Origin of the sequence: Phyllobacterium sp. SYP-B3895 (assembly GCF_009647635.1) — a bacterium.
GTDB classification, from domain to species: domain Bacteria; phylum Pseudomonadota; class Alphaproteobacteria; order Rhizobiales; family Rhizobiaceae; genus Phyllobacterium; species Phyllobacterium pellucidum.
In genome coordinates this window covers 57,672-115,342 of record NZ_WJIG01000003.1, presented here as the reverse complement: position 1 = coordinate 115,342, position 57,671 = coordinate 57,672, and the positions used below count along the sequence as shown (strand labels likewise).

Annotated in this window: 51 protein-coding genes (1 of these 51 only partly in view); 31 read left to right on the top strand and 20 right to left on the bottom strand. The window is 59.7% G+C overall.

Going from position 1 to position 57,671, the window contains the following annotated elements; all coding sequences use genetic code 11:
- Together GF108_RS13125 and GF108_RS13120 are read left to right on the top strand one after the other, a co-directional pair.
- A protein-coding gene (locus GF108_RS13125) for a DUF924 family protein (protein ID WP_153668356.1) crosses the window boundary here: on the top strand, positions 1-519 show its 3' portion. Its footprint begins 33 nt before the window's first position; 519 of the gene's 552 nt are visible here — the last part of the coding sequence; its start codon lies beyond the left edge, outside the window; the stop codon is at positions 517-519.
- Between the two features lie 330 nt (positions 520-849).
- Positions 850-2,424 (top strand): TerC family protein, encoded by a 1,575-nt coding sequence (locus GF108_RS13120; RefSeq protein WP_027229545.1) that lies wholly within the window; start codon positions 850-852, stop codon positions 2,422-2,424.
- Positions 2,425-2,466: 42 nt separating this feature from the next.
- On the opposite strand, the gene aztC is transcribed toward GF108_RS13120, so the two are convergent.
- From aztC to aztA, 3 genes are read right to left on the bottom strand one after another with little or no spacing between them, the layout of a single operon-like run.
- Positions 2,467-3,405, bottom strand: coding sequence for a zinc ABC transporter substrate-binding protein AztC (aztC, locus tag GF108_RS13115; protein WP_153668355.1), 939 nt, complete (start codon positions 3,403-3,405; stop codon positions 2,467-2,469).
- A 19-nt stretch (positions 3,406-3,424) separates the two neighbouring features.
- Positions 3,425-4,291, bottom strand: a complete 867-nt coding sequence (gene aztB / locus GF108_RS13110; RefSeq protein WP_153669420.1) for a zinc ABC transporter permease AztB — start codon at positions 4,289-4,291, stop codon at positions 3,425-3,427.
- The gene (aztA, locus tag GF108_RS13105; protein WP_153668354.1) at positions 4,284-5,114 is read right to left on the bottom strand and encodes a zinc ABC transporter ATP-binding protein AztA; all 831 of its coding nucleotides are present in this window, start codon (positions 5,112-5,114) and stop codon (positions 4,284-4,286) included. The genes aztB and aztA overlap by 8 nt, the downstream gene beginning before the upstream one ends.
- Before the next feature lie 178 nt (positions 5,115-5,292).
- On the opposite strand from aztA, the gene GF108_RS13100 reads away from it, so the two are divergent.
- The gene (locus GF108_RS13100; RefSeq protein ID WP_027229541.1) at positions 5,293-5,697 is read left to right on the top strand and encodes a Fur family transcriptional regulator; all 405 of its coding nucleotides are present in this window, start codon (positions 5,293-5,295) and stop codon (positions 5,695-5,697) included.
- 13 nt (positions 5,698-5,710) lie between these two features.
- Here the strand turns inward: GF108_RS13100 and GF108_RS13095 are convergent, their stop codons facing one another.
- Positions 5,711-6,403 (bottom strand): TetR/AcrR family transcriptional regulator, encoded by a 693-nt coding sequence (locus GF108_RS13095; RefSeq protein WP_091944045.1) that lies wholly within the window; start codon positions 6,401-6,403, stop codon positions 5,711-5,713.
- A 146-nt stretch (positions 6,404-6,549) separates the two neighbouring features.
- Here GF108_RS13095 and GF108_RS13090 point away from each other — a divergent pair, with 146 nt between their 5' ends.
- The 8 genes from GF108_RS13090 to GF108_RS13055 all read left to right on the top strand — a co-directional run bounded on the left by GF108_RS13090 (position 6,550) and on the right by GF108_RS13055 (position 14,363).
- Complete coding sequence (locus tag GF108_RS13090; protein ID WP_153668353.1) at positions 6,550-7,731, top strand: HlyD family secretion protein; 1,182 nt, start codon at positions 6,550-6,552, stop codon at positions 7,729-7,731.
- Positions 7,732-7,749: 18 nt separating this feature from the next.
- The gene (locus GF108_RS13085) at positions 7,750-9,339 is read left to right on the top strand and encodes a DHA2 family efflux MFS transporter permease subunit (protein WP_091944040.1); all 1,590 of its coding nucleotides are present in this window, start codon (positions 7,750-7,752) and stop codon (positions 9,337-9,339) included.
- Between the two features lie 267 nt (positions 9,340-9,606).
- The gene (locus GF108_RS13080) at positions 9,607-10,710 is read left to right on the top strand and encodes an ABC transporter substrate-binding protein (RefSeq protein ID WP_027229537.1); all 1,104 of its coding nucleotides are present in this window, start codon (positions 9,607-9,609) and stop codon (positions 10,708-10,710) included.
- Between the two features lie 165 nt (positions 10,711-10,875).
- Positions 10,876-11,775: an ABC transporter permease subunit gene (locus GF108_RS13075; RefSeq protein ID WP_091944038.1), complete on the top strand. Its 900-nt coding sequence runs from the start codon at positions 10,876-10,878 to the stop codon at positions 11,773-11,775.
- Positions 11,772-12,563, top strand: a complete 792-nt coding sequence (locus GF108_RS13070; protein ID WP_027229535.1) for an ABC transporter permease — start codon at positions 11,772-11,774, stop codon at positions 12,561-12,563. Before GF108_RS13075 ends, GF108_RS13070 begins: the two co-directional genes overlap by 4 nt.
- Positions 12,564-12,580: 17 nt before the next feature.
- Positions 12,581-13,645: an ABC transporter ATP-binding protein gene (locus GF108_RS13065; protein ID WP_113280869.1), complete on the top strand. Its 1,065-nt coding sequence runs from the start codon at positions 12,581-12,583 to the stop codon at positions 13,643-13,645.
- 62 nt (positions 13,646-13,707) lie between these two features.
- Positions 13,708-13,977: a type II toxin-antitoxin system Phd/YefM family antitoxin gene (locus GF108_RS13060; protein ID WP_153668352.1), complete on the top strand. Its 270-nt coding sequence runs from the start codon at positions 13,708-13,710 to the stop codon at positions 13,975-13,977.
- Positions 13,974-14,363, top strand: coding sequence for a type II toxin-antitoxin system VapC family toxin (locus tag GF108_RS13055; protein ID WP_210386076.1), 390 nt, complete (start codon positions 13,974-13,976; stop codon positions 14,361-14,363). Before GF108_RS13060 ends, GF108_RS13055 begins: the two co-directional genes overlap by 4 nt.
- 70 nt (positions 14,364-14,433) lie before the next feature.
- Here GF108_RS13055 and GF108_RS13050 read toward each other — a convergent pair whose 3' ends face one another.
- The 5 genes from GF108_RS13050 to GF108_RS13030 all read right to left on the bottom strand — a co-directional run bounded on the left by GF108_RS13050 (position 14,434) and on the right by GF108_RS13030 (position 21,016).
- Entirely contained in the window at positions 14,434-15,600 is a 1,167-nt protein-coding gene (locus tag GF108_RS13050) for an iron-containing alcohol dehydrogenase (protein WP_153668351.1), read from the bottom strand.
- Between the two features lie 112 nt (positions 15,601-15,712).
- Positions 15,713-17,098, bottom strand: a complete 1,386-nt coding sequence (locus tag GF108_RS13045) for an aldehyde dehydrogenase family protein (RefSeq protein ID WP_153668350.1) — start codon at positions 17,096-17,098, stop codon at positions 15,713-15,715.
- A 35-nt stretch (positions 17,099-17,133) separates the two neighbouring features.
- Positions 17,134-18,504, bottom strand: coding sequence for a glutamine synthetase family protein (locus tag GF108_RS13040; RefSeq protein ID WP_027229529.1), 1,371 nt, complete (start codon positions 18,502-18,504; stop codon positions 17,134-17,136).
- An 81-nt stretch (positions 18,505-18,585) separates the two neighbouring features.
- Positions 18,586-20,139 (bottom strand): amino acid permease, encoded by a 1,554-nt coding sequence (locus GF108_RS13035; RefSeq protein ID WP_027229528.1) that lies wholly within the window; start codon positions 20,137-20,139, stop codon positions 18,586-18,588.
- A 70-nt stretch (positions 20,140-20,209) separates the two neighbouring features.
- Positions 20,210-21,016 carry an N-formylglutamate amidohydrolase gene (locus GF108_RS13030; protein ID WP_153668349.1) on the bottom strand — a complete coding sequence of 269 codons (807 nt, stop codon included), beginning with the start codon at positions 21,014-21,016 and terminating at the stop codon, positions 20,210-20,212.
- Positions 21,017-21,159: 143 nt separating this feature from the next.
- Here GF108_RS13030 and GF108_RS13025 point away from each other — a divergent pair, with 143 nt between their 5' ends.
- From GF108_RS13025 to GF108_RS13015, 3 genes are all read left to right on the top strand, one after another.
- Entirely contained in the window at positions 21,160-21,993 is an 834-nt protein-coding gene (locus GF108_RS13025; protein ID WP_153668348.1) for a MurR/RpiR family transcriptional regulator, read from the top strand.
- Positions 21,994-22,111: 118 nt separating this feature from the next.
- Positions 22,112-23,530, top strand: a complete 1,419-nt coding sequence (gene gndA / locus GF108_RS13020) for an NADP-dependent phosphogluconate dehydrogenase (protein ID WP_153668347.1) — start codon at positions 22,112-22,114, stop codon at positions 23,528-23,530.
- A gap of 148 nt (positions 23,531-23,678) precedes the next feature.
- A complete protein-coding gene (locus GF108_RS13015; RefSeq protein ID WP_153668346.1) occupies positions 23,679-24,293 on the top strand; it encodes an alpha/beta hydrolase in 615 nt (204 codons plus the stop codon).
- A gap of 38 nt (positions 24,294-24,331) precedes the next feature.
- Here GF108_RS13015 and GF108_RS13010 read toward each other — a convergent pair whose 3' ends face one another.
- Entirely contained in the window at positions 24,332-24,943 is a 612-nt protein-coding gene (locus GF108_RS13010; RefSeq protein WP_153668345.1) for a GNAT family N-acetyltransferase, read from the bottom strand.
- A gap of 80 nt (positions 24,944-25,023) precedes the next feature.
- Positions 25,024-26,157 (bottom strand): ornithine/lysine decarboxylase, encoded by a 1,134-nt coding sequence (gene odc2 / locus GF108_RS13005; protein ID WP_153668344.1) that lies wholly within the window; start codon positions 26,155-26,157, stop codon positions 25,024-25,026.
- Positions 26,158-26,698: 541 nt separating this feature from the next.
- On the opposite strand from odc2, the gene GF108_RS13000 reads away from it, so the two are divergent.
- The 4 genes from GF108_RS13000 to GF108_RS12985 all read left to right on the top strand — a co-directional run bounded on the left by GF108_RS13000 (position 26,699) and on the right by GF108_RS12985 (position 30,630).
- Entirely contained in the window at positions 26,699-27,892 is a 1,194-nt protein-coding gene (locus GF108_RS13000; RefSeq protein WP_153668343.1) for an amidase, read from the top strand.
- 1 nt (position 27,893) lies between these two features.
- Positions 27,894-28,793: a LysR family transcriptional regulator gene (locus GF108_RS12995; RefSeq protein ID WP_153668342.1), complete on the top strand. Its 900-nt coding sequence runs from the start codon at positions 27,894-27,896 to the stop codon at positions 28,791-28,793.
- An 80-nt stretch (positions 28,794-28,873) separates the two neighbouring features.
- On the top strand, positions 28,874-29,530 hold the full coding sequence (locus GF108_RS12990) for a DUF1007 family protein (protein ID WP_153668341.1): 657 nt from the start codon (positions 28,874-28,876) through the stop codon (positions 29,528-29,530).
- Positions 29,531-29,544: 14 nt separating this feature from the next.
- A complete protein-coding gene (locus GF108_RS12985; protein ID WP_153668340.1) occupies positions 29,545-30,630 on the top strand; it encodes a nickel/cobalt transporter in 1,086 nt (361 codons plus the stop codon).
- A gap of 13 nt (positions 30,631-30,643) precedes the next feature.
- Here the strand turns inward: GF108_RS12985 and GF108_RS12980 are convergent, their stop codons facing one another.
- Positions 30,644-30,847 carry a hypothetical protein gene (locus GF108_RS12980; RefSeq protein WP_153669416.1) on the bottom strand — a complete coding sequence of 68 codons (204 nt, stop codon included), beginning with the start codon at positions 30,845-30,847 and terminating at the stop codon, positions 30,644-30,646.
- 70 nt (positions 30,848-30,917) lie between these two features.
- A complete protein-coding gene (locus tag GF108_RS12975; RefSeq protein ID WP_153668339.1) occupies positions 30,918-31,592 on the bottom strand; it encodes a GNAT family N-acetyltransferase in 675 nt (224 codons plus the stop codon).
- A 97-nt stretch (positions 31,593-31,689) separates the two neighbouring features.
- On the opposite strand from GF108_RS12975, the gene GF108_RS12970 reads away from it, so the two are divergent.
- Entirely contained in the window at positions 31,690-32,859 is a 1,170-nt protein-coding gene (locus GF108_RS12970) for a pyridoxal phosphate-dependent aminotransferase (RefSeq protein ID WP_153668338.1), read from the top strand.
- A 259-nt stretch (positions 32,860-33,118) separates the two neighbouring features.
- On the opposite strand, the gene GF108_RS12965 is transcribed toward GF108_RS12970, so the two are convergent.
- The gene (locus GF108_RS12965) at positions 33,119-33,838 is read right to left on the bottom strand and encodes a tellurite resistance TerB family protein (protein ID WP_153668337.1); all 720 of its coding nucleotides are present in this window, start codon (positions 33,836-33,838) and stop codon (positions 33,119-33,121) included.
- Positions 33,839-33,947: 109 nt separating this feature from the next.
- Positions 33,948-34,877, bottom strand: a complete 930-nt coding sequence (locus GF108_RS12960) for a rhodanese-related sulfurtransferase (protein WP_153668336.1) — start codon at positions 34,875-34,877, stop codon at positions 33,948-33,950.
- Between the two features lie 169 nt (positions 34,878-35,046).
- Here GF108_RS12960 and GF108_RS12955 point away from each other — a divergent pair, with 169 nt between their 5' ends.
- A complete protein-coding gene (locus GF108_RS12955) occupies positions 35,047-35,685 on the top strand; it encodes a 2-dehydro-3-deoxy-phosphogluconate aldolase (RefSeq protein WP_153668335.1) in 639 nt (212 codons plus the stop codon).
- A gap of 684 nt (positions 35,686-36,369) precedes the next feature.
- Here GF108_RS12955 and GF108_RS12950 read toward each other — a convergent pair.
- Positions 36,370-38,235 carry a DUF882 domain-containing protein gene (locus GF108_RS12950; protein ID WP_153668334.1) on the bottom strand — a complete coding sequence of 622 codons (1,866 nt, stop codon included), beginning with the start codon at positions 38,233-38,235 and terminating at the stop codon, positions 36,370-36,372.
- A gap of 351 nt (positions 38,236-38,586) precedes the next feature.
- Here GF108_RS12950 and GF108_RS12945 point away from each other — a divergent pair, with 351 nt between their 5' ends.
- The 8 genes from GF108_RS12945 (at position 38,587) to GF108_RS12910 (ending at position 48,961) form a co-directional block, all read left to right on the top strand.
- Positions 38,587-40,464: a M3 family oligoendopeptidase gene (locus GF108_RS12945; RefSeq protein ID WP_153668333.1), complete on the top strand. Its 1,878-nt coding sequence runs from the start codon at positions 38,587-38,589 to the stop codon at positions 40,462-40,464.
- A complete protein-coding gene (locus tag GF108_RS12940) occupies positions 40,464-41,378 on the top strand; it encodes a DUF3445 domain-containing protein (RefSeq protein WP_153668332.1) in 915 nt (304 codons plus the stop codon). Before GF108_RS12945 ends, GF108_RS12940 begins: the two co-directional genes overlap by 1 nt.
- Positions 41,379-41,528: 150 nt before the next feature.
- On the top strand, positions 41,529-42,977 hold the full coding sequence (locus tag GF108_RS12935; RefSeq protein ID WP_153668331.1) for a homospermidine synthase: 1,449 nt from the start codon (positions 41,529-41,531) through the stop codon (positions 42,975-42,977).
- Between the two features lie 774 nt (positions 42,978-43,751).
- Positions 43,752-44,138, top strand: a complete 387-nt coding sequence (locus GF108_RS12930; RefSeq protein ID WP_027229507.1) for a hypothetical protein — start codon at positions 43,752-43,754, stop codon at positions 44,136-44,138.
- A gap of 113 nt (positions 44,139-44,251) precedes the next feature.
- Positions 44,252-46,117, top strand: coding sequence for a bifunctional metallophosphatase/5'-nucleotidase (locus GF108_RS12925; RefSeq protein ID WP_153668330.1), 1,866 nt, complete (start codon positions 44,252-44,254; stop codon positions 46,115-46,117).
- A 197-nt stretch (positions 46,118-46,314) separates the two neighbouring features.
- On the top strand, positions 46,315-47,364 hold the full coding sequence (gene hemH / locus GF108_RS12920) for a ferrochelatase (RefSeq protein WP_153668329.1): 1,050 nt from the start codon (positions 46,315-46,317) through the stop codon (positions 47,362-47,364).
- Positions 47,365-47,484: 120 nt separating this feature from the next.
- Positions 47,485-48,480: an SPFH domain-containing protein gene (locus tag GF108_RS12915; protein WP_172982664.1), complete on the top strand. Its 996-nt coding sequence runs from the start codon at positions 47,485-47,487 to the stop codon at positions 48,478-48,480.
- A gap of 22 nt (positions 48,481-48,502) precedes the next feature.
- Positions 48,503-48,961: an NfeD family protein gene (locus GF108_RS12910; protein WP_153668328.1), complete on the top strand. Its 459-nt coding sequence runs from the start codon at positions 48,503-48,505 to the stop codon at positions 48,959-48,961.
- Here the strand turns inward: GF108_RS12910 and GF108_RS12905 are convergent.
- Positions 48,958-49,953, bottom strand: a complete 996-nt coding sequence (locus tag GF108_RS12905; protein ID WP_153668327.1) for an SIS domain-containing protein — start codon at positions 49,951-49,953, stop codon at positions 48,958-48,960. The genes GF108_RS12910 and GF108_RS12905 overlap by 4 nt on opposite strands.
- Before the next feature lie 171 nt (positions 49,954-50,124).
- Here GF108_RS12905 and GF108_RS12900 point away from each other — a divergent pair, with 171 nt between their 5' ends.
- Positions 50,125-51,846 carry an outer membrane beta-barrel protein gene (locus tag GF108_RS12900; RefSeq protein ID WP_172982637.1) on the top strand — a complete coding sequence of 574 codons (1,722 nt, stop codon included), beginning with the start codon at positions 50,125-50,127 and terminating at the stop codon, positions 51,844-51,846.
- Between the two features lie 243 nt (positions 51,847-52,089).
- Here GF108_RS12900 and galU read toward each other — a convergent pair whose 3' ends face one another.
- Positions 52,090-52,989, bottom strand: coding sequence for a UTP--glucose-1-phosphate uridylyltransferase GalU (gene galU, locus GF108_RS12895; RefSeq protein WP_153668325.1), 900 nt, complete (start codon positions 52,987-52,989; stop codon positions 52,090-52,092).
- Positions 52,990-53,300: 311 nt separating this feature from the next.
- Between galU and GF108_RS12890 the strand changes: the two genes are divergently transcribed.
- Both GF108_RS12890 and GF108_RS12885 read left to right on the top strand, forming a co-directional pair.
- Positions 53,301-54,524 (top strand): lytic murein transglycosylase, encoded by a 1,224-nt coding sequence (locus tag GF108_RS12890; protein ID WP_153668324.1) that lies wholly within the window; start codon positions 53,301-53,303, stop codon positions 54,522-54,524.
- A 37-nt stretch (positions 54,525-54,561) separates the two neighbouring features.
- Positions 54,562-55,773 (top strand): DUF459 domain-containing protein, encoded by a 1,212-nt coding sequence (locus GF108_RS12885; protein ID WP_172982636.1) that lies wholly within the window; start codon positions 54,562-54,564, stop codon positions 55,771-55,773.
- A 21-nt stretch (positions 55,774-55,794) separates the two neighbouring features.
- Here GF108_RS12885 and GF108_RS12880 read toward each other — a convergent pair whose 3' ends face one another.
- Positions 55,795-55,992 (bottom strand): hypothetical protein, encoded by a 198-nt coding sequence (locus tag GF108_RS12880; protein WP_153668322.1) that lies wholly within the window; start codon positions 55,990-55,992, stop codon positions 55,795-55,797.
- Positions 55,993-56,147: 155 nt separating this feature from the next.
- Complete coding sequence (locus GF108_RS12875) at positions 56,148-57,602, bottom strand: glutamate synthase subunit beta (RefSeq protein ID WP_091925422.1); 1,455 nt, start codon at positions 57,600-57,602, stop codon at positions 56,148-56,150.
- Positions 57,603-57,671 lie beyond the last annotated feature (69 nt).

Genomic DNA, 57,671 nt, shown 5'->3' with positions numbered 1-57,671 from the left:
ATTGTCGATTTCTGGCGCGAGGCCGGAGAGGACAAATGGTGGACCAAGGACGAGGCATTCGATGAACTGTGCCGCGCGCAGTTTCTCGACGACCACTATGTCGCGGCGCGCCGCGAATATGAACACTGGGTCGATACTCCCCACGGAGCTCTGGCACTGATGGTTCTGCTCGATCAGTTTCCCCGCAATTTCTTTCGCAATACCGGCCACATGTATGCGACGGACTCGCTGGCCCGCATGTATGCCCACCGCGCCCTCGAACAGGGTCACGACATCTCCATCGAAAATCCCTTGCGCGGCTTCTTCTATCTGCCCTTCATGCATTCCGAAGACCTCGACGATCAGAGGCGGTGTGTGGAACTTTGCAGCGGCGGCTCGCCTGCCAATGTCGAATACGCCCATGACCACTACGATATCATCCAGCGCTTCGGCCGCTTTCCGCATCGCAACGCCATTCTCGGCCGCACAATGACCGAGGAAGAGCAGACCTTTCTCGATGCCGGCGGGTTTGCCGGGTAGGCAAAACACCCGGCTACCTCTTGAACTCGGACCTTGTGGCTGCCATTATAGGCGTATCTGGCACACGCAATTTTCACTTTGACAGCCAGTCAAACAGGGACTGACCGCGCATCGATGCCGGACGATCAATCTGAAGAGCCTCCAAGTCCGGACTTGCGAAGCATGCTGACTCTGCATGCGCAGCGTCAGCGACTACACTCCTATTGCGCTATTTATTCCGTTTTCCCCCACGCCCGCGGTTCCCGCTGTGGCGTTGCGTTGTCACGCGTCGGCGCGTCCGCCCGCCGCGCTGCACGCTGATCATTTTCTTCGAAAGGACCTGACGTTCCAATGGAATGGACCCTTGACTGGATTGCCGATCCCAATGCCTGGATAGGACTCCTGACCCTGATCGTGCTCGAGATCGTTCTCGGCATCGACAATCTTGTCTTCATCGCGATTCTTGCCGACAAGCTGCCGGCACACCAGCGCAATCGCGCGCGTATTCTTGGCCTTTCGCTGGCGCTGATCATGCGCCTGCTGCTGCTTGCCTCGATTTCATGGGTGGTGAAGCTCACGACCCCGCTGTTCAGCGTAGCAGGCTTCGGATTTTCCGGGCGCGACATTATCCTCATCATCGGCGGCGTGTTTCTCCTGTTCAAGGGCACGATGGAACTGCACGAGCGCCTTGAAGGGCATCTTTCCGCCAAGGAAACGAATGCCGCCAACGCGGTGTTCTGGCAGGTCATCGCCCAGATCGTGGTTCTTGATGCTGTGTTCTCCCTCGATAGCGTCATCACCGCTGTCGGCATGGTGAAGTATCTCGAAGTCATGATGATCGCGGTCGTCATCGCCGTCGGCGTGATGATGCTGGCGGCAAAGCCGCTCATGAATTTCGTCAATCGCCACCCGACGGTCGTTATCCTCTGTCTGGGCTTCCTGATGATGATCGGCTTCAGCCTCATCGTCGAAGGCTTCGGCTTCCACATTCCGAAGGGCTATCTCTACGCGGCGATCGGCTTCTCGGTCCTCGTCGAAGCGGCCAACCAGCTGGGACGCCACAACCGTGAAAAACACGTCACCACGATGGACCTGCGCGACCGCACCGCCGGCGCCGTGCTGCGCCTTCTCGGCGGCGGACGCGGCGCCGAGGCGCCGCATTCCGATACGCTCGATGTCATTGCCGAGCACAGCGCCGCAAGCGACGTCTTCCATCCGGAAGAGAAGGAAATGATCCGCGGTGTGCTCGACCTCGTCGAACGACCGGTGCGCTCGATCATGTCGCCACGCAATGAAGTCGAATGGCTCGATCTCGACGAGACCAACGAGGAACTCCTTGCCGAGATCCGCACCCTGTCCCACAGCCGTGTCGTGCTGGCGCGCGGGCGCGTCGATGAATTTGTCGGCGTTGCGCTGACAAAGGACTTGCTGTTTGCCATACTCGACGGCGGCAAGATCGATTGGGAGAAAGTCACGCGCCAGCCGCTGATCTTCCATGAAAACGCCAACGTGCTGCGCGTCATGGAACAGTTGCGCGGCTCATACGTGCAGATGGGCGTGGTGCTCGACGAGCATGGGTCGTTCGAGGGCATCGTCACGCCTACCGACGTACTTGAGGCGATCGCCGGCGATTTCCCCGAGGAGGGCGAGGATAGTCCGGTCATCGAGCGCGCCGAAGACGGCAGCATGGTCGTTGACGGCTATATCGACATTCGCCGCCTTGGCGGCCTGATCGATCGGGACCTGGTCGACGATGGCGACCGCTATACGACGCTTGCCGGCTATATCCTGTGGAATCTCGGTCATATTCCCGCAGCGGGCGAGAAACTCACCGTCGACGACCTCGAATTCGAGATCGTCGAGATGGAGGGACGCAACATCGGCAAGGTCCGCATTTCACCGGCCCAGACCGCAGCCTTCATCTGATGCCAGCGCGGTCCGGACGTCTTCCGGACCGCTCAGTTGCCATCAACTGCCGAGGATGGCCTTTTTAAACGTCTCTATATTGTGGTGCATCATGTCGATGTAGGTGCTTGCACCCTCGTCCGGCTTTGACAAGGCGTCCGAATAGAGCGTTCCACCCACCTTGAGCTTTGTTTCGCTGGCGATCTGCTCGATGAGGCGCGGATTTGTGATGTTCTCAACGAAAATCGCCGAGGCCTTGTCTTCCTTGATCTGCTTGATCAGGGCGACAATATCTGCGGCAGAGGCCTCCGAATCCGTCGATATGCCCTCAGGCGCGAGGAAGGTCAGACCATATTCGTGCTGGAAATAGCCGAAGGCATCATGTGACGTGATGACCAGCCGCTTCGACTCCGGGATGGAGGTGATTGCCGCCTTGACCTCGGTTTCGGTGGCGTCGAGCTTTGCCGTGTAGGCGGCCGCGTTGCTTTTATAGGTATCGCAATTTGCAGCGTCGGCCGTGCAGAAGGCATCGACGATATTCTTCACATAAATCTTGGCATTGCTGATCGATTGAAATGCATGTGGATCGAACGCCTCATGTTCTTCGTGCTGCGTGCCGCTGGCCGCTTCATGATGGTGTTCGTCCTCGGCGCTCTTGATCGGCTCGACGCCTTTGCTCAGCTCAATGATCGGCGCCTTTGTGGCGCTCGCCTCGACGAGACGCGGCAGAAAGCCTTCGAAATGCAGGCCATTCACCAGCACCACATCGGCGCCGGCGACGGCGGCGGCATCAGCGGGCTTCGGCTCGTAGACATGCGCATCGCCATCCGGACCGACGAGGGTCGTCAGCTTGATCTTGTCGCCCCCGACATTTTTGGCAAAGTCCGAAATCACCGTGAAGCTGGAGACCACCTTGAGCGGATCGGCAAATGCGGCCGAGCATGCCCCGCTCAGTAATAGTATAACATTCGCAGTTGCGACAAGTTTGAAGGCTTTTTTCATGGATTCCATTCCTGGTTTGCTAGGCGGTTCTGTGGCGGTGAGGACGCAGGCGGCTATTGATGACGCCACGTGTGCCGACAACGATCGAACTCAGATAGATCGCACCGGCCGATAGAATGATGGCGGGCCCTGAAGGCACGGCAAAATGATAGGAAATCAAAAGCCCGCCGGCGCATGAAATGCAGCCGATGACAATGGCAAGCCCGCACATTGGTCCGACGCGGGAGGTCCAGAAGCGGGCCGCGGCGGCTGGCAGCATCATGAGGCCTACGGCGAGCAAGGTGCCGAGCGCCTGGAAGCCGCCGACGAGGTTGATGACAACCAGGGCAAGGAAAATGAAATGCACCGGCGTGCCGATGCGGCTTACCGAGCGCAGGAAGAGCGGATCGAGGCATTCGGCGACAAGGCCGCGCCAGAAAATAGCGAGCGTGACGATGCTTATGGCGGAGATTATCCCGATCAGGCTTAGCGCCTCATTGTTGAGTGCGAGCACCGTTCCAAAAAGCACATTCATCAAATCAACATTCGAGCCGCGCAACGAGACGATCAGGACGCCGAGCGCCAGTGAAATCAGATAGAAGGCCGCCATCGACGCATCTTCCTTCTGGATGGTGAAGCGCGAGACGGCGCCGGCGCCGAGCGCGACGATGACGCCGGCCACAAGACCTCCAATCGTCATCGGCACGATTTGCAGCCCGTAAAGAAGAAAGCCGACCGCTGCGCCAGGCAGAATGGCATGCGCCATCGCATCGCCGGTCAGGCTCATGCGCCGCAACATCAGGAACACACCGACCGGGCAGGAACCGAGGGCAAGCGCGATCGAGCCAAGCAAGGCGCGCTGCATGAAGCTGTAGTCGGCGAACGGCGCGATAAAGAAATCATACATGATCGCGCTGCCCGTGATGATGGTGCTCGTGATCATGATGCGCGTGATGGTGATGACCGTCGTCGTGGTGGTGCTCCGCTACATGGGCATCGTCGTCCTCGCACCAGGGCGCACCCTCTTCCCAGGCCTCGTGAAATTGGCGCGCACGCAGGAGATTTTCCGGCCGCAGCGTCTCACGCGATGCGCCCCAGGCGATGGGTTTTCGCGCAAGGAGCAGCGTCTCTGGAAAATGCTCGCGCACAAGGTCGAGATCGTGGACGACAACCATGATCGTCCGATTCTCGCCGTGCCAGCGCTTGATAAGGTCGATCAGGTCGCTGACGGTTTTCGTGTCGATCGCATTGAACGGCTCATCGAGCAGGATAAGATCGGCGTCCTGCAGCAGGACTCTGGCAAATAGCGCACGCTGCAACTGTCCGCCGGACAGCGTGTCGATCGGGCGCAGTTCGAAGCCTTCGAGCCCGACGCTCATCAGAGCCTTGGACACTCTTTCCTTATCTTCAGCCGTGATGCGTCCAAGCAGACCGCGCTTTGGCCAAAGGCCAAGCGAGACGAGATCGACAACACGCGCAGGGAATGAGCGGTCGAGTTCGGACTGCTGCGGCAGGTAGGCAATGCGCGTCCCCTTCTCGACCGTACAGGACCCCGACATCGGCTTTAAAACACCGACAATCCCCTTCATCAGCGTGGATTTGCCCGACCCGTTCAGGCCAACGACGGCCGTCAGCGAGCCGCGGCGAACGCTGCCATTCAAATGATGCACGGCCGGGTGCCGGTGATAGCCGAGCGTAAGGTCGCGAAAGGTCAGGCAGGGTACGGGCATTGTTTCTACTGCGTTCGCTGAAGGTGCCGCCAGTGCGCGGGCTTTGCCAAATCGATATGTGATGTTATTACATTAGTCAACAATGGCGAATTTGAGAACCGCCGAAAATCGTGTATCCACTGGCACCAAGGCCCAAGACTGACTATCTGCTACTGATGATCAAGGAGCATTTTCGGCAATGACATCGACGCAAGAGCTGACCAAGAACCAGGCGCTGGTTTTCAATGCCTTGGCTCGCGCCGAGGGGCCTCTCAGCGCTTATACGATCCTCGACCAGCTGCGCGGCGAGGGTTTCCGCGCCCCGCTCCAGGTCTATCGGGCCCTCGACAAATTGCTCGACTACGGCATGATCCACCGGCTCGAAAGCATCAATGCCTTCGTCGCCTGCTCGCATCCGCACAACCACAGCCATAGCCATGGCATGACCGCCTTCGCCATCTGCGAGAAATGCGGTCAGGTATCTGAATTCTCCGATGATGTGATCACCGGACGCGTGCGGGAGTGGACAAGCGAAAACGGCTTCAGGCAGTCGAAAACCACGATTGAAATACGCGGCGTTTGCGCCAACTGCGCGGCGGCCTAATCGCCTTCTACAATCAGCGTTTGTAGGCCTTCAGCCAAATATCCACGCCGGATGTCACGGTCTTGCGGATAAGCGCGGGCGACGGAGGCGTCGCCATGCAGCCGAATATGCGCTTCTTGAAAAGTCCTGACATGAAAAGGTCAGCCAGCTGATAGGTTGCAAGCTCCGTGTCCTCGATATCGAGGGTCCCGGCGGCAACATGCTTGTCGATGAGCGCCCGCATCAGCGCCTGGCCACGCCGCGGACCCCTTTCGTAGAAATCGCGGCTCATCGACGGCATCCGCTCGGCAACGCCGATGACGACACGCTGCGCTCGGATGACGACATCGGAGGTTACCACCGTCGCCAGAGCAGTCCCGAACTCGATCAGAGCGTCGCGCAGATCGCCTTCGCTTTCCAGCGCATGGTATATGTCGGCAAACAGCACTTCGCGATAGTGATTGCAGAGCTCCATGAAGAGCTCTTCCTTGCTGTCGAAGTATACGTAGATCGTGCCCTTAGAAACGCCGGCCTCACGCGTGATGTCATTCATGCTGGCCGCATCAAAACCCATCTGCGAGAAAATGCGGTTTGCTCCCTCGAGGATCTGCTGACGCTTGGCCGGATCCTGGCCCGCTGCAAGGCGGCCCGGACGGTCCCCATCGGTCATGAACTCGGCATCCGAAAGGGGGTGCGCCTTCACGACGTATGGCTTGGTAGACGACATATGAAAGTATTTTCCTTATTTCTGATTCTTTTTCGAACCAGTCGGTTCGATCCACTTGATATGCGCCTCCATTTGCGCTATGTCAATGATCGAACCGATTGGTTCAATCACTTTTCAGAGTGAATTCCATAAGAAAGAGCCTTTCAATGCCAGCGTCCAAAGCAAAGAATGAAGCTGATATTCGTCAGTTTCCGGCCCCGGCTCCTGCCGCCAAGGTAGAGGCTCCGGCAAAGGTCGAAGCGCCACAACCTGAAGTTGCGGTCACAACGCCGGCAGCGCCGAAGAAGCGTTCGAAGAAACGCTTGATCCTGCCGGTCGTGGTTGTCGCTGCCCTGTGCGCAGGCGCCTGGTACGGCCACGAATGGTGGACGACGGGCCGTTTCATGGTTTCCACGGACGACGCCTACGTTCAGGGCGATATCACCGCCATTGCTCCCAAGGTCATGGGCTATATCGACACGATCAATGTCGTTGCCAACCAGCGCGTGAAGGCGGGCGACCCGCTGATCACGCTCGACAATGGCGACTATACGATTGCCGAGAAGCAGGCCGAGGCGCAGATCGAAACGCAGAGACTTTCTCTCGACCGGATAAAGGCGCAGACCGAAGCCGCCAGGGCTTCGCTGCAGCAGGCCCAGGCTGGCAAGCTTGCTGCCCAGGCAGTGCTGACCAATGCGCAGAACTCTTCGGTTCGTGCCAAGCAGCTTCATGCAACGAGCTTTGCATCGCAGTCGCAGCTCGACGACGCGACCGCAGCTCTCGACCAGGCAAAGGCAAACATTGCCTCGTCCGATGCGCAGATCGCCACGGCAAACGCCAATATCGGCGTGCTCGACGCCCAGTATAAGGAAGCTGAAAGCGCGATCGCCTCGCTGCAACTCGCCAAGGACAAGGCCGCTCGCGACCTGGGCTTCACCATCATCCGCGCGCCCGTGGATGGCGTCGTCGGCAATCTTGCCGCCAAGAAGGGCGATCTTGTCAGCTCGGGTCAGCGCCTCGCCGCCCTCGTTCCGGTGAATGCGCTCTATATCGATGCGAATTACAAGGAAACGCAGCTCAAGGATATCGAAGTCGGGCAGAAGGTGCATGTACGTGTCGACGCGCTGTCGGGCGAGACCTTCGAAGGCACCGTTGCCTCCGTGGCGCCCGCATCCGGCGCCGTGTTCTCGCTGCTTCCGCCTGAAAACGCGACCGGCAACTTCACCAAGGTCGTCCAGCGCGTACCCGTCCGTATCGCCTTGCCCGCCGACGTGCTTGCCAGCGGCAAGCTCCAAGCAGGTTTGAGCGTTGTCGTCGACGTCGATACCCGCACGACGCCGAGCTCATAGCCGGATAGGCCGAGAATCATGTCAAAAGCCGCCGCCATCGGAGGGCCCGCAGCACCTGCGGTTCCTGACGAACACATCGATCCGAAGAAGGCGATCGCCTTCCTCGCCATGGTCTTTGGCATGTTCATGGCGATTCTCGACATTCAGATCGTCTCGGCCTCGCTGGCCGAAATCCAGGCCGGCCTCAGCGCCAGTTCCGATGAAATCTCCTGGGTGCAGACGTCCTACCTCATCGCCGAAGTCATCATGATTCCGCTGTCCGGGTTCCTCGGACGGCTGCTTTCGACGCGCGTCCTCTTTTCGGCATCGGCCGCCGGCTTCACGCTCGCCAGCATTCTGTGTGCTACGGCGACGAACATCGACCAGATGATCATCTACCGCGCGATTCAGGGCTTTATCGGCGGCGGCATGATCCCCAGCGTTTTTGCTGCGGCCTTTACCATCTTCCCGCCTTCCAAGCGCTCGATCGTTTCGCCGATGATCGGTCTCGTCGCCACGCTCGCGCCGACAATCGGGCCGACAGTCGGCGGCTATTTGAGCAACGCTTTCTCCTGGCACTGGCTCTTCCTCGTCAACGTCATACCGGGCATTCTGGTCGCCGTCGCCACCTGGAACCTCATCGACTTCGACAAGGGCGATCGCTCGCTGCTCAGCAAGTTCGACTGGTGGGGGCTTGCCGGCATGGCAGCGTTCCTCGGTTCGCTCGAATACGTTCTGGAGGAAGGCCCGCGCAATGACTGGCTGCAGGACACGACGATCTTCTATTGCAGCATCGTGCTCGTTATCGGCGCCGTCACCTTCTTCTATCGCGCCTTTACCGCCGAACAGCCGATCGTCGACCTTTTCGCCTTCAAGAACCTGAACTTTGCGTTCGGGTCGGCATTCTCATTCGTCCTCGGTATCGGCCTCTATGGCTTGACCTATATTTATCCGGTCTATCTTGGCCGCATTCGCGGCTACGATGCGCTGATGATCGGCGAGGCGCTGTTTGTCAGCGGCCTTTCCATGTTCCTGACGGCACCGATTGCCGGCTTCCTTTCCGGCCGCATGGATCCGCGCATCATGATCATGATCGGCTTCCTTGGCTTTGCCGCCGGCACCTGGACCATGACGCATCTCACCGCCGACTGGGATTTCTACGAGCTTCTCATTCCGCAGATCCTGCGCGGCTGCTCGCTGATGCTTTGCATGGTGCCGATCAACAATCTGGCCTTGGGTACGCTACCGCCTTCGCGATTGAAGAATGCTTCAGGCCTTTTCAACCTGACGCGCAACCTCGGCGGTGCGGTAGGGCTTGCGGTTATCAACACGATTCTTACGGACCGTGGCGCATTGCACTATGCGCAGCTTTCGGAGAACGTTCGCTGGGGTAATCCTGAAGCGCAGGAACTCATCGACAGCATGACCAGGAAGTTTGCGGCTAACGGACTCGACGGCCCGACAACGGCGCTGAGCAAGGTCTCGGGGATGGTGCATCAACAGGCCTCGCTCCTGTCGTTCATGGATGTTTTCTACATCCTGACGCTGCTCTTCGCCTCGCTTGCGGTTTTTGCCATTCTCATGCGCAAACCCGGCGCACCAGCGCCCGGGGGCGGCGGCGGCCACTGAGCGGAATAACTATTTAGTCGGCGCATATTGCTCGCAGGTCGCCCTCGCTATTTCCGGGCAGCTAAGCTACTCGAACTAATGCGTAAGATGTACCTTTCGTATTAATTGCTAAGCCACGAAAAAAGTGGTTCACTCCAGCGTACCCGCTCAGGGAGAAGACGTTCACCAGCTTGTCATCGGTCTGTCATCCAACTGACATGAGAGACCTTTATCGGGGAGCAGAACGTCCAAAAGAGCCAATGACGTATCGCAAAAGGGGTTTACCAAATGATCGATTATTCCAAACGATTGCTCGCGCTGTCGACGGCTGTGCTGTTCGCGGGTACGACGATTTCGTTCGCCGAAGCACCGGCCGAACTGGTCGCCGCGGCCAAGAAGGAAGGCACGTTGACGACGATCGCCTTGCCGCACGACTGGTGCGGTTACGGTGACATCATCGCCGGCTTCAAAGCCAAGTACGGCCTCGAAGTCAACGAACTCAACCCGGATGCCGGTTCGAAGGACGAAGTCGAAGCCATCAAGGCGAACAAGGACAACAAGGGTCCGCAGGCTCCTGACGTCATCGACGTCGGTCTTTCGTTCGGTCCGGATGCCAAGAAAGACGGCCTGACGATGCCTTACAAGGTATCGACCTGGGATTCGATCCCGGCCGAACTGAAGGACGCCGACGGCCATTGGTTCGGCGACTATTATGGCGTCATGTCGCTGCAGGTAAACACCGATATCGTCAAGAACGTCCCGAAGGATTGGGCCGACCTGCTCAAGCCGGAATATGCCAACAGCGTTGCTCTGGCCGGTGATCCGCGCGCCTCGAACCAGGCGATCCTCGCCGTATCGGCTGCCGGCGCGTCGACAGGCGCCAAGCCCGGCGCCGCAGGCGGCGAAGCCGGCCTGAAATACTTTGCCGAACTCAACAAGGCTGGCAACTTCGTTCCGGTCATCGGCAAGTCCGGCACGCTCGCGCAGGGTGCAACCCCGATCATCATCAGCTGGGACTACAATGCTCTCGCCGGCCGTGACACCCTCAAGGGCAACCCGCCGGTTGAAGTCGTCGTTCCGCCGTCCGGCGTTCTTGCCGGCGTTTACGTGCAGGCCATCAGCGCCTACGCACCGCACCCGAATGCTGCCAAGCTCTGGATGGAATACCTCTATTCCGACGAAGGCCAGATCGGCTACCTCAAAGGCTATTGCCACCCGGCTCGTTTCCAGGACCTGGTAAAGAACAACAAGGTCCCGAAGGAACTTCTCGACAAGCTTCCGCCAGCAGCAGCCTACGAGAAGGCATTCTTCCCAACACTCGATGAACAGGCGGCCGCCAAGGAAGTCATCACCAAGGGTTGGGACAAGGTCGTCGGCGCCAACGTTCAGTAAGCCGCATTCAGCGATCCCCGCGGAGCAACCCGCGGGGATTCCTGCATTGGGCAACGCGTTGTGCTAGGTTGCACACGCGGGCTTATCTGAAAGCGATTGTCGGCTCATCCTGTCCTGGTATCCTGCACCAGGAATTGGAACCCAAGAAGCGGTCTCGAACACTCCATGAGTGCAATCTCAGAACCTGGTCCTACACTTCCAGTCGCGGCGGCCGAGAAAAAGCGGCTTTCGCTCGATTGGCTCGGCGTCATGCCGTTCATGATCTTCGCGCTCCTGTTCCTGGTCCTGCCGACCGTCTTTCTCGTCGCAGGCGCATTCCAGGATCCGCAAGGCAAACTGACTTTTGCCAATATCGCCAACCTCTTCCAGCCATCGATCCTCAACGCCTACTGGATCTCGATCAAGATTTCGCTGGCCTCTGCCCTTCTTGGCGCGGGAATTGGCTTCGCCATCGCCGCCGCCGTCGTCCTGGGCGGTCTGCCTGCATGGATACGCGCACCATTGATGACCTTCTCCGGCGTCGCATCGAACTTTGCCGGCGTTCCCCTCGCCTACGCCTTCCTGTTCACATTGGGGCGCACCGGGCTCGTTACCTATCTTTTGTTGAACGTCTTCGGCTTCAACCTCTACGCCCACGGCTTCAACCTGCTGAGCTTCTGGGGCCTGACGATAACGTATCTCTACTTCCAGATTCCGCTGATGGTCCTCATCATCACGCCGGCGCTTGACGGATTGAAGCGGGAATGGCGGGAAGCTGCGCTCATTCTCGGCGCGACGAAGAACCAGTATTGGCGAATGGTTGCCTTTCCGATTCTCTGGCCGGCATTGCTGGGCACGATCCTGCTCCTGTTTGCCAATTCGTTCGGAGCAATCGCCACCGCCTATGCGCTGACCGGGTCTTCGCTCAGTATCGTGCCTATCGTCCTTTATGCGCAGATTCGCGGCGACGTCCTGCAGGACCCGCAGCTCGGCTACGCGCTCGCCTTCGGCATGATCGTCATCACCGGCATTTCCAACGGCGTCTATATCTGGATGCGTGCCCGCAGCGAACGGTGGCTCAAATGAAGACGAATCGCTTCTGGTCCTGGCTAGCGCTCGCCTTCGGCATCCTCTATTTCACGCTGCCGCTGATCGGCCTTCTCGAGTTTTCGCTGCGGATGCGGCGCGGTACCTATTCGCTTGACGCCTATTGGGTCGTCTTGAGCGATCCGGGCTTTCAGGCAACCTTCGGTTATTCCGTCGTCATGGCCATCGCGACGATCATCGTCGGCGTCGTCCTGGTCGTTCCGACCGCCTATTGGGTACGGCTGCGACTACCGGGGTTGCGTCCGTTCATCGAGTTCATCACCCTGTTGCCGCTGGTCATTCCCGCAATCGTTATCGTCTTTGGCTATATTCGCCTTTATAATACCTCGTCGATCTTGCCTCTGACCGGATCTGCGATGGGAACCAACATATTGCTTTGCCTCGGCTACACCACATTGGCGCTGCCCTATATGTACCGTGCTGTCGACACGGGCCTTGGCGCCATCGATATACGGACAATGACGGAAGCCGCCGAAAGTCTCGGCGCAAGCCGGATCACCATCATGTCGAGCATTATCCTCCCGAATGTGCTTGTCGCCGTGCTTTCGGGTGCATTCCTGACCTTCGCCATCGTCATCGGCGAGTTCACCATGGCGGCGCTGCTCAACCGGCCCGCATTCGGCCCGTTCCTGCAATTGCTCGGCGCCAACCGTGCCTATGAGCCGGCCGCGCTATCCGTGATAGCCTTCGCCATTACCTGGGTCTGTATGGGCCTCATCCAGGTCGTTACCCGCCTTAACAAATCTCTCGCTGCGACCCGGCGATAATCGGAAGAAACAACACCATGTCGTTCCTTACCATCAGCCATTTGAAAAAGAGCTTCGGAGCCACAACCGTCGTTCATGATTTCAATCTTAACGTCGAGAAGGGCGAATTCATTTCGTTCCTCGGGCCGAGTGGCTGCGGCAAGACGACGGTGCTGCGCATGGTTGCGGGCTTCGAAACGCCATCTTCGGGCAGCATCAGCATCGGCGGCAAGGATGTCGTCAACTTGAAGCCGAACCAGCGCAATATCGGCATGGTCTTTCAGGCCTATGCGCTCTTTCCCAATATGACGGTTGCGCAGAATGTTGCCTTCGGTCTGAAGGTGGCAAAGAAGCCGCAGGCCGAAATCACTGCGACCGTGCAAGAGATGTTGTCCTTGATCAAACTCGATCACCTGGCCGAGCGCTTCCCCTATCAGCTTTCCGGCGGACAGCAGCAGCGCGTCGCGCTGGCACGGGCGCTCGCGACGAAGCCGCAGGTGCTGTTGCTCGATGAACCGCTCTCGGCCCTCGATGCCAAGATCCGCGTCTCGCTGCGCGAGGAAATCCGCGCCATCCAGCGCAAGCTCGGCATCACCACCATCTTCGTAACGCACGACCAGGAAGAAGCCCTGTCGATATCCGACCGCATTGTCGTCATGTATGAGGGCCGTGCCGAGCAGGTCGGCGCTCCCTTCGAGATCTATAATCAGCCGGCATCACGCTTTGTCGCGTCGTTCGTCGGAACGCTGAATACGATCGATGCCGTGGTTCGCGACGCCAAGACGGGCATAATCACGGTTGACGGCAAGGATGTCGCCATCGGTCCGCGCCTCAACGGTCACCAGTCCGGCGACCGGATTTCGCTCGCGGTGCGCCCCGAGGCGGTCAGCCTTGGCGAAGCCACGGACAAACGTGAGACAACGCTCGACGGCAAGATCAACAGCGTGCACTTCCTTGGCTCGGTGATCCGTATCCGCGCATCGCTTGGCGAAAACGTCGTCTCGTTCGATACGTTCAACAATCCAAGCGCTCCGCCGCCGGAACCCGGCGAAAACGTAAAGGTTAGCCTTGCAGCAAAGGACCTCCTGGTCCTCGGGCACTAAGTCTTGAACTCACGAGCCATGCAATCTATGTTAGCTAAGAAACTCTAGCTAAGGCTTGGCCAATGGTTACCGTAAACATGCACGACGCAAAAACGCGTCTGTCCAGTTTGGTTGAAAGCCTGGAGCTTGGACAGGAAAGCGAATTTATCCTGGCACGCAACGGCGAGCCGGTTGCGAAGCTTGTGCCGTTCACCCTGCCCAAACGCATTGGGGCAGCGCGTCACATTCTCGCCGGCCTCGACATTCCCAAAACCGTGGAAGCTTTTAATGCCGGCGACCCAGATGTCAGCGAAGATTTCGAGAGCAGCGCTTCGAAGCCGATAATCCCGTGAAGCTTCTACTGGATACGCATATAGCACTTTGGATTGCCGAGGGTTCCGATAGTCTCTCGAGTAAAGTCATCGAGATTGCCGCAAATCCAGACAACAGCTTGTACATCAGCGGTGCCGCCATCTGGGAAATTTCGATCAAGCACTCGAAGGGCAACCTCAAACTGCATCCCCGCGATGCTCGCTCGGCGTTCCATCTTGCAGGGATCGTCGAACTTCCGGTTTCGGGTAATCATGCGGAAGCCGTGGCATCGCTTCCATACTATGCCGATCACTCTGATCCATTCGATCGCATCATGGTCGCCCAGGCACTGCACGAGGCTGTGCCACTGCTCACCGCCGATGCCAAGCTGTGGCGCTACCACGCGACACTCGTAATTCCTGCCTGATATCCACTCAATTTCACGATTGAAAGGGAGCGCCGTTCCCGCGCCCCTTGTTTAATCGCAGTATCTGCGGCTATCCCGCAATCGCCTCATCAAGCAGTTTCAGCGCCGCTTTCTTGGTGAGTTTCACTGGATTGCCGCCGGCCGTCGGATCGACAATCGCCATATCCGCGATGTGTTCCTTCTGCTTCTTGCTCATGTCCAGATCCTTGATAAGGCCGGGCAGCGTATGAGGGACTTTCAGTTCCTTGCGCAGTTTCAGCACTGCCTTGGCAAAGCCGTCGAAGCCCCCCTTGATGCCGATATAGTTGGCAAGGCGGCCAATTCGCTCCTCGACGGCGTCGCGGTTGAAGGCGAGCACATAGGGCATGAAGACCGCATTGGTCATGCCGTGATGCGTGTCGTAGATCGCGCCGATCGGATGCGACAGCGAATGGATTGCACCGAGCCCTTTCTGAAACGCCGTTGCGCCCATGGCCGCAGCGCTCATCATGTGCGCGCGCGCGGTCAAGTCCTTGCCATCGGCAAAGGCCTTGGGAAGGTTTTCGAATACCAGCCGGATGCCTTCAACGGCAATGCCGTCGGCCATCGGGTGATAGCCCGGCGCGCAATAGGCCTCGAGGCAGTGTGCGAGCGCATCCATGCCCGTGCCTGCGGTGATGAATGCCGGCATGCCAACCGAAAGTTCAGGGTCGGCAATCACGATTGCCGGCAGCATCTTCGGGTGGAAGATAACCTTCTTGGTATGGCTTTCCTCATGGGTGATCACGCCGGCACGGCCGACCTCGGACCCGGTTCCGGCCGTCGTCGGGACGGCAATGACCGGCGCGATCGCATCGCCGTTTGCCCGCGTCCACCAGTCGCCGATGTCCTCGAAATCCCAGAGCGGCCGTGTCTGCCCGGCCTGAAAGGCGATCAGCTTGCCGAGGTCGAGCGCCGAACCGCCGCCAAAAGCGATGACGCCATCATGCTTGCCCTTCTTGAAGGCGGCGATACCCGCCGTCAGGTTCGATTCCACCGGATTGGGTTTCACATCCGAGAATACCCCATAGGGCAGTTTAGCTTCGTCGAGGATCTTCAGCGTGCTTGCCACAACCGGCAGTCTGGCGAGCCCTGGATCGGTGACGAACAGCGGATTTTTGATCCCCGTCGCTTCCAGCACTTCCGGCAGTTCCCTGATGCGCCCCGCGCCGAAACGAACCGTCGTCGGATAATTCCACTTGGAAATGAGTTTGCTCATGTGATTTTTCTTTCGGATGGATGGGATCAGTATGTGAGGCTACCCCCTCTGTCCTGCCGGACATCTCCCCTGTCGGGAGATGGGCGGTAGCCCAGAGAAGGGTAGATCATCATCAAATGGCTTCGCGCAAATGATACGACTTCGGCCGGGTGAGATTGCCATAGCCGATCGCCGACATGGCACCGCCCTTGCCCGTCTCTTTGACCCCGGTCCAGACCAGCGCCGGATCGATATAGTCGCAGCGATTCATGAACACTGTGCCGGTTTCAATCCGATCGCCGATCTTGGCGGCGTGGTCGGTGTCGGTCGTCCACAGCGATGCCGTAAGGCCGTACTGGCTGTCGTTCATCAGCGCGAGCGCCTCCTCGTCATTACGCACCTTCATGATGCCGACGATCGGGCCGAAACTCTCTTCTCGCATCACGCTCATCTGATGGTCGACGCCCGTCAATACCTCCGGGGCGAGGTAGGGCGAACCTGCAATGTCCTTGGCGACACGCATGTTGACATGGGCCTTGGCTCCCTTGCGGAGCGCCTCCGCCTTTTGCTCGCGGACAAGATCGGCAAAGCGCGTCTGCGCCATCGGTCCCATTGTCGTCTCCGCATCCAGCGGATTGCCGACGACATATTGCTTGGTCAGATCGATGAAACCATCAACGAAGCGGTCATAGACGTTTTCATGCACATATATGCGCTCGATGCCGCAGCAGCATTGTCCCGAATTGAAGAACGCGCCATCGACGAGGTTGGCGACGGCATGGTCGAGATTGACATCCGGCAACACGTAGGCCGGATCCTTGCCTCCAAGTTCAAGGCCAAGCGTCATGAAGGTTCCCGCTGCCGCCTTCTCGATGGCACGACCACCCGCCACCGACCCGGTGAAATTCACATGGTCGATACGGCCGGAACCCAGCAGCTTTTCGGTCTGGGCGTGGCTGAGCACGATGTTCTGGAAGACACCCTTGGGCAGCCCCGCCTTCTCGAAAGCATGCGCGAAGCGCTCCCCGACGAGTAGCGTTTGCGCCGCGTGCTTGAGGATCACGGCATTGCCGGCCATCAGCGCGGGAATGATCGTATTGACTGCAGTGAGGTACGGATAGTTCCACGGCGCAATGACCATGACGACGCCGAGCGGCACATGCTTGATGTAGCGGCGAAAGCCCGGCCTGTCGTTTTCGACGACGGGCGCAAGCGCCTGCTCGGCGATGCGGACCATATAGCGGGTACGCTCCTCGACGCCGCCCTTTTCACCGCCATAGCGCACGGGACGGCCCATCTGCCAGGCGATCTCCGGCACGATCTCGTCATTCATGGCGAGCAGCGCGTCGAGCGCCGCAAGACAGAGCCGTCCGCGCTCTTCGATGCTCGTCTGCGCCCAATTCGTCTGCGCAAGTTTCGCTGCTTCCACTGCCGCATCCACGGCCTTGTCGGCAGCGATGGGGCGTTCCGCATAGACGGAGCCGTCAATGGGGGTAATCAGTTTGACCGTGTCGGCCATGGTTCAACCTCTAGTCTGGTTCTGGTGTTCCGACTTCAATACCGTTCGAAGCCGCGATGCAACTCCCAGTCGGTCACGCGCCGATCATATTCGAACTGTTCCCAGCGCGCGGTGTGGACATAGTGCTCCACCACATCGTCGCCCAGCGCGGTTTTGAGCATCTTGGAACGGGCAAGCGTTTCGGTGGCGTCACGCAGCGTCTTCGGAATTTCCTTGAGACGAGCGCCGCCATAGGCGTCACCCTTGAAGGGCGCGGCAAGCTCCAGTTTCTCGTCGATTCCCGCCAGCCCCGAGGCAATCAGTCCGGCGAAAGCGAGGTATGGATTGAGGTCAGCGCCGCCGATGCGGCATTCGATGCGGATGCCCTTGGTGCCTTCACCGCAAAGACGGAAACCCGCCGTGCGGTTGTCGAGGCTCCATACATTCTTCGTCGGCGCGAAGGTACCGGCCTGAAAGCGTTTGTAGGAGTTGATGTAGGGCGCGAGAAAATAGGTGAAATCATCGGCATATTTCAATTGGCCGGCCACCCATTGACGCATCAGGGCCGACATCGTGTGTTCGGCGTTCTTGTCGTAGAAGAGCGGGGTCTTGCCGTCGGCGCTCCATAGCGAATTATGGACATGGCTCGAACTGCCGGCGAGAGAATAATCGTACTTCGCCATAAAAGTGATCGCCTTGCCCATCTGGGTGGCGATCTCCTTGCAGCCATTTTTCATAACGACGTGGCGGTCGGCCATTTCCAGCGCCTCGGCATAGCGCACATTGATCTCTTCCTGGCCCGGGCCCCACTCGCCCTTGGAATTCTCGACTGGAATGCCGGCGTCGAACAGGCCATTGCGGATCGCCCGCATGACCACATCTTCCTTGGTCGTCATCTGGATAATATAATCCTGGATATAGGGCGAAGCGGTCGCCATGCCTTTCCAGTTCTTGGCCCGCGCCGTCTCATAGGTCTCATCGAACAGATAGAATTCGAGTTCCGATGCAAAATAGGCGAGATAGCCGCGATCCTTCAATCGCGCGAGTTGGCGCTTCAGGATGCTGCGCGGCGAATGCGGCAGGTCCTCGTGATGGTGGTGGTCAAGAATATCGCAGAGAACGAGGGCGCATTTTTCGAGCCATGGAATATGGCGGATGGTCGAAAGATCCGGCTTGATGACGAAATCGCCATAGCCCTGCTGCCAGCTCGCGGCCTTGTAGCCTGGCACCGGCTCCATATCGATGTCGTTGGCCAGGAGATAGTTGCAGCCATGCGTTTCGTCATGCGCCGACTCGACGAAATATGAAGCGTGGAACCGCTTGCCGACGAGGCGGCCCTGCATGTCGACGAAACAGGCCAGCACCGTATCGATCTCGCCATTGGTCACGTGGCGCTTTAGTTCGTCGAAACTCCAATGTCCGGGCATAGTCTTTCCTTGTACGAGATAAATTCATCACGGGCAAAATAAGGGCGGCGACCAGCAAGCCGGTCGCCGCCTTTGCATGGGTCAGCTTCGTTCGCCGACAGCCTGCTCGGCTGCCTTGATCGCAGCCTGACGTGCGGCAATGATTTCGCCGAGTGGCGGGCCTTGGAAACGGCGCTTTTCGAAGGCGAACCAGACGATAGCCGTCAGGATGAAGAAGCCTACCGTGATGTAGAGCGCCCAGTCGTTCGGTGGCTGAATACCGATGATGAATATCAGGATCATCGAAATAACCGACAGGATCGCGAACAGCGTGAAGATGCCGCGTCCCATGTTCCATGGTCCCATCTTGTCCCATTTCGGCGTTCCCCAGGCGAGAAGGCCGAGAACGATCGGAACGGTGAACGACAGGAACAGGAAGATGACCGTGCACGAAACGACGATCGTATAGGCCGAGGTACCAGCAACGGAGACGATTGACGAGCCCCAGACGAACAGAACCGAAAGCACTGCAGCCGTCCAGATAGCGGCAACGGGCGTGCGGTAGGTCGGGCTGACCTTGGCGAGTGCAGCGGAGCCCGGCAGGCCCCCGTCACGCGAGAATGCGAAAATCATGCGCGACGCCGATGTCACCGTGGCGAGACCGCAAAGCAGCTGCGCCAGGAAGACGACGATATAGACGAATTCCTTAAGGCCGGTGCCGACGCGCTGGTCGAAAGCCCAGAAGAAAACGTTCCAGCCCTGTGCTGCGGCCTCGTCCATGTTCGGGATCATCAACACGAAAGCGGCAAGGAACAAGTAGCCGAAGATCGCCGACCAGACGACCGACATGACCATCGCGCGCGGCACGGAACTTGCGGCCTTCAATGTTTCTTCGGATGTATGCGCGGAGGCGTCGTAGCCGGTGATCGTATAGATCGGCAGCAAGAGCCCGAGGGCGAACACCCATGCGTTCGATACCGACGGCCAGACGTTGCCACCCGCTTCACCGGAATAGTTGTGGAACGAGAAGAGACGGCTGAAGTCCCAGGTCTCGGCGGAGAGCAGGCACACGACCGCAATCAGGATCGACCCGAAGAAGATCAGGTAGCCGGAGAAGTCGGTGAGTTTTGCCGTGAGCTTAATGCCGAGGTGGTTGATCAGTGCCTGGGCCCCGGTGATGATCACGAGAAAGATCATCTGCGTCGTCAGCGTGTTCTCAATGCCGAGCGCCGGGCCGAAGGCACCGACGAAGAACGTCCAGGTGCCGACATTGATGGCGCCAAGAACGGTGATGAGACCAAGGAGATTGAGCCAGGCCGTCACCCAGCCGGTACCGCGATTGCCGAGGATCGAACCCCAATGGTAGAGACCGCCCGCCGTCGGATAGGCGGAGCTGATCTGCGACATGGCGACGGCAAAGGTCAGCGAGACAAAGCAGCCGACCAGCCAGCCGATACCGATGCCGATGCCGCCCGCGCCCGAAGTGGCCTGGGCCAGCGAATTGATACCGCCGGAAAGAATGCAGATGATCGAAAAGGAGACGGCAAAGTTGGAAAAGCGGCTGAGCCGCCGCTCGAGTTCCTGGGCGTAGCCCATGCTATGAAGGACCTTTATGTCCTCCGATTTATCTGTGTCAGTATAGTCCTGCTGTGTCATCACGTTCCCCTATTATTCTGGTAAGTTGCAACGTCAGATACTCGCGAGAGCGCTACTCCGTAGGTTTTGTCTATGCCGTCCCCGTTCTTGGTGAGCTCGCCGCTTGCGCAAGCGGCCGCTCCACAATCTCCCTGAGCAGCCTTGAGAGCGTTTCGCCCCAGGCCATTTCTTTTTGAGCAGTGGTGATGAGATCGTTACGGATCTCGATCATCACTGCCGGAAACCCGAGAGCGGACGCGTGCCGCTCCAAAGTGTAATAAACACGATCCGCCGGCGAATAGGGTTCGTTGACGCCGACGCAAAATTGCGTCAGCGCCTCAAGGCCGGCAATGAGCGGTGCGGCGATCCTGTCGTCGGCATCGTGGATGATGCCGATGTCCCAGGGCCGCGAAATGCCCCGGTAGACCGGCGTAAAGGAGTGCACGGCGACATAAATCGGGTCGGGTAGACCCTTGGCGGCACGCGCACGCGCCAGATCCTCGATCGCCGTGTGATAGGGTCGATGCGAAAGACCAATTCGCCTTTGTTTCTCGTCCTCGCTCAATTCGGCATTGGCTGGAATTGTCGTTGATTCGCTCAGCGAAGGAATGAGATCGGGCGCATCCAGCGGGCGATTACAATCGATGATCAGCCGCGACACGCACGATTCGACCAGCGGCGCATCGAGAAGACTGCTCATGACCATGCTAACGCCGATGGCGCCGGGATCCCAGGCAATATGCCGCTTCAGGTCGATCGGCTTGAGTCCAAGCGTGCCATAGCCTTCGGGAATATGATTGGACGCGTGATCGCATAAAATGATGAACGGGCCGGCGCCATCCGCGTTGGACACGCGGACCACATCCTCGCTTTTTACCGTTGCCTGCGACATTCCCATTGCGGCTCTCTGGCAAGCTGTAATTTACGTTACATTTTGTATTTTTGTTTCCACTCGCGTATGATTTGATACACAACGATAAAATTTGTCAAATCCGAATTTACGTTCCAGCGGATATTGGCGGCGAAGATGGGGAAGCAACGATGCAGACCAGCATTTCCGAGCTGATCGCCGAAAGAATCGACAACATGTCGACCTCGGAGCGCAAGGCAGCACAGACCCTCGTCGCCAACTATCCGTTGATCGGACTGCGAACGGTCGCAGAATTTTCGACTCAGGCGGGCGTGAGTTCACCCACGATACTGCGCTTTGTCTCGCGCCTTGGCTTCCAGAGCTACCCGGAATTCCAGGGCGCGCTCCAGGAGGAGCTTGCTGCGCAGTTGCAGTCGCCCTGGAACCGCGCGGCAACCATCCAGGCGACCAATAACAGCGCCGAATTTCCGTTGATGGAAGCCGCGATCGACAATATCCGCGAAACCTTCCAGCATCTTTCCGTGCAGCAGCTCGGCGATGTCGTCGAGGCCATCAGCCGCGCACGCGCCCGCATCTACCTGCTTGGCGGGCGCTTTACCGATCCCATTGCCTGCTATATGGCCGCACACCTCAAAATAACACGTCCGGGCGTAACGCATCTTACCGGCCAGGAAAGCCATTGGCGCGATCAGCTGATCGATATGGGCAAGAAGGACGTCCTCGTCATTTTCGACATTCGGCGCTATCAGGACAGCCTCATCCGCTTTGCCGAGAAGGCGCAGGCCCGGGGCGTGGAAATCGTGCTGATCACCGACCAGTGGCTTTCGCCGATTGCGCGCTTTGCACGGCACGTGATCGCCGGCCGCACCGCGGTCCCATCGCCATGGGATTCGTCCGCGACGCTGTTTCTCGTCGCCGAGACCTTGATCGCCGAAGTGACGCGCAAGCTCGAAAAAAGCAGCGCCAACCGCATACGCGACATGGAGCAACTGCGCGACAAATGACAGGCGGGGCATTGCCCCCTCGCCCGATTGATATACAAATGCGGTTCTCGGCCAGGCAGGCCCGCCAGGCGCGCGCCTGCGCTGAAAAACATTATCGGATTGATCAAGGACAAATATCATGCAGCAAGCTGACATCGGATTGATCGGCCTTGGCGTCATGGGCGCCAATCTGGCGCTCAATATTGCCGAGAACGGTTATCGCGTCGCGGTCTTCAACCGGACGGTTGCAAAGACCCACCAGTTCTACGAGGACGCCGGCGACCTGAAGGACAAGATAGTTCCTTGCGAAACGCTCGAGGATCTTGCGAAGAACATAAGGGCGCCGCGTCCGATCATCCTGATGGTCAAGGCCGGCGAGGCCGTCGACGAGCAGATCGCTGCCCTCAAGCCGTTCCTCGCCAAGGACGACATCATCATCGACGCCGGCAATGCCAATTTCCATGACACGGTGCGCCGCCTGGCCGCGCTCGGCCCCAATGATCCGACCTTCGTCGGCATGGGCGTTTCGGGAGGCGAGGAAGGGGCGCGCCATGGTCCCTCGATCATGGTGGGCGGCACGCCCGAATCCTATGCTCGTATCGAGCCGGTGCTCACCGCCATATCGGCAAAATACAAGGGCGAGTCCTGCTCGGCGCTGCTCGGGCCCGATGGCGCCGGTCATTTCATCAAGACCATCCACAACGGCATCGAATATGCCGACATGCAGATGATCGCCGAGGTCTACGGCATATTGCGCGACGGCCTTGGCCTTGCGCCGGATGCCATCGGCAAGATTTTCGAGAAATGGAACGAAGGCCCGCTCAACTCGTACCTCATCGAGATCACGGCCAAGGTTCTTGCGGCCACCGACAAAGATACCGGCAAGCCCGCCGTCGATGTCATCCTCGACAGCGCCGGCCAGAAGGGCACGGGCCGCTGGGCCGCCATCGAGGCGCAGATGCTGGGCATACCGGCAACGGCGATCGAAGCGGCGGTCGCGGCGCGTTCGATCTCCTCGCTGGTCGGTGAGCGCAAGCTGGCCGCGGACGCCTATGGCGATCTGCTTGCCGGTAGAAAGCTCGTCCATGATGCCGCGTTTATCGATGCGCTTGAAGACGGACTGCTTGCAGGTAAGATTGCGGCCTATGCGCAGGGCTTCGAAGTCATGGCCGGCGCTTCGAAAGAGAATGGCTGGAACGTCCCGCTGGCGACAACTGCCCGTATCTGGCGTGCAGGATGCATCATCCGCTCGCAATTTCTTGACGAGATCGCTGCCGCCTTCGAAGGCAGCGATGGCAAGAACCTGCTCCTGGCGCCAGCCTTCGTCGAGCGCATGAAGACCGGGTCGGCATCCCTGCGCAAGGTGGTCGCGGAAGCGGCGCTTGCCGGGCTCCCGACACCTGCTTTGTCCGCCGCGCTCAACTATTTCGACGGCTACCGGCAGCAACATGGCACGGCAAATGTCATTCAGGCGCAACGGGATTTCTTCGGCGCGCATGGCTTCAAGCGGCTCGATCAGGACGGTGACTTCCACGGCCCGTGGTCGGACGTCGAATGATTTTTGGCGTCGTCGCGCCGCCATTGTCTACGGGACGGCGACAATCCATCAAGCGGGAGCCGGGTTTAAGCACGCCCGGTTCGGCGACATATAGCAGGCATGTAACGCAACAAGAGGGCCGGTAAATACCGCGCCGGAGTGACGGATCATGTCAGTCAGCAGCTATCACCATCGCATTCACAAGGTAGGGGAACCGGGCAAGCCGCTGTTTTTCGTTTTCCACGGCACCGGCGGCGACGAGAACCAGTTCTTCGATTTCGGCCGCAGGCTGCTTCCTGAAGCCGGCATCGTCTCGCCGCGCGGCGACGTCTCCGAACATGGCGCCGCCCGGTTCTTCCGCCGCACGGACGAGGGCGTCTACGATATGGACGATCTCGCCCGGCGCACCAAAGCTATGGCCGATTTCATCCGTGCTCACAAATCTGAAGCCCAGCCTTCGAAGCTCATTGGCCTTGGCTATTCCAATGGCGCCAATATTCTTGCCTCAGCCCTGTTGGCGCAGCCCGATCTCTTCGATGCAGCGGTGCTGCTGCATCCACTCATCCCGTGGCAACCGGCGCCGCAGCCGGCGCTCAAGGGCAAGCATGTGCTCATCACGGCCGGACAGCGCGACCCGATTTGTCCGCCCGCGCTGACGCAGGCGTTTGCGGATTACCTGACGGCGCAGGGCGTTGATACCGAGCTCGTCTGGCATCCGGGCGGCCACGAGATTCAACAGAGCGAAGTCACCGCCATCGAGCGTTTCGTTAGGGAATTTGCCTGACAATGCCTGGCCCCCTCTCATGGAGGGGGCTCTCATGGCTACATCGAGAAACGCAGGGAAACCGGCGCCGCCTGTGTTGTACGTGACGGCTTGCGGCCGCGCGGCGACAAGAGGCCATGTGCACCCGCAAGGTGGCCGGGCTTGAGTTCCAGCGCCAGGAACCGGCGGCGCTCGACTGGGCCGGGCATGGCAAGCAGCGCCGTCTTCTCGCCTGCAAAGCCGAAGCGCTCATAATATTCCGGATCGCCGACGAGGATGATCGCGCCGTGACCAAGGCGCGCAGCCTCGCTGATGCCATGGCGCATCAGGGCAACGCCGATGCCGTGACCCTTGAGTGCAGGCTCGACGGCAAGCGGTCCGAGCAGGAGCGCGCGCACCGGCTTGCCAGCCGCGTCATGACCCGCCTGAATATCCCAAAGCCGCACCGAACCGAGCAGCATGCCATCGTCGCCGCGAGCGACAAAGGCGAGGCCTTCGGAAGGCAGGCGCCCACGCCGCAGCTTTTCGGAAGACTTGCGGCGACGTCCCTCGCCCATGGCGCGGTCGAGCAGCGTCTCGCGCGCTGCTTCGTCCTGCGCCGTCTCGTTGCGTATCGTATAGGCCTGTGCGCTTTGGACGTGCAGGTTCTGGTTGAAATCTACTGCGTTCATCTTCTTGACCAATCTTCAATCATGGGTGTCATCAAGGCCGGCAAATTGCCGGCCAAATTCCACGATCGGGCAATGCCCGATCAGATGACGTATGATCGGAGTGGTTCGAAGCCGTTGAAGGCAACCGCCGAGTAGGTCGTTGTGTAAGCGCCCGTTCCCTCGATCAGTACCTCGTCGCCAATGGTCAGCGAGATCGGCAGCGGATAGGGGTTCTTCTCGTACATCACGTCGGCGCTATCGCAGGTCGGGCCGGCGAGAACGCAAGGCGCATTGTGATCGCCATCACGCGGCGTGGTGATCTGATAACGGATCGCCTCGTCCATCGTCTCGGCGAGACCGCCGAACTTGCCGATGTCGAGATAAACCCAGCGAACATTGTCGTTGTCCGCCTTCTTCGAGACGAGAACGACCTCGGCCTTGATGACGCCGGCATTGCCGACCATGCCGCGGCCAGGCTCGATGATCGTCTCGGGCAGGCGATTGCCGAAGTGACGGCTCAGCGCCTGGAAGATCGCCTGGCCGTAGGCCTGTGCGGTCGGCACGTCCTTGAGGTAACGGGTCGGGAAACCGCCGCCCATGTTGACCATCTTCAGCGTGATGCCTTCCTTGGCAAGCGCATCGAAAACCTGCTTTGCATCGCCGAGCGCGCGATCCCAGGCGGAGAGATCCGTCTGCTGCGAGCCGACATGGAAAGAAACGCCATGGGAGTCGAGGCCGAGCTTCTGCGCAGCGCGCAGGACGTCGACAGCCATCGCCGGAACGCAGCCGAACTTGCGCGACAGCGGCCATTCGGCGCCGGCGCCATCGGTCAGAACGCGGCAGAACACACGCGAACCGGGAGCGACGCGGGCAACCTTTTCCACTTCCTCGACGCAATCGACGGCAAAGAGACGGATGCCGAGTTCGAAGGCGCGTGCGATGTCGCGCTCCTTCTTGATCGTGTTGCCGAACGAAATGCGGTCCGCCGTTGCGCCGGCGTCAAGAGCCATTTCGACTTCGGCCACGGAAGCCGTATCGAAGCTCGAGCCAAGCGAGGCGAGCAGGCGCAGGATCTCAGGCGCGGGATTTGCCTTTACGGCATAGAAAATCTTCGACTCCGGGAGAGCCATTTCGAAATTGTGGAAATTTTCCCGAATGACTTCAAGATCGACGACGAGGCAGGGGCCGTTCGGGCGTCGGGTGTTGATGAAGTCGAGGATGCGCTGCGTAGCCATCTTGGGTCTCCAATCCGTAGCGGCACTTGCGGCCGCCTTGTGCAAGTCGCGGTTTCATGGGACGCGCCCGATGTACCGCATGGACAAAGTGCATGAGTCGGTCCTGCGTGAGGCCAGCCTTTGGAGATGCTGAAACCACGAGACTCTTCATGCGGCGATGGACCGACGCTGAAATCAGCGTAAATCCGCTTTGTCTGCCTTGGCTTGGATGTACCCATCCGCACTACAGGCAATGAAGGTGTGCCTCTTCAGTAATCCCGGCTTATGGACAGCCGGAAGACACCAGAAAGGCCCGCACCGTCGTTGCTTCAAGATGTCCTCAGTTCAGCAGTAGGCCGCTAAACTGACTGGAGGGGTTAGTTCCAGGTACCATACCGTTTCCTCACCATTATGAAGATCGGCGGACACCCACAGGCACGTGCGACTTTGGGCAAGCGCCATATAAGGTGAAAGATGTGTCCAATCAATGAAAATTCTGCGGCAATGCCAATTTTTTTATTCGTTGAACAACGTGACGAAAATGGCCTAGAATCATTGAACGATGCACACAATTCCGCACCTGAATGCCCTGCTCGACGTTCCGTTACCCGCGCTTGCTGCGGGTCGCGGGCCCCTTACCGGCGAGACGCTCGCCGTAAAGGACATCTTTGATGTGGCCGGGATGGTAACGGGCGGCGGCAACCCGCAAAAAGCGGCCGAATCACCCCCTGCCATGCACACGGCGCCAGCCATCCAGATGCTGCTCGACAACGGGGCGAAACTCGCGGGAAAATCCCAGACGGACGAATTCGCCTTCTCGCTGCTTGGCCAGAACGCCCATTTCCCGCATCCGGTCAATCCGGCAGCGCCCGACCGCGTGACCGGAGGATCGTCGTCAGGTTCCGTGTCTGCGGTTGCCGGCGGTCTCGTCACCATCGCAGCAGGCTCCGATACGGGCGGTTCGATCCGCGCACCGGCAAGTTTTTGCGGGCTCCCGGGCTTGCGGACGACCCATGGGCGTATCACCCTCGAAGGCGCATTGCCGCTCGCGCCTTCGCTCGATGTCTTTGGCTGGTTCGCCAAGGATATCGCGCTTTACGAAAAGGTCGGAGCGGTCCTCCTCGGCGCCGACGCGCAGGACTTCAAGCTGACGCGCCCGCTTTTCATCCCACTCCTCGAACATTTTCTGATCGGCGAGGCAGAGGATGCCGCCTATAGAAAAATGTACGCCACCGTTTGCGCCCATTTGGGCCAGGCCCGTTCCGCACGCCAGCCGACTGCATCAATGGACGATCTATATCTGTGTTTTCGCCAGATACAGGGCTTCGAGGTCTGGCAGGCGCATGGCGCATGGATCGCCGCCAAGGATCGCGGCCTTGGACCGGGCGTGCGCGAGCGTTTCGAATATAGCTCAAAGATCGACCGGGCCACTTACGATACACAGACGCGCCGCCGCGATCTCTTCCGTTCCGAACTCGGCGACCTGTTGCGTGACGATGGCGTCCTCATCCTGCCGACTGTGCCAGGCGCGGCGCCGCTTGCCGCAGCAGCCTTCGACGATCTCCAGACCTATCGCGAGCGAATGCTGCATCTCCTGTGCCTGTCGCCCCTCTCCGGCTTCCCGCAGCTGACCTTGCCGCTGGGCGAGGTGCACGGCGCACCTTTTGGCATATCGCTGCTTGGACCGAAGAACAGCGACCGCGCGCTGATCAGGCTCGGCCGGGCCATTCTCGACACATCGGCAAGGGCGATCTGAGATGGACACGCTCACCCGCATGCGGGCCTTCATCGACGTGGTCGAGGCCGAGGGCTTTTCGGCGGCGGCGCGCAAGATCGGACGTTCCAAGGCCCTGCTTTCGAAATATGTGCGGGAACTCGAAGATGAACTCGGAGCGCTGCTCCTTAACCGCACCACGCGGCAGTTCTCGCTGACCGAAGCCGGGCACACCTACTACCAGCGCGCCAGCGAAATTCTGCGCGAAGTCGAAAGCCTGCAGGAGGCGGTGCGCGAATCGAGCAGCGATATCAAGGGCCGCATCAAGATATCCGCGCCGCGCACCTTTGCCGATGCCGAGATCGGCCAGTGCCTCATCGACTTTTGCGCCGAGCAGCCGGATATCGTCCTCGACGTGAGGCTGGACGACCGCTTCGTCGACCTTGTGGAAGAGGGGTTCGACCTTGCCATCCGCATCACCCGCATGCAGGACTCCTCGCTTATAGCCAAGCGCCTCGCACCCTTCCATGTCATTGCCTGCGGCTCGCCGGACCTGATCGAGCGGCTGGGGCGCCCGCAGCGCCCGGAGCTTCTCGCCTCCCTGCCCTGCCTTGTCGATACCAACAATCGCTCGCGCAATACCTGGCAATTCCTGAATGAAGACGGGGCACCGCTTTCCGTCCAGGTATCGGGCCCGATCGAAATCAACAGTCCGCTTTCAACGCGCCGGGCCGCCCTTGCCGGCCTCGGCTTTGCCCTGCTGCCGGATTTTGTTGCCCAGGCCGAAATTGATAGCGGCAGGCTAGTTAGCGTTCTCGATCAATTCATTCCACGCGATGCCGGCATTCATGCGGTCTATCCGCACCGCCGCTACCTGCCTGCAAAGGTGCGCGTGCTCGTCGATTATCTCGCCAAGTGGTTCAAGGACAATCGCCGTCCCTAATTATATCAAATGTTATATTATATCGTCCCAATTTCGCCAATTTCGGCATATCCCTTAGCGCAACTCACGAGAGGCTCTTCATGCAGCAGAGATTCGCGGTTTTTATCGGCGCAATGGCGGCAGGACTGACCTTTGCCACCCCTGCCTATGTGCACCCGCATGTCTTTGCCGAAGCGCGCCTGGACGTATCGATCAAGCCCGATGGGACCGTTGAAAAGCTCGGCCACGTCTGGCGTTTCGACGACATCTTTTCAAGTACGGTGCTGGTCGAGTTCGACAAGAACGCGGACATGAAACTCGACGAAAAGGAACTGACGGAACTCGCCTCGACGATCAACGCGTCGATATCGGAATACGACTATTTCCAGTCCGTCACGCTCGATGGCAAGCAGATCGCCATGGGAGCGCCACAGCACCTCATCGCGGACTTTCAGAACAACCAGTTGTTGATCATCTTCGAGAGTGCGCCAAAGCAGCCGCTAAAGCTCGGCAAGAAGACCAGTTTCGGCGTCTATGACCCGACATTTTATACGGCAATCGACTATGTGAACGACACGGACATCCATGTCAGCGGCGTGCCCACCGGCTGTACGCAGAAGGTGGTCCGTCCTGACCCCGACGAAGCGATCGCCGCCAACCAGGCAACGCTCACAGATGCCTTTTTCAACGATCCAACAGGGACCAACATGTCGAAGATCTTTGCGACCCGGTTGGAAATCGAATGCCCCAAGGGCTGAGTGAAGGATAGACCATGCGCAAACGCACCCTGGTGGGTACCCTGGCAATCCTCGTTCTTGTCGGCGGGCACGCCCTCGCCCAGACCTCTTCGCTCGGAATCGGCTCCAACGAGGTTGCCATGCAGCCGACAGGGCCGTTCGCCGAGCTCATCCTCTGGATAAACATCCAGCAGCGCAATTTCTATCTCGCCATGACCCACGCCCTGAAAGGCATGCGCGAGGATCCCTGGCAAGTGTCGATACTCGTCGGCCTGTCATTCCTCTACGGCATCCTCCATGCGGTCGGCCCGGGACATGGCAAGGCTGTCATCTCCTCCTACATGTTGGCCAATGAGACGACCTTGCGGCGTGGCGTGCTCCTGTCATTTGCGTCATCCATGCTGCAGGCGTTCACTGCGCTCTTCATCATCGGCCTGACATTTCTGGTGCTACGCGGCACCACGGTTTCGATGAACGACGCGGCGCGCTATATGGAGATCGGGAGCTTCGTACTGATTATCGCCTTCGGCCTTTCATTGCTCTGGCGCAAGGTTCCGCGGCTGTTTCGCCCGCGCGTAGCTCAACTCGTGGCACAAAGCGACGGTACTGCGGCACTCGCCCGCGATCATCATCACCACCATCACCACCATGATCATCACCAGCATGATCACGTGCACCATGCCCATGCCGGACACGATCACGATCACCACCACGCTCATGGTCACCATCATCATGCCGAGGGCGACGTGTGCGAGACCTGCGGGCATTCGCACGCGCCGGATCCTGCCATGCTTGCAGGGGAGTTCAACTGGAAGACAGCCTGGGCCGCGATCGTTGCAGTGGGTTTGCGTCCCTGTTCGGGCGCGCTGATCGTCCTTACCTTCTCGCTGCTCAACGGGCTTGTTCTCGGCGGTGTGCTTTCGGTGTTCGCGATGGCGCTCGGAACGTTCATCACAGTCGCGGTCCTCGCCACACTGGCAGTGACGGCAAAGAATGTTGCGCTGAGGGTTTCGGGCGCCTCCGCGCTTTCCGGGCGGGTCCAGAACATTATCGAAGTTGCCGGGGCACTCTTCATCGTGCTCTTTGGCATCCTGCTCCTGACCGCGTCGCTGCGGTTCTAGAGCTTGCTCGGGATCAGTCGTCCTTGTGCTGCCGCCTGGCACGCAGCCAAAACACGACGAAGAAACCGGCAACGAAGACGACGGCAAGGACTCCGGCGGCCGGTGCCGATCGCTCGCCAAGCGCCAGCATCAGTGTCGGCATGAAATAGGCGACAATGCCAAAACCAAACATGATGCAGGCGGCCGCGATGGCGGCACTACGGGTTTTCGGATCCATCACGCTTCAAACGCCTCGATTGCTGTTGGCAGGTTTGTAGCGGCAGCACGTATTTATGCAAGGGGCGCTTTCACGCGGCGCGGAACTCTTCGAGCCGCTTGATCTGCTTGCCCGCGGCATCGAAATTCTCCGGTGAAAGCCATTTCTGGTAGGCGGCCTTCAGCGCCGGCCATTCGCTGTCGATGATCGAGAACCACGCCGTATCGCGGTTCTTGCCCTTTTGCACCATATGCTGGCGGAAAATGCCTTCGAACTTGAAGCCGAAGCGCTCTGCCGACCGTTTGGAGGGCTCATTGGCATTGTTGCACTTCCACTCATAGCGGCGGTAGCCGAGTTCGTCGAAAATATAGGCCATGAACAGATAGTGCGCTTCGGTGGCCGCGGGTTTGCGCGAGATCAGCGGGCCCCAATAGATATTGCCGATTTCGATCACGCCGAAGGCCGGATCGATGCGCATGAGCGTCTGGCGTCCGGCGACCTTGCCGCTCGCCTTGTCGATGACGGCAAAGAAAAGGGGGTCCTTGCTCGCGGCAACCTTCTCCAGCCATTCATCGAAAGCCGCGCGGTTCTGGGGCGGAGCTTCAAACAGATAGCGGAAACGGTCGTCGGCATCGGTGACGCTCGATGCTTCGAAGAGCCCGTCGCCGTGTTTTGCCGGATCCAGCGGTTCGAGGCGGGCGAAACGCCCTTCGAGGGGTTCGCGCGCAGGCACGGGCCGGGGTGTCCAGGTCGTCAAGTCTGTCATGGTGAAATTTGCTCGCTCAGCGTCATCCAGAATGTTTGACTTGTTACTGTACTCAAAGCACAAAGCAGAAGTTGAAAATTGTATGTGGGACAAGAATATGCTGCGCACTATTCCGGGGTTTGACCGCATCGGTGAAGAGAATGCGTTTGCCGTGCTGGCACGCGCAACTGCTCTGGGCGCCCAGGGCAAGGACATCATCAATCTCGGCATTGGCCAGCCGGACTTCAAAACGCCCGCCCATATCGTGGACGCCGCCATTAAGGCGCTGCGCGATGGTCACCATGGCTATACGCCCGCCACAGGCTTGCTCGCGGCGCGCGAGGCCGTGGCACGGCGCACGCTGACAACGACCGGCATCGAAGTCTCTCCGGACAACATCATCATCGTCCCTGGCGGCAAGGTGACGATGTTTGCGGCGATCATGATCTTTGGCGAACCTGGCGCCGAAATCCTCTATCCCGATCCGGGTTTTCCGATCTATCGCTCCATGATCGAGTTCACCGGCGCCAAGCCTGTTCCCGTCCCGATACGGGAAGAGAACGGTTTTGCCTTTTCGGCCGATGAAACGCTGGCGCTGATCACGCCGAAGACGCGTCTCTTGATCCTCAACTCGCCGGCCAATCCGACCGGCGGCGTGACGCCCCGCGCGGAAATCGAAAAGCTGGTGAAGGGCCTCGAAGCCCATCCCCATGTTGCGATCATGTCGGACGAAATCTATGACGTCATGACCTATGATGGCGAGGAGCATCTCTCGCTCCTGACCTTCCCATCCATCCGCGACCGCCTGATCGTGCTCAACGGCTGGTCCAAGACATGGGCGATGACCGGCTGGCGCATGGGCTGGTCGATCTGGCCGGACCAGCTTTACGACAAGGTGCGCAAGCTCGCGGTCAATTGCTGGTCCTGTGTGAACGCGCCAAGCCAATATGCCGGCATCGCAGCCATCGACGGACCGCAGGACGATGTCGAAAAGATGTGCCGGGCCTTTGACAATCGCCGGCGCATTGTCGTCGATGGGCTGAACAGCCTGCCGGGCATCAGTTGTGCGACGCCGAAGGGCGCCTTCTATGCCTTTCCAAATGTCAAGGAAACCGGCTGGCCTGCCAAACAGCTGGCGTCAGCCCTGCTCGAGGAGGCAGGCGTTGCACTGATCGGCGGGCCAGATTTCGGCATTCTCGGTGAAGGATATGTGCGCCTTTCCTATGCCAACTCCGAAGAGAACATCCTGCGCGCCATTGAGCGGATCGAGAAGTTCCTGGCGAAATAGGGCGGAGATTCTTCACGTCCATCAACGGGCGCGGGAGGGGGTGGGATTCTTTTGATATCCCACCGTGATCTTGCTTCGACCCTGCACTGCCGTCATCGGCCCTCACCCACCGCCACTGCCGTCTTCCTCGGGCTCTTGTCCCGAGGATCCAATAGCATGACAACTGATGCGTCGATGGCTTGAGCTATGTGGTCCTGGATCCTCGGGAAAACCCGAGGAACCAAAAACAGGGCACCGAATCCCTTCCCGCACAAATGCCTTAAGCGGCCGTATTCGCCTTGGCGTTTGCGACCGTCGCCTCGATGTGGTCGATCAGGCTGTCGGGCAGTTTCAGCCGGCCTGCAAGCAGGTCGAGATAGCCGCGTTCGGCTCGGGTCTTCGGATCGATTGCAAGGCGGGAAGCCGTATAGAGCTCAACTTTCTGCGCGTCGGTGACGGCCGCGGCAACGATTGCGTCGAGGTCGACGGGCGCATTGAGCTCGTTCGTGAGAAAGGCCTGCGTATCGCTGTTGAGGCCGGAAAGGGCGAGCTTGTCGGCAATGCGCTTGCGCTCCTCATCATCCACATGGCCATCGGCACGGGCGGCCGCAATCATCGCGCGCACCAGCACAAGCGCAAATTCGTGCTCGCCCTGCGGCGCGGTTTCGGGATGGAAGCTCGAGTCATTCGGCGGCGGCAAGAGTTCGCCATCGAGCGCCGTCGGCTGCTCGGCCTCGGCAGGCGTCTTGCCTGACTGGTAATTCTGATAGGCTTTGTAGGCGAGGCCCGCCACGGCAGCGAGACCGCCGAGCTTCAGGGCACCGCCCGCAACGTCCCGGCCAGTTCCGGTGCCAAGCAGGATAGCCGCGATCGTACCGGCCGCCAGCGGATTGTCCTTGGCCATCTGCGTCGCCTTGCCCGCAGTGTCCCGCACGGACGTGCCGACGCCGGGGATATTGCTTCCAAGGAAATCATCGAGAATCTTCTTCGGATCAAGCATGCTAATCTCCTCTTTGGCTGCATGAACTGGCCTGGCTTAGTTAGGACCGGGTTCATGGCATTGCAATGACAGGAAGGAGATTTGTCGTCCGGGCATGGGCGGCGCGGGATTACGAGCCTATGTGCTCTTTGGCGCCACGCGCACGGGCAAGACGCACCTGCTTCTGCCGCTCGGCAAATCGGGCACGGTCCGCCTCGGTTCGCTCATGGTAGCAATGGGGGCAGGAAACGCCTTCTTCGAACAGCGGCGAAAACTTGTCCTCCGGCGCGATCGGATTGCGGCAGGCGTGGCAAAGCTCCGCCTCACCCTCGACAAGCCCGTGACCGACCGACACCCGCTCGTCAAAGACGAAGCATTCGCCTTCCCAGCGGCTTTCCTCGGCCGGCACGTCCTCGAGATATTTCAGGATGCCGCCTTTGAGATGGTAAACGTCCTCGAAACCGAGGCCCTTGACGAAAGCCGTCGCCTTTTCGCAGCGAATGCCCCCCGTGCAGAACATGGCAATCTTCTTGCCTTCCAGTTCGTCGCGGTGGTCTTCGATCCATTGCGGAAATTCGCGGAAGGTCTTCGTCTGTGGATCGACTGCCCCGGCAAAGGTGCCGATCGCCGTCTCGTAATCGTTACGCGTGTCGATGAGGATCGTATCCGGGGCGGCGATGAGCGCGTTCCAGTTCTCGGGCTCCACATAGGTGCCGACGCTTTGCAAGGGATCGATATCAGCGACCCCCATGGTGACGATCTCCTTCTTCAGCCGCACCTTCATCCGCTTGAAGGGCATTTCGCTGGCATAGGAATATTTCAGCTCCATGCCGGCGATAGCAGGCTCGGCATTGAGGAAATCGACAAGCTGCTGGATAGCTGCGGCCGATCCCGCGACAGTGCCGTTGACGCCTTCGGCAGCAAGCAACAGGGTTCCCTTGATGCCGAGACCGCAGCAAAGCTTCGCCAGCGGCTCCTGCAGCGACTGGTAGTGATCCAGTCGCGCAAAGCGATAGAGCGCGGCCACTTTGAAGGGCAGGTTTAAAGAATGGTCTGTCATGATCGCCTCCAACTACTGTGCCGGCCGCCGGATTTCAAGCATTTTGGCAAATCGACGCGGTCGCCTCACACTCTCGTCGCACTTGTTTGCCAGTATTTCCGGGTTTCGATGGACAAAACCGCCCCGCGCTACTAAATCGATTGAACCCAAGGCTAGTGGAGAGAATGACATGACCCAGAAGACCGACTTGCTGTTACCCGTCCTCAAGGGCCAACCGGTCATTCCGGTCATTCTCGTGCACGATGTTGCGCACGCCGTGCCGCTCGCGCGGGCGCTTGCCAAGGGCGGCCTGCCGGCGATCGAGATCACCCTGCGCACGCCCGCCGCTCTTGACGCCATCCGCGCCGTCGCCGCGGAAGTGCCGGAAGCGATTGTCGGCGCGGGCACGATACTCAATGCGCGCCAGTATGAGGAGGCCAGCGCTGCGGGCTCGCGCTTCATCGTCAGCCCCGGGGCGACGCCGCAGCTGATCGAGGCCGCGAGGGACAGCAACGTACCGCTTTTGCCCGGCGCGATTACGCCCGGCGAGATCATGGCGCTGCGCGAGGAAGGCTATACGATGCTGAAGTTTTTTCCGGCTGACCAGGCAGGCGGTGCGACTTTCCTGAAATCGCTGGCTTCCCCGCTTGCGGGCACCATGTTCTGCCCCACCGGCGGGGTTAGCGCCGCCAACGCCAGAACGTATCTGAGCCTGCCGAACGTCGTCTGTGTCGGCGGATCGTGGGTTGCGCCAGAAGAGCATGTCAAGGCCGGCAACTGGGACGAAATCACCAGGCTTGCGGCAGACGCCGCAAAGCTGGCGGGCTGACGTCGCGTAGCTCCGGCCTTTCCGACGTCATCTTCGGATCGACAGTCTCTCAGGGCATCCTCGCCTCTGCCCCGCCGTGCCCTCCTCTCCACCGTCATCCTCAGGTCAGGCCCGAGGATCCACCTTCGATTCGGAGGCGCATGCGGCTCGGTTACGTGGTCATGGGTCCTCGGGTCAGGCCCGAGGATGACGGCGGTAGTGGTGGATAACGGTGGTACTGGATGAAGGCCGGGATGGATGGATCGATGTATGCATGACGCCAGATAAGGTGATACCATCCACACTCACTAGGAGAGGTCACGTAACCGCGATGTCATCCACGGTTCAATAGCATCCCCGTACTATCCCGCGGCGACGACCGCGACGCGCTAATTCCACACTGACTTAAACGGCTATGACGGCGTGCGGAGGGGTGACTTCTTTGATCCCGACCCTCCGACGTCATCTTCGGATCGACCGTCCCCGGGGCGTCATCCGCCTCTGCCCCGCCGTACCCGCCTCTCCGCCGTCATCCTCGGGCCATGTCCCGAGGATCCACCTTCAATTCGGATGCGCATGCGGCTCGGCTACGTGGTTATGGGTCCTCGGGTCAGGCCCGGTGGTGGTGGTGGGACGAAGGTAGTGACGTATAACGCCTGTAGTGGCTTATAAAACACTACCCTCTCAGTGTCGCGGGAGGGGAACCTACGAACCGCTGGTCGGGCTGAACTTGGCGATCTGCAGGAACGTCACGGCCTTGCCGGTGAACTTGTTGGCGTCGACCGGCGCATCATGCTGGAAGCCCGTGACATAGACTGTCGTCGGTGCGGTGCGCAGCAAGGCGTTGCGGATCACTGCCGGTTCGACGTGCGGCGCCACCGCTGCTACCTGCCGGGTCGAGAGCGCGCGATCGGGTACCTCGTTGCCAACCTGGATTGCCCGCGGAGCCTGTTCCTCCGCCGCCTTCCGGTGCGGTTTGGCACCCTTCGTCGTCGTCACGACGCCGCTGTTGAGCATCGCGGCAGGATCGCCTTTGGCATGCAACATGGTCTCGCGCAGCGTCGCCATCGGCTCGGCTGAAGCCAGTTGCAGGTTTTGCTGCGCTGCCGGCTGCGGGTGGGCCACGCGGCCACCTGTCGAGCCTGGAACGGTTGGCAGAACCTTGGGCTGCGACGCCGCTACCGACTGGCGCAGCAGCGCCTCCGGTGTCGGGTCCTCGTCCGGTATGGTGATGACATCCTGTTCGGCCGAAGCGTTCTGCGCTGATGGAGTGTTTGCCACGGCTGCAGCACTCGCGGGCGCGGGCCGCTGATCGGGAACGATCGACGCCATCAGCATGTCATTGTGCTTCGGCTTTTCGAACGGCACGGGCACCAGCGCATTGACCATCTCGGCCTGCGCCTTCCCGGCATCGCTGTCGGAAGCGTCGGGATTGGCCGCGATCAGCTCGCGGATGGCGCTCGCGCTATCCTGCGGACGCGGCTCGGGCAAAGCAGCGATAACCGTTGACTTGTCGGACGCAAGCGCGTTGAGCGTTGCGGGAGCCTCCGGCGCGGGCGTCGGCGTATAATCGGGGCGGCGCAGCGGCACCGGCACGTTCAAGGCCAATGTCTGGCTGTCGTCCGGCGTACCGGCCTGGTCCTGTTCGGCAGGTTGCGGCGCCTTGGCCGTCGTCGCGACCGGAGCAGCCGTACCCTCAGCCTCGTCCGCGACGGATGCGGGCTTGGTCACGGCGCTTTTCGCCGGCTTTGCCGCCGACGCTACAGCAACTGAACCTTCGCTGTTGTCTTCGTCTTCGTCGGCACCGCCGCCAAAGAGCATGCCGAACAACGTCTTGCTGCGGCCGGAGCGCGAAGCGCTGGCGATTTGGATGGAGCTGCCATTGCGGCGGCGCGCTTCATAGGCGGCAACAGCCTGTTCATAGCCAGGCAGCGGCTTGCCATCCGACGGGATGTGCAAAGTCTTGCCATCCGGGAATACGGTGAGAAGTTCCTTGCGGCTCATGCGCGGCCAATAGCGCACATTACCGACATCGGTATGAACGAAGGGCGAGCCGGACGTCGGGTAGTAACCGACGCCGCCGGCCTGGAACTTCAGGGCGGTATAGCGAAGCGTTTGCAGTTTCACGCCCGGAAGGTACCAGTCCATGGCCTTGCCCAGAATATGCTGGCTTTTTTCAGCAACGCCGCGCGAGCGCGAGCGCAGCATGGAATTGGTCGATGGCGAGCGATAGCCGCAGACAACATAAATATAGTCGCGGCCGCCCACCGTCTGGTAAATCTGCCAAACCAGATCGAACAGGCGCGGATCCATCTTGGTGGGTTCGTTGCGGCGCCAGTCGCGCAGGAACTGGTTGAGCTTGTTCAAACCATCCTGTTGGAAGCGGCCATCTTTCTTGAACGTGACTTCGATGCGTTCATTCGTGTGAACGGCGTAGAGCTTGAGGGTGCGGGTTTCTGCATTTGCCTGGGTGAAGGCAAAGAGCATCGACGCGAAGATCATTGTGACGGCAAACCACGCAGTACGCGCGAGCGAGGCAACCGTCAAACCGCCGTTCTTTGCATGCTTCATATATGCCAATTTCGTCCCAACCCTGACCGCGATACACAACCCCCGGATGGCTGAATTATCGGATTTAATGGTTAATGGTCGCTTTACTGAAGAACAAATACGTTGAGAGCATGGCAAAAACGCACGAAGAATCCATCGTTTTGTGACATGGTCAACGGGTTGTTAACAGCACAATTAAGGCGTTTTAACGAATGAATCCATCCTGCAAAAGTCTAAAAAGTGCTTCAATGTAAAATAAGCCAGATGCTACTAGGACCATTGCAAACTCGTTTTTAAGGTTTAGCAATTTCCGACTGATTACTCCGATTCGATCCTTCACGGATTGTTTCACTGCTTTAACATGGTGCTGAAATGACTTTGGAAACAGATAGATACAGAGGCGAAGATGCTGTGCGGGCTGCTCCTGCAAAGGGCGCTGGCAATCCGGCAAAGGCCGACCAGGCCGCACTCGGCACGCTTCCAGTGTGGAACCTCGGCGACCTTTATCCTTCCGCGGACAGCAGTGAACTCAAGGCCGATCTCGTCCGCGCCAACGCGCTTGCGGTGGCATTCGAAGACCGCTGGAAGGGCAAACTTGCCGCTGAAGCCGGAAAGCCGAATGGGGGGGACTTCGTTCAGTCGATCACCGAGTTCGAGGTACTTGAAGAATTGATCGGTAAGATCGTCTCGTTTGCCGGCCTCGTCTATGCCGGTGACACGTCTGACCCCAAGCATGCCAAGCTTTATGGCGACATCCAGCAGAAGATGACAGATGCCAGCACCCACCTCATCTTCTACAGCCTCGAATTAAACCGCATCGATGACGCCATTCTCGACAAGGCGATGAATGACAATCCCGCCATCGGCCACTATCGCCCCTGGCTGACGGATCTGCGCAAGGACAAGCCCTACCAGCTTGAAGACCGACTGGAGCAGCTGTTTCACGAGAAATCGATAACCGGGCGCGGCGCCTGGAACCGTCTCTTCGACGAGACGATGACGGCGTTGCGGTTTACGGTAAACGGCGAAGAAATGGCGCTGGAGCCCACTCTGAACCTGCTGCAGGATGCAGATCCGGCTCTGCGCAAGGCTGGATTCGAAGCACTCGCTGCAACATTCAAGGACAATTTGCGCACCTTCACCCTCATCACCAACACGCTCGCCAAGGACAAGGAAATCTCCGATCGCTGGCGCGGCTTTGAGGATATCGCCGATAGCCGGCACCTCGCGAACCGGGTCGAGCGGGAGGTGGTGGATGCGCTGGCGGCGGCGGTTCAGGCCGCCTATCCGAAACTGTCGCACCGCTACTACGCGATGAAGGCGAAGTGGCTCGGCCTTGAATTTCTCAACAACTGGGATCGCAACGCCCCGCTGCCGGAAACGCCACAGGCGGTCATCTCCTGGAACGATGCGCGTGAAACCGTGCTTTCCGCCTATAGCGGCTTTGCCCCCGAAATGGCCGATATTGCGCGCCGGTTCTTCGACAGGAACTGGATTGACGCACCCACCCGGCCTGGCAAGTCACCCGGAGCCTTCGCACACCCCACCGTTCCCTCCGCCCATCCCTATGTGCTTCTCAACTATATGGGCAAGCCGCGCGATGTGATGACGCTTGCCCATGAACTCGGCCACGGCGTGCACCAGGTGCTTGCGGGCGGTCAGGGCGCCTTGATGGCCTCGACGCCGCTGACGCTTGCCGAGACGGCATCCGTCTTCGGCGAAATGCTGACGTTCCGCTCGCTCCTCGAACAGACCCGCGACAAACGCGAGCGCAAGGCGATGCTGGCACAAAAGGCCGAGGACATGATCAACACGGTCGCGCGCCAGATCGCCTTCTACCAGTTCGAGCGCCGTGTTCACACCGAACGCATGGAAGGGGAACTTACCTCCGACCGTATCGGCGAAATCTGGCTCGACGTGCAGAAGGAGAGCCTTGGGCCGGCGGTGCATTTCGCCCCGGGCTACGAGACCTTCTGGACCTACATCCCGCATTTCATCCATTCGCCGTTCTACGTCTATGCCTATGCCTTTGGCGACTGCCTGGTGAACTCGCTCTATGCGGTTTACCAGAATGCCGAAGCGGGCTTTCAGCAAAAATACTTCGACATGCTCAAGGCCGGCGGCACCAAGCACCACTCCGAGTTGCTGGCGCCATTCGGCCTCGATGCCACCGATCCGGCTTTCTGGCAGAAGGGCCTTTCGGTCATCGAAGGCATCATCGACGAACTGGAAGCCATGGACGCTGACTGATGGATGCAGAGTCACCCTGGCAAGCCCCGACGCACACGCCATATGACGGGTCGGCGCAGCCTTTCACCATCGGCTTGCAACAGCTCGACCACAGGGACTGGATCGAAATTGATGATCATCTGCTCGGCTATCTTGCCGAAAAGCAGCGGCTTTTTGCACGCCACGGCGAGAAGATTTTCGTAGAGGAGCCAGGCAGCGAACCGGGCCAGAAGGAGGTTTTCGACCTGCTGACCGCCCACCTCATCGAACATTTTCCCAAACGATATGAGCGCAAGGGCGATGCTGTCATTGTCTCTGGCAGGGACGATGCCATTGCGCTCGGCGAAGCCGCAACGCCCTACCTGCACCGGGCGGCAAACCTCGTGCAGGAGGACCTTGTGCTCATGCGCAAGGACGAAAGGCGCGGCTGGCACCTCGGTACCGCCTCGCTGTCCTTTCCGTCATCATGGACCCTTCTCGAAAAATTCGGCCGTTCCATGGAAGAGATTCATGCGCCCGTCCCGGATTTCGGCGCAGGCACCCGCAATGCAGGCCTCATCGCGCGCATGTTCGACAATCTGCGCCCGGACCGTTCGGTGTTCCGCATGAACTGGTCGCTTCAACCTGATGGCGAACTCTACCACCCCTTGGCAAGCCATGAGAAAGGCGCGCTCTACACGGACGACGACATTGCAGCGCAGAGTTTCGTTCGGGTCGAGCGTCAGACGTTGCGCAAGCTTCCCGTCTCCGGCGATATTCTCTTCACCATCCGCATCCACCTCGACCCGATAAAGGCGCTCAAGAAACACCCGGAGTGCCGGGCCGTCGCTGAAGCTTTTTGCCGGCAACTCGAGGCATTGAACCCGGCGCAATTGCACTACAAAGGTATTATGACGATCCGCGATCGGCTTTTAACCGCGCTGAGAACCCTATAATCGCGCCTCGATTAACAGTAGATTGAAATTTTCAACATGCGGCGCAAAGGGTTGTTTGCTCTTTGTCACATCTATGCTCTATGGTTTCTTTGATGCCGATCTATAGCGGCTGCCTCAATGATGGAGATCAAAATTAGGAGCACGAAAAAAATGGCGAAGGCTGAATGGCCTATACATGGAGAAATTACTGGTCCGATCGTGATGATCGGTTTTGGATCCATCGGTCGGGGTACCCTGCCCCTCATCGAACGCCACTTCAAATATGACAAATCCCGCCTGGTCGTTATCGACCCCAGCGATGCCAATAAGAAGCTGCTCGACGAGCGCGGCATCCGGTTTATCCAGCAGGCGATCACCAAGGACAATTACAAGACCGTCTTGAAGCCGCTTCTTACCGAAGGCGGCGGCCAGGGCTTCTGTATCAATCTTTCCGTCGACACCTCTTCCGTCGATATCATGCATTTGTGCCGCAAGAACAACGCACTCTATATCGACACCGTGATCGAGCCGTGGATCGGCTTCTACTACGACAACGACATGGATAATGCCGACCGCACCAATTATGCGCTGCGCCAGACATTGCTGGCCGAGCGCAAGAAGCATCCGGGCGGACCGACCGCTGTTTCGTGCTGCGGCGCAAATCCCGGCATGGTGTCCTGGTTCGTCAAGCAGGGCCTGCTTGAACTCGCGCGCGACCTCGGCATCGACCATAGCGAACCGGCACGCGACGACCGCAAGGGCTGGGCCAAGCTGATGAGCAGGGTCGGCGTCAAGGGCATCCATATTGCCGAGCGCGATACGCAGCGCGCTGGCGACCCTAAGCCCTTCGGCGCTTTCTGGAATACGTGGTCGGTCGAAGGGTTCATTTCCGAAGGCTTGCAGCCGGCCGAACTCGGCTGGGGCACACATGAAAAGTGGATGCCCAAAAATGCGCGCAAGCAAAAGAAGGGCAACAAGGCCGCGATTTTCCTTGAACAACCCGGCGCCGACACGCGCATTCGTACATGGTGCCCCACTGAAGGTGCGCAGTTCGGCCTGCTGGTGACCCATAACGAGTCGATCTCGATCGCGGATTTCTTCACCGTGCATGACAAGAAGGGCAAGGTTTCCTACCGCCCGACCTGTCATTATGCCTATCATCCCGCGAACGTCGCGACGTTGTCGCTTGACGAGATGTTCGGTGCCGCCGGCCAGCCACAGGCGATCCAGCACGTGCTCGACGAATCTGAAATCGTCGATGGTGCCGATGAACTCGGGGTTTTGCTCTACGGCCATGAGAAGAACGCCTACTGGTACGGCTCGCAACTGACGATCGAGGAAGCGCGCAAGCTTGCCCCTTACCAGAACGCGACCGGACTCCAGGTCTCGTCGGCGGTCATGGCGGGGATGGTATGGGCGCTGGAAAATCCGGACGCCGGCATTGTCGAAGCCGACGAGATGGATTTCCGCCGCTGCCTCGAGGTGCAGACGCCCTATCTCGGACCGCTCAAGGGCCACTATACGGACTGGACGCCGCTCCACAACCGACCCGGTCTGTTCAAGGAAAATCTCGACATGGATGATCCCTGGCAGTTCCGCAACATCCTCGTCCGCTCGTGACGCAAACGGCAGCCTCCGGTCATCATATCCCCACCGCTGCGTCATCCTCGGGCCTTGTCCCGAGGATCCATCTTGCAAAAGAGGGACCCTGCCAAGACAAGTACAAGACAACCAGTAAAATCGCAGCGCGTACGGCAACCAAGCTTACCCGTCTTCCCTCCGCCGTTATCCTCGTTCCCGAGTCCCGAGGATCCCTATGGCCAAGATCACGGTCGTCCCGCGAGGACAACGAAGCTGGCCGACTGCCGCTCCACCACCGCCGCTACCCCGTGGCCGCCATCGTCTCCGGCCGTCATACCCCACATGCGCCCACCCCTGCAGTCATCCTCGGGCCTTGTCCCGAGGATCCATCTTGCAAGAATGACTCAGCGAAGACGACCAGTAGAACCGCCGAGCGTGCGGCACCCAAGCTTCAAAGCGATTCTCCTGACCGCATGACCGCCTAAGCCCATGATTGCGGATATTCGCGTCGGTCTTGTTGCCCAACCATGCCGAAAGCCGTTGCGAGTCGTTCGCGTGATCGTCATCACACAACTCTATTATGGATCGGCGAAGGACGCGGCAGGCATTGATCGCATCCTTGTGTGTCGCGGTTCGAACGATCATCTGGTCCTGCTCCTGGAAACAGTGTTGAGCCGAATGCATACCAAGAGTTGAATGTCTGGATGGAACAAATGGTAGCCTCAAACACTTCACATCTGCAATTAAACTTAGGTCTTGTTTCTGCTTGATTTTCACGGCATCTAGATATCCAGAACCATGGGAGAATATTGGATGAGACGTTTTTCGCTGCCCGTCGCCGTTACGCTTAGCCTTTCCCTTGCCGGCTGCATGAGCGGGTCCATGCAGGATGGCGCAGGCGTGCAGGTCGCCAAGCCGACGGACGCCGTTCAGGGCCAATGGTTCGACACGTCGGGTGTCGCCTTCTCGAATTTCAACGGCGGCGTCTTCGAGACCCGCGCCAACGATACCAAGGAAAAACTCGCTGAAGGCAATTACCGCTTCGCCTCGGCGAATCTGATCGAGATCAACATGCGCTCGCTCGCGCGCGGCACCCAGTCCAAGGTGAATTGCGCCCTTGTCAGCACCGGCCAGCTCAACTGCACCTCGTCCAGCGGCCAGCAATTCTCGCTGACGCGGCGCGGCCCGCAAACGGGCTGAGGCCGAAACATTCGACCAATTGCTCGATTGCATGGCGGTCAAAGGAATGAAACCATTGCTCGTCAACCGATGCTCCACGCGCCGATCTGGAGCCAGTCAACCGGGAGCAGATCATGTCCGGAATTCTTGCCCGACTTCTCGTTGCAACTTCAGTGCTTGGCCTGTCGGCGGGTGCGGCGATGGCCGACTATACGCTCAACATCCTGCATATCAACGACCAGCATTCGCGCATTGAGCCGATAAACAAGTACGATTCGACCTGCTCGGCTGAGGAAACAGCCAAGAACGAGTGCTTCGGCGGCATAGCTCGGGTCAAGGCCAAGATCGACGAGCGCCGCGCCGCGCTGTCGAAGGATGGTGGCAATGTCATCGTCCTCGATGCCGGCGACGAATTCCAGGGTTCGCTGTTCTACACGACCTACAAGGGCGACGACACCGCCGAATTCATGAACCAGATGGGCTTCGACGCGATGGCCCTCGGCAATCACGAATTCGACGACAAGCCGGAGAGTCTCGCGAAGTTCCTCGAAAAGGTGAAGTTTCCGGTCATTTCCAGCAATACGGAAGCCGCGCCGGATTCGCCGATCGCCGGCAAGTTCAAGCCCTATCTCATCAAGGAGATTGGCGGCCAGAAGATCGGCATCATCTCGGCCCTGACAACCGATACGGCGGAGATATCCAGCCCTGGCCCGAGCGTGAAATTCGCGAATGAAGCCGAGACGCTGCGGAAGGTTGTCGACACCCTCAAGGGCGAAGGCGTCAACAAGATCATCGCGCTCAATCACGATGGCTATCTCAGGGACAAGGAATTGGCCGCGCAGGTCGACGGCATCGACGTCATCGTCGGCGGCCACAGCCATACGCTGCTCTCCAACACCGATCCCGAAGCAATCGGCCCCTATCCGACGCTGGTCAAAAGCCCTTCCGGCCGCGATGTGCCGATCGTCCAGGCCAAATCCTATTCGAAATATCTCGGCGAACTCAAGGTGACCTTCGACGACGAGGGCAATGTCATCAAGAGCGAGGGCGCACCCATCCTTCTCGATTCGACCGTGACGCCTGACCCGGCCTTCGTCGCCCGCATCAAGGAACTTGCCCAGCCAATCGAGGAATTGAAGTCGCGCAAGGTCGGCGAATCGACCGGCGTGATCGAAGCCGCCCGCGAGGTGTGCCGCGCCCGCGAATGCAGCATGGGCGATCTCGTTGCCGATGCCATGCTGGACCGGGTCAAGGGCCAGGGCGTGACGATCGCCATCATCAATGGCGGCGGCCTGCGTGCCTCGATCGATGCGGGCGACGTGACCATGGGCGAAGTGCTGACCGTGCTGCCGTTCCAGAATACGCTGGCGACATTCCAGTTGCGCGGATCCGATGTTGTCGCCGCACTCGAAAATGGTGTCAGCCAGATCGACCAGGGCGCGGGGCGCTTCCCGCAGGTAGCCGGTCTCAAATACACACTCGACGTATCAAAGCCGGCCGGCAGCCGCATCTCCGATATAGCGGTGATGCAGGGCGACAGCTTTCGCCCGCTGGATCCTGGCGCAACCTATGGCGTGGTTTCGAACAATTACATGCGCGCCGGCGGCGACGGCTACAAAATCTTCTCGACGAATGCCGTCAACGCTTACGATTACGGTCCGGGACTGGAACTCGTTCTTGCCGATTATCTCGGCCAGCACGTCCCCTACAAACCCTATACGGATGGGCGGATAACGATGGCGGCGGCCGCGCCGGTTGTCGATCCGATGCCAGCGCCGCCCGTAACACAGAAGGCGCCCGAACCGGCAAAGCCTGCGGCGCAAAGCGCCGCCAACCATCATCCGGACAGCTATACGATCAAGCGCGGCGACAATTTCTGGGAGATTGCCGAGGAGATTTACGGCAAGGGCATCGAATGGAAGAAGCTTGCCGGAGCCAATCCCGAGATGAAACCGATGAAGCTGCCGATCGGCGCGCAAATGAAGGTGCCCGGCCTTTAGCCTGATTGTACATGACCGCACATGAGGTGGATCCTCGGGCCTTTGTCCCGAGGATTCATGACCATTTGTGCAGAACCACGCGCATCCGCCTTGAAGGTTGATCATCGCAAAGTCCAAGGACGAGCATGCGGCCTTTCGCACTCTTGCAATAAAGCCTGCCCGCTCTACGTTCCACCGCGCAAGCGTGGAGTATGGATATGGCAATTTCAGACGAGGCCCGGGTGGCGGTGCGCAAGCCCGACAATCATCCGGCAATCGAAACGTCGAAGGTCGGCGTTCTTCTCGTCAACCTTGGGACGCCTGATGGCACCGACAAGGTTTCCATGCGGCGATACCTTGCCGAATTTCTCTCGGACAAGCGCGTCATCGAGTGGCCGCGGGCCGTCTGGCTGCCGGTGCTCTACGGGATCGTGCTCAACACCCGCCCGAAGAAATCCGGCGCGCTCTACGACAAGATATGGAACCGCGAGCGTAACGAGTCGCCCTTGCGCACCTATACGCGTTCGCAAAGCGAAAAACTCGCCGCAGCGCTTTCCGCCCATCCCAATGTCGTCGTCGATTGGGGGATGCGCTATGGCCGGCCCTCCATCGAGGAAGCGTTGCAGCGGCTCGACCGGCAGGGCTGCAAGCGTATCGTCATGTTCCCGCTCTACCCGCAATACTCCGCGACGACTACGGCAACCGTGAACGACAAGTTCTTCGAGGCGCTGGTCAAGATGCGATTCATGCCGGCGACCCGGACCGTTCCCTCCTATCAGGACGAGCCGGCCTATATCGATGCTCTGGCGACCTCGATCGAAAAGCACTACGCGTCGCTGGGCTATGAGCCCGAATTGCTCATCGCTTCCTATCACGGCATCCCGCAAAGCTACTTCAAGCGCGGTGATCCCTATCCATGCCATTGCTGGAAGACGACGCGGCTGCTGCGCGAACGGCTCGGCTGGGGCGAAGATAGGCTTATCACCACCTTCCAGTCGCGGTTCGGCCCGGAGGAATGGATGCAACCCTATACCGACAAGACGTTGGAGCAGCTTGCCAAGGACGGCGTGAAGTCCGTCGCCGTCTTCAATCCGGGGTTCGTTGCCGATTGCCTCGAAACGCTCGAGGAAATTGCCGGCGAAGGCGCGGAAATCTTCCATCACAATGGCGGCGTAAATTTCACGCATGTCCCCTGCCTGAATGATTCTGAGGAAGGCATGAAGGTCATCGAGACCCTGGTGCGCCGCGAGTTGCAGGGCTGGATTTAGAGGGTCCCGGCGGGCTCGCTCGAATCGCTGCTTTGGTCTATCTTGCGCTTGCCGGCTCACGGGCGGTAACATTTCGTAACGCCGCTTGAGCGGTCGTCGGCCAGGGAGAGCAGCATGCCGTTGAGCGGATTCGACTTCACCATACCGGTTCTGGTCATCCTCGTGCTCGTGGTCCTGTTTGCTGGCGTCAAGACGGTGCCGCAGGGCTATAATTACACCGTCGAGCGCTTCGGTCGCTATACGCGCACGCTCGCGCCGGGTCTCAACCTGATCGTGCCTTTCTTCGACCGCATCGGCGCCAAGCTCAACATGATGGAGCAGGTGCTTGACGTTCCGACCCAGGAAGTCATTACCAAGGACAATGCCAACATTGCCGTCGACGGCATCGCCTTCTACCAGATCCTCAACGCGCCGCAGGCTGCCTATCAGGTCAGCGGCCTGCAAAACGCCATTCTCAACCTGACGATGACGAATATCCGCACCGTCATGGGCTCGATGGTTCTCGACGAACTTCTCTCCAACCGCGACGCAATCAATGACCGGCTGCTGCGCGTCGTGGACGAGGCGGCGCATTCGTGGGGCATCAAGATGACGCGCGTCGAGATCAAGGATATAAACCCGCCAAAGGATCTGCTCGATTCAATGGCAAGGCAGATGAAGGCCGAGCGCGACAAGCGCGCGGTCGTTCTTGAAGCCGAAGGCACGAGGGCGGCGCAGATCCTGCGTGCCGAAGGTCTGAAACAGTCGCAGATTCTCGAGGCCGAAGGGCGGCGCGAAGCCGCGTTCCGCGAGGCAGAAGCGCGCGAGCGCCTGGCTGAAGCCGAGGCCAAGGCGACGGAAATCGTCTCTGCCGCCATTGCCGGCGGAAACGTCCAGGCGCTCAACTATTTCGTCGCCCAGAAATACACCGAAGCGTTCGGCAAGTTCGCCGGTAGCCCCAACCAGAAGATCATCTTCATGCCGATGGAAGCGTCTTCACTCGTCAGCACGCTCGGAGGCATTGGCGCGCTTGCACGCGATGTCTTCGGCGACGGCGCGCAACCGGCTTCGCCATCACCCTCGACGCCACCGGTGCGCGGCCGAACGGTGCCCGGCACCGGCGGAACGAATAGCTGACGCCCGGCGAAGGAGCATAGCCATGCTTGAACGCCTGTTTACCGAACTTGGGCCATGGAACTGGGTGGTGCTCGGCCTCGTGCTGATGATCTTCGAAGTGGCGGCGCCCGGCATCTTTTTCCTATGGTTCGGCATCGCAGCCATCATCGTCGGCGGACTCGCGATTCTCTTTGCCGAGGCGCTTGGGCTTACCTGGCAAATCCAGGTCATCATCTTCCTTGTGCTTTCCGTAATTGCCGTCTTCATCGGCCGCAAGCTTATCGGCGCGACAGATGCCGTCTCCGATGAGCCATTGCTGAACCGCCGCGCCGAACAGATGGTCGGTCTTGTCGTCACGCTGGAGGAAGCAACCGTCAACGGACGCGGCCGAGCCCGCGTCGGTGATAGTCTGTGGCGGGTTAGCGGGCCGGATCTCGCCGCCGGCACGCGCGTGCGCATAACCGGCGTCGATCATGGGATCCTGGTCGTCGAAGCAGCCTAGGCCGCTCCAATACGCAACAGGTCGTGGAAGTGCACTATCCCGACCGGATAGTTCTTCTCGGTCACGATCAGGGCGCCAATATTATACTGGTTGAGAAGCGCAAGGGCGGCGCTCGCTAGCATGGTCGGCGGCACGGTCTTCGGATCGCGCGTCATGATGTCTTCGACATTCATGGCAATGAGATTGCGATGCAGGTTACGCGACAGATCGCCGTCGGTGATAATGCCGGCGAGTGTGCCTTCCTCGTTCTGCACCGCAATGCAGCCGAAGCGTTTGGCCGCGAACACCTTCATCGCGTCGGGAATAGGCGTTCCGAGCGGAACGAGCGGTATCTGGTCGCCGCTGTGCATGATCTCGCGAACATGGGTCAGGCTGGCGCCGAGCGACCCGCCCGGATGGAAGGTCTTGAAATCCCCGGCGGTGAAGCCGCGTGCCTCCAGCAATGCAATGGCAATCGCATCGCCCATGGCAAGCTGCATCAGCGTCGATGTCGTCGGCGCAAGACCATGCGGACAGGCTTCCGTCACGCGGGGCAACAACAACACCACATCGGCGGCATTCGCCAAGGCCGACGTCTCGCCGGCCGTCACCGCGATGAGCGGAATGCGGAAGCGCATCGCATAACTGACGATGCCCTTGAGTTCCGCCGTCTCGCCCGACCATGACAGGGCAATGATCGCATCGTCGACGGCAATCATGCCGAGATCGCCGTGATTTGCCTCCGAGGGATGCACGAAGAACGCCGGCGTGCCGGTCGAGGCAAATGTCGCCGCAAGTTTCGAACCGATATGGCCGCTCTTGCCGACCCCGGTCACGATGATCCGCCCGCGGATCGAGGCGATCTTTTCGATGGCGCGGCAGAACGGTTCGGCCAACGGGCCGCCGAGCGCTTCGCTCAGCGCAACGAGACCGTCGGTTTCGGTTGAGATGGTCCGTTTGGCGGACTCGACCGCTGCGGATTTGTCGAGATCGGTGTGATTGATAGCCTGCATGGCGAGAACCGTTAGCGCTTTGCACTCCGGCTGTCCAATTTTTGTTAAAGGCAATGCCCGGGAATGGCATCGAACGACCGCGAATTAGCAGGTCATTAACCATGCCTCTTTACCATCCCTCAACGTTCGAACTCATTGGCAAACCTGCATATGCATCCTCGGCACCCACGTTTGGAAGCCCCGCCCGGCGGCAGCTTCAGACCTGCCAGCATCGTCTGTCTCCTGACAGCGCTGCTCGGCACGACCGTGCTTGCCCCCCACGCACTTGCCCAGCAACAGGTCCCCCTGCGCGGTCCCGTCGGCGAAAATGTGCTACAAGCACAGAGCAATAGCCGGCGCATTCTCGCCCAGAATACCGTTCCGCCGACGGGAACCCCACCGCCCGACAGCGGTATCCCCTCGCGACCCTACGAACCCTTGAGCCCTGGCGCCCTACCGCCTGTGACGGGCGATGAAGGTCTTGGCCTGCGCGGCGTCCCGCCGGACAGCGATCTCCTGCCTTCCGGCCCCGCCGACGACAGCAACAATCTTGGCGCGAAGTCACCGCCAGTCGACCAGTTCGGACCGATCCCCGAGGACAGGGCGGCACGCACCGTGGCGTCGCGTCGCGTCCGCGCGGCTGTTGACGAGGAGACCACCAATTCGATCCCAAACCCGCCGATCGAGCAGAACCGGGAGGCAAACGCGCCGGCGGGCCCGGCCGAGCGCGACAATCTGCCGGAACCCGCCATCGAACGGCGCGCCATTCGCCCCGATCCAGAACCGTTTGCGCCTTTTGGCATTAGAGCCGGCACCGTAACGCTGCGCCCGTCGATCAGTACGGGGCTCCGCGCCACGACCAATGCCGATGGCAGTTCCGATGGGTCCGGCGCGCTTTTGTCGGAAACGCGCCTGCGCGCCCGCGCCACGACCGATTGGTCGCGTCATTCCGCCTGGCTCGATTTTGATGGCCTCTACGACAAGTCCCTCGCCGGCGAGGACTATTCGGCGCCCAACATCGCCCTGCGCAGCGGATTTCAGCTCGACCTCGGTGCGCGCACCACGGTGAAGGGCGAGGCCGGCTATCGCTACCGGCAGGAAGACCCAAGCGCCCCCACGACGATCGTCGGCACCTCGAATCGCCCGGCCGTGCAGGATATCGACGCCAATCTTGGGGTGCGCCGGGAATTCGGCCAATTCTTCGCCGACGCCAAAGGCAATGTCGACCACACCACCTACGGCAATGCCGAATTCTCCGACGGCACCACAACGAGCCAGAAGGACCGGGACAATACCTTTGCGAGTGTCGCGCTGCGCGGCGGCTTTGAAATGTCGCCGGCGATCAAGCCGTTCGCTGAGGTAGAAATCGGCAAACTGATGTATGACGAAGCCGTCGATTCCAACGGTTTCCGCCGCTCCGGCATGCGGACGGGGCTGCGCGGCGGCGTCGAGCTCGATATCCGTGAAAAGCTGACGGGAGAACTGGCGCTCGGCTACCTGCGCCAGGACATCGAGGACGATCGCCTTAATGCTGTCGAAGGCCTCAGCGTTGATGGGGCGATCAAATGGTCGCCGCAGCGAGGAACCGACGTTGATATCGGCCTTCTCACCCGCATCGAAGGGGCGACGGCACCCGGCGATAGCGGTTCGATTTTCTATGAAGGCACGGTCGGCATCAAGCGGCAGGCGCGCGCCAATCTCGATCTCAAGGCTAATCTCTTCGTTTCGCTGCGCGACAACAAGGACGATACCGGCTGGGACAAGGGTTTCGGTGCCGAGATCGGCGCTACCTATTGGTTCAACCGTTTCTTCGGTCTCGATATCAGCGCCCGTCACGAACTGACGCGCAGCGAGGTGGACACCCGCAATACGAACGAGACCAGCATATTCGTAGGGGTCACGCTGCAACGATAGGCGGCCATGGCGAGGCCGGCCCTACCGCGTCCGGAAGTTCAGCGGCCCTCCGCGACTGACACCGCGTTCGTACACCCCACTGCTGTTCACCCACCACCGCCGTCATCCTCGGCCCTTGTCCCGAGGACCCACGATGACGGCATAGGGGAAAATTCCGTGACGGCGCTGACCACGAACAAGGATGCCGGCGGAGGGGTAGACTAAGAGCGGGAGCCCAGTCGAGGCTGCCCGCCAAACGCCCACTCAGTCCTTCGGCTGGATCGTCTTCAGCATATTGCCGATATTGTCGATGACGCCGCCGCGGATGTCGTTGCGCCACAGGGCGAAGGCGACATTGGCTTCGACGAAGCCTTCCTTCGAACCGGTGTCATAGGTTCGTCCCCGGAAGTGGTAGCCGAAGAAGTCCTGTTCCCTCGTCAGCTTCAGCATGGCGTCGGTCAGCTGGATTTCATTGCCTGCGCCCCGCTCCTGATGTTCGAGAATGTCGAAGATTTCGGGCTGCAGGATGTAACGGCCATTGATGTAAAGATTGGACGGCGCCGTGCCCTTGGCCGGCTTCTCGACCATCTCGGTCAATTCGAAGCCCTTGCCCACCGGCCTGCCCTGACCGACAATGCCGTATTTATGTGTTTCGGCCGGATCGCATTCCTGCACGGCGATGACATTGCCGCCTGACTGGTTGTAGAGCTCGACCATATCGGCCATGCAACCGGTCGATTCGGGCTGCATAATCATGTCGGGGAGCAACAGCGCGAATGGCTCATCGCCGACGATGTCGCGTGCGCACCAGACCGCATGGCCAAGTCCCATCGGCACCTGCTGGCGGGTGAAGCTCGTTGTTCCCGGTCCTGGCTGGATGCTTTGGAGTTCCTCGAGAAGTCCGGTCTTGCCGCGTTCAGCGAGCGTGGCATAGAGCTCGTACTGCGCGTCGAAATAATCCTCGATGACAGCCTTGTTGCGTCCGGTCACAAAGATGAAATGCTCGATGCCGGCCTCGCGCGCCTCATCCACCACATATTGGATGACCGGCTTGTCGACAACGGTCAGCATTTCCTTGGGAATGGATTTTGTCGCTGGGAGCACGCGGGTACCAAAACCCGCAACTGGAAAGACGGCCTTACGGATTTGCTTTCTCGTCGTCATCGTTACCTCGTCAGTGTTGCACGCTTCGATTACTGACGATGCATTCTGCACAAGATGCAAGCGAACAGTATCATTTCAAATTTACGCATAAACTTGTACAAAACCGCCGCCGGCTCTGGGTTTATGCGCTAGACAATTCGGTCTCAAAGACCCAAAATACATAACGCTGTAAAATAAATATTCGTTGCCGTTGTTAATGTAGCCTGGCAGCGCGCGTTTGCCGATGCATGGTAAACCAATTCCTAACTTTGCCATGTCTATTTTATCGTTTGACCCAAAAATGTGGAAACACAGTTCGAGGAGAAAACATAATGGTGAGTTCAACGGGGTTCGCACGGCGCGTCATGATCGCTGCAGCGGTTGCATGCCTTGGATTGGCAGGATCGACGGGGATCGCGGCAGCCGACGCGAAGTTCCAAGGCTGGATACAGGATTTTCGTGCAACCGCGTTGAGCAGCGGCATTTCCGCCGCCACCTACAAGCGTGCCTTCGCCGGCGTGACGGAAATCGACCCGGAAGTCCTGCAGAAGGCTCAATTTCAGCCGGAGTTTACTGAACCGGTCTGGGGCTATCTCGACAACCGTGTGAATGAGCATTCGGTGCAGACGGGCCGCGAAATGGCGCGCAAGTATAGCCGCTGGCTCGGAGCGATCGAAAAATCCTTCGGGGTCGATCGCAACATCCTGCTTGCCATCTGGTCGATGGAAACCAATTTCGGCGAGATCATGAAACGCGACGATGTGATGCGCGACGCGGTGCGTTCGCTTGCGACGCTCGCCTATGCCGATCCGCGCCGGGCAAAATATGCGCGCACGCAACTTATTGCAGCGATGAAAATTCTGCAGACCGGTGACATCGACCGCAGCCATCTGACGGGTTCGTGGGCGGGCGCGCTCGGTCACACCCAGTTCATTCCGACCAGCTATCTTGCATACGCGGTAGACATGGACGGCAATGGCAAACGCGACATCTGGAATTCCGTACCCGATGCGCTCGCCACTGCCGCAAACCTCTTGCGCAAGAATGGTTGGGAGAGCGGCCGCACCTGGGGCTACGAAGTCGTCCTGCCGGCCGGACGCAAACTCCCCGGCGGCTCGCACACCATCGCCGAATGGCAGCAGCTCGGCGTCGTGCGCGCCAATGGCAAGCCCTTCCCCCGCGGCAGCGAGAAGGCGACGCTGAAGGTGCCGGACGGTCGTGCCGGCCCTTCGTTCCTGATGACACGCAACTTCTTCGTGTTGAAGAACTATAATAATGCCGATAAATATGCGCTCGCCGTGGGTCTGCTCGCAGACCAGATCGCCGGTGCCCCGGGCCTGCGCCAGGACTGGAACCGCCCGTTCACGCCGATCACCATGAAGGAGCGCGAAGAATTGCAGAGCCATTTGCGCGAACTCGGCTATTATGACGGCAAGGTCGATGGCAAGATCGGTACGAGCTCGCGGGACGCCATCCAGGCGTTCCAGAAGCAGATGGGACTTGATCCGGACGGTCATCCCAGCAAGGAAGTGCTGACCGTCATCCGGAAAAAATAGCTAAGTGACGCAGATGATTGGGTTTGGCAGGTGCAGATTGCGTTCGCGGGTGGGTTCACGTCCCGCTCTCTTGCCGGCCTGCCCTGCTGCAACGCCAACCGTCCTTCGGTCGCCGTCGCTGCTCGCGATCGCCATTGCCCTCGCCGGCACCTTCCTCTTCATCGAACATGCAACTGCCCGCACGCTGCTCGATATGTTGTTCGGTCCGCGCATCTACCGCGAAAATACAGACCGCCTGATCGATGACGGCAGGCGCGCCCGTCCGCCGAGCAAGAGCAGGCCGCCGCTAAAGCGCGCCCGCCCACGGCCGGACACGGTAAGGACATCGCCGATTCCAAACAGCGAGGCCCCCATCCAGGCAAAATTGCCCGACGCAAAGCCGGTGCTGGTCGTCGGCGACTTCATGGCCGGCAGCCTCGCGGAAGGCCTCGATGCCGCGTTCATCGATGCACCGGGCGTGCGCGTCATCGACAAGGCCGATGGGTCGTCGGGTTTCGTGCGCAGCGATCATCGCGATTGGCCGGCCTCCATCGGCGAGATGATCGCCAAGGAAAAACCGGCCGTGGTGGTCATTATGATCGGCGCCAATGATCGCCAACAATTCTCCGACGGCAAGGTGCTCCTCACCGACGACTGGACCAAGGAATACCAGGCGCGGATGAACGGCTTTCTCGATGCGGTGACGAAGGCTGGCCAACCTGTCGTGTGGGTAGGCCAGCCTGCCTTCAAATCGAAAAGCATCACCAACGACGTCCTTGCCTTCAACGAGTTCTATCGCAATGCCACCGAAAAGGCGGGGGGCACTTTTGTCGATGTCTGGGACGGTTTTGTCGATCAGAGTGGCAACTTCACCCTGTCCGGCTTCGATGTTTCCGGCCAGACGGCGCGTCTGCGCAACAATGACGGTATTGGCATGACTGCCGCCGGTAAACGCAAGCTGGCATTCTACGTGGAAAAGCCGCTGCGGCAGATGCTCGGCAATGCAACGTCGCCGGACATTGCCGCGATCAAACCGGGTGCTCCGGTACAGGCGCTGACCGGCGCGCCGGAGGCGCCCGCCAAGATCGACCGGCTTGCTCCGGTCAGCCTCAACGATCCGGAACTGGACGGTGGCACCGATCTGCTCGGCGCTGCTCCCCGTCCGGCAGTTGGCGGCGACAAATCCGCGCGCGACCGGCTCGTCATCGACGGCGTAGCGCCCGAGGGGCAGCCCGGCCGGGTCAACGATTTTTCATGGCCGAAACAATGAGGCCTCTATCGCCGTTTCTTCTTAAGACGGTGTCTTCGCTTCGGCCTCGGACGGGGCCTTGACCGGGATATAGATCACCGGCATCGGCTGAGGCTGATCGATGGCGCTGGTGGCGACGGAAGCCTTTGCGGGCGCATCGCCCTGAACGGCAGCTTCCGTGACGTCGTTGCATGCGGCTAGGCCAAGCAAGGCGGCAGTAAGCAGAATTCTCAAATACATTGGTTAAATACTCCACGACAAAATGGTCTATGAACGGTCTGGCGACCTAAATCAATTAGTCAAAAGTTTAATACTGATGGGCCCCGGGCCCGGTAAAGACGTAATCGACAGGGTTTGCGACCGGCACGCGATTTAAGACGTGCCGGCCTTTTGCGTCAGCGGGGGAGGACCGAGGAACCCATGATCGCGGCGTCGATGGCATGGGCAGCCTGGCGGCCTTCGCGAATAGCCCATACGACCAGCGACTGACCGCGGCGCACGTCGCCGGCGACATAGAGCTTGTCGACACTGGTCCGATAGTTCTTGTCGTCGGCGGAGACGGAACGATTGCCGCGCCGGTCGGCGCGCATGTCGAGAGAGCCCGAGAGCTCCTTGACGATATTGTTCTCAAATGGGCCGGAGAAGCCGATGGCGATAAATGCAAGATCGGCCCTGATGAAGAAGTCCGTTCCGGGTATAGGCTTGCGCGCCTCATCGACTTCGCAGCACTTCACATGGGTCAAGCTGCCGTTTTCGCCGATGAATTCGAGCGTCGCCACCTGGAATTCGCGATCCGCGCCTTCAGCCTGTGAGGAGGACGTGCGCATCTTGGTTGCCCAGTAGGGCCAGACGCTCAGCTTGTCTTCCCTTTCCGGCGGCTGCGGGCGAATATCGAGCTGCGTAACCTTTACAGCGCCCTGGCGGAATGCTGTTCCAACGCAATCGGACGCGGTATCGCCGCCACCGACCACGACCACATGCTTGCCCGACGCGACAATTGGATCGCTCGGCCAGGCGACCGATTCGATGTTCTCGCGGCCGATGCGCCGGTTCTGCTGGACGAGATAATGCATGGCGTCGTGGACGCCCTCGAACTCCGCGCCAGGAATGCCGGCGGGACGGGGAGTTTCGGCGCCACCGCAGTAAAGCACCGCATCATAGGTATCGATAAGCTCCTGGACCGGCTTGTCCACGCCAACGTTCACGCCGCAGAAGAAGGTCACGCCCTCGCCTTCCATCTGCGCGATTCGCCGGTCGATGAAGTGCTTCTCCATCTTGAAATCGGGGATACCATAGCGCAGCAGACCGCCCGGGCGGCTTTCCCGCTCGTAGACATGAACCTCGTGGCCGGCGCGGCCAAGCTGCTGGGCGGCGGCAAGGCCCGCCGGACCCGAGCCGATGACCGCGACATTCTTGCCGGTCTTGGCAAGAGCCGGCTGGGGAATGATGAAGCCCTTTTCATAGGCCTTGTCGGCAATCGCCTGCTCCACCGTCTTGATCGAAACCGGTACGTCCTCGAGGTTGAGCGTGCAGGCTTCCTCGCAAGGCGCGGGGCAGATACGGCCGGTAAACTCCGGAAAGTTATTGGTGGAGTGAAGATTGCGGATCGCCTCATCCCAATTGTCGTTGTAGACGAGATCGTTCCAGTCCGGAATCTGATTGTGGACCGGACAGCCCGTCGGTCCATGGCAGAAGGGAATCCCGCAATCCATGCAGCGCGCCGCCTGCTTCTTCACTTCGCTGTCCGACATCGGGATCGTAAACTCCCGAAAATGCCGTATGCGATCCGACGCAGGCTGATACTTGCCAACCTGCCGGTCGATCTCGAGAAAACCTGTAACCTTACCCATAAAACTTCTCTCCCTCGCCTCTCGGGGGACTACCCTCGCCTTTTCAGGGGTTAGGGCAGCATTTGCCCC

Bases quoted from the DNA above. Each gene is read 5' to 3' on its own strand.
- GF108_RS13120 (WP_027229545.1), top strand. From the start codon at position 850: ATGGAATGGACCCTTGACTGGATTGCCGATCCCAATGCCTGGATAGGA.
- aztC (WP_153668355.1), bottom strand. From the start codon at position 3,405: ATGAAAAAAGCCTTCAAACTTGTCGCAACTGCGAATGTTATACTATTA.
- aztB (WP_153669420.1), bottom strand. From the start codon at position 4,291: ATGTATGATTTCTTTATCGCGCCGTTCGCCGACTACAGCTTCATGCAG.
- aztA (WP_153668354.1), bottom strand. From the start codon at position 5,114: ATGCCCGTACCCTGCCTGACCTTTCGCGACCTTACGCTCGGCTATCAC.
- GF108_RS13100 (WP_027229541.1), top strand. From the start codon at position 5,293: ATGACATCGACGCAAGAGCTGACCAAGAACCAGGCGCTGGTTTTCAAT.
- GF108_RS13095 (WP_091944045.1), bottom strand. From the start codon at position 6,403: ATGTCGTCTACCAAGCCATACGTCGTGAAGGCGCACCCCCTTTCGGAT.
- GF108_RS13090 (WP_153668353.1), top strand. From the start codon at position 6,550: ATGCCAGCGTCCAAAGCAAAGAATGAAGCTGATATTCGTCAGTTTCCG.
- GF108_RS13085 (WP_091944040.1), top strand. From the start codon at position 7,750: ATGTCAAAAGCCGCCGCCATCGGAGGGCCCGCAGCACCTGCGGTTCCT.
- GF108_RS13080 (WP_027229537.1), top strand. From the start codon at position 9,607: ATGATCGATTATTCCAAACGATTGCTCGCGCTGTCGACGGCTGTGCTG.
- GF108_RS13075 (WP_091944038.1), top strand. From the start codon at position 10,876: ATGAGTGCAATCTCAGAACCTGGTCCTACACTTCCAGTCGCGGCGGCC.
- GF108_RS13070 (WP_027229535.1), top strand. From the start codon at position 11,772: ATGAAGACGAATCGCTTCTGGTCCTGGCTAGCGCTCGCCTTCGGCATC.
- GF108_RS13065 (WP_113280869.1), top strand. From the start codon at position 12,581: ATGTCGTTCCTTACCATCAGCCATTTGAAAAAGAGCTTCGGAGCCACA.
- GF108_RS13060 (WP_153668352.1), top strand. From the start codon at position 13,708: ATGGTTACCGTAAACATGCACGACGCAAAAACGCGTCTGTCCAGTTTG.
- GF108_RS13050 (WP_153668351.1), bottom strand. From the start codon at position 15,600: ATGAGCAAACTCATTTCCAAGTGGAATTATCCGACGACGGTTCGTTTC.
- GF108_RS13045 (WP_153668350.1), bottom strand. From the start codon at position 17,098: ATGGCCGACACGGTCAAACTGATTACCCCCATTGACGGCTCCGTCTAT.
- GF108_RS13040 (WP_027229529.1), bottom strand. From the start codon at position 18,504: ATGCCCGGACATTGGAGTTTCGACGAACTAAAGCGCCACGTGACCAAT.
- GF108_RS13035 (WP_027229528.1), bottom strand. From the start codon at position 20,139: ATGACACAGCAGGACTATACTGACACAGATAAATCGGAGGACATAAAG.
- GF108_RS13030 (WP_153668349.1), bottom strand. From the start codon at position 21,016: ATGGGAATGTCGCAGGCAACGGTAAAAAGCGAGGATGTGGTCCGCGTG.
- GF108_RS13025 (WP_153668348.1), top strand. From the start codon at position 21,160: ATGCAGACCAGCATTTCCGAGCTGATCGCCGAAAGAATCGACAACATG.
- gndA (WP_153668347.1), top strand. From the start codon at position 22,112: ATGCAGCAAGCTGACATCGGATTGATCGGCCTTGGCGTCATGGGCGCC.
- GF108_RS13015 (WP_153668346.1), top strand. From the start codon at position 23,679: ATGTCAGTCAGCAGCTATCACCATCGCATTCACAAGGTAGGGGAACCG.
- GF108_RS13010 (WP_153668345.1), bottom strand. From the start codon at position 24,943: ATGAACGCAGTAGATTTCAACCAGAACCTGCACGTCCAAAGCGCACAG.
- odc2 (WP_153668344.1), bottom strand. From the start codon at position 26,157: ATGGCTACGCAGCGCATCCTCGACTTCATCAACACCCGACGCCCGAAC.
- GF108_RS13000 (WP_153668343.1), top strand. From the start codon at position 26,699: ATGCACACAATTCCGCACCTGAATGCCCTGCTCGACGTTCCGTTACCC.
- GF108_RS12995 (WP_153668342.1), top strand. From the start codon at position 27,894: ATGGACACGCTCACCCGCATGCGGGCCTTCATCGACGTGGTCGAGGCC.
- GF108_RS12990 (WP_153668341.1), top strand. From the start codon at position 28,874: ATGCAGCAGAGATTCGCGGTTTTTATCGGCGCAATGGCGGCAGGACTG.
- GF108_RS12985 (WP_153668340.1), top strand. From the start codon at position 29,545: ATGCGCAAACGCACCCTGGTGGGTACCCTGGCAATCCTCGTTCTTGTC.
- GF108_RS12980 (WP_153669416.1), bottom strand. From the start codon at position 30,847: ATGGATCCGAAAACCCGTAGTGCCGCCATCGCGGCCGCCTGCATCATG.
- GF108_RS12975 (WP_153668339.1), bottom strand. From the start codon at position 31,592: ATGACAGACTTGACGACCTGGACACCCCGGCCCGTGCCTGCGCGCGAA.
- GF108_RS12970 (WP_153668338.1), top strand. From the start codon at position 31,690: ATGCTGCGCACTATTCCGGGGTTTGACCGCATCGGTGAAGAGAATGCG.
- GF108_RS12965 (WP_153668337.1), bottom strand. From the start codon at position 33,838: ATGCTTGATCCGAAGAAGATTCTCGATGATTTCCTTGGAAGCAATATC.
- GF108_RS12960 (WP_153668336.1), bottom strand. From the start codon at position 34,877: ATGACAGACCATTCTTTAAACCTGCCCTTCAAAGTGGCCGCGCTCTAT.
- GF108_RS12955 (WP_153668335.1), top strand. From the start codon at position 35,047: ATGACCCAGAAGACCGACTTGCTGTTACCCGTCCTCAAGGGCCAACCG.
- GF108_RS12950 (WP_153668334.1), bottom strand. From the start codon at position 38,235: ATGAAGCATGCAAAGAACGGCGGTTTGACGGTTGCCTCGCTCGCGCGT.
- GF108_RS12945 (WP_153668333.1), top strand. From the start codon at position 38,587: ATGACTTTGGAAACAGATAGATACAGAGGCGAAGATGCTGTGCGGGCT.
- GF108_RS12940 (WP_153668332.1), top strand. From the start codon at position 40,464: ATGGATGCAGAGTCACCCTGGCAAGCCCCGACGCACACGCCATATGAC.
- GF108_RS12935 (WP_153668331.1), top strand. From the start codon at position 41,529: ATGGCGAAGGCTGAATGGCCTATACATGGAGAAATTACTGGTCCGATC.
- GF108_RS12930 (WP_027229507.1), top strand. From the start codon at position 43,752: ATGAGACGTTTTTCGCTGCCCGTCGCCGTTACGCTTAGCCTTTCCCTT.
- GF108_RS12925 (WP_153668330.1), top strand. From the start codon at position 44,252: ATGTCCGGAATTCTTGCCCGACTTCTCGTTGCAACTTCAGTGCTTGGC.
- hemH (WP_153668329.1), top strand. From the start codon at position 46,315: ATGGCAATTTCAGACGAGGCCCGGGTGGCGGTGCGCAAGCCCGACAAT.
- GF108_RS12910 (WP_153668328.1), top strand. From the start codon at position 48,503: ATGCTTGAACGCCTGTTTACCGAACTTGGGCCATGGAACTGGGTGGTG.
- GF108_RS12905 (WP_153668327.1), bottom strand. From the start codon at position 49,953: ATGCAGGCTATCAATCACACCGATCTCGACAAATCCGCAGCGGTCGAG.
- galU (WP_153668325.1), bottom strand. From the start codon at position 52,989: ATGACGACGAGAAAGCAAATCCGTAAGGCCGTCTTTCCAGTTGCGGGT.
- GF108_RS12890 (WP_153668324.1), top strand. From the start codon at position 53,301: ATGGTGAGTTCAACGGGGTTCGCACGGCGCGTCATGATCGCTGCAGCG.
- GF108_RS12880 (WP_153668322.1), bottom strand. From the start codon at position 55,992: ATGTATTTGAGAATTCTGCTTACTGCCGCCTTGCTTGGCCTAGCCGCA.
- GF108_RS12875 (WP_091925422.1), bottom strand. From the start codon at position 57,602: ATGGGTAAGGTTACAGGTTTTCTCGAGATCGACCGGCAGGTTGGCAAG.